The organism is Nostoc sp. (assembly GCF_036917155.1).
GTDB lineage: Bacteria > Cyanobacteriota > Cyanobacteriia > Cyanobacteriales > Nostocaceae > Nostoc.
Window position 1 is genome coordinate 1 of the sequence record NZ_JBALDZ010000150.1, and the last position, 57,671, is coordinate 57,671.

57 protein-coding genes (1 of these 57 running past the window's edge) are annotated in these 57,671 nt (G+C 42.5%); 34 read left to right on the plus strand and 23 right to left on the minus strand.

Translation table 11 applies throughout. The features are described from left to right. The first annotated feature begins 166 nt into the window (after positions 1–166). The 3 genes from V7K67_RS20220 to V7K67_RS20230 all read left to right on the plus strand — a co-directional run bounded on the left by V7K67_RS20220 (position 167) and on the right by V7K67_RS20230 (position 2,565). Complete coding sequence (locus V7K67_RS20220) at positions 167–955, plus strand: SDR family oxidoreductase (RefSeq protein ID WP_335168106.1); 789 nt, start codon at positions 167–169, stop codon at positions 953–955. 93 nt (positions 956–1,048) lie between these two features. Further along, entirely contained in the window at positions 1,049–1,768 is a 720-nt protein-coding gene (locus V7K67_RS20225; RefSeq protein WP_335168108.1) for a rhomboid family intramembrane serine protease, read from the plus strand. Positions 1,769–1,893: 125 nt separating this feature from the next. Beyond that, entirely contained in the window at positions 1,894–2,565 is a 672-nt protein-coding gene (locus V7K67_RS20230) for a rhomboid family intramembrane serine protease (protein WP_334705964.1), read from the plus strand. Positions 2,566–2,651: 86 nt separating this feature from the next. Here V7K67_RS20230 and V7K67_RS20235 read toward each other — a convergent pair whose 3' ends face one another. From V7K67_RS20235 to V7K67_RS20245, 3 genes are all read right to left on the minus strand, one after another. Next, positions 2,652–4,826, minus strand: a complete 2,175-nt coding sequence (locus V7K67_RS20235) for a GumC family protein (protein ID WP_334705956.1) — start codon at positions 4,824–4,826, stop codon at positions 2,652–2,654. A 251-nt stretch (positions 4,827–5,077) separates the two neighbouring features. After that, positions 5,078–6,430: a polysaccharide biosynthesis/export family protein gene (locus V7K67_RS20240; RefSeq protein WP_334732113.1), complete on the minus strand. Its 1,353-nt coding sequence runs from the start codon at positions 6,428–6,430 to the stop codon at positions 5,078–5,080. A 233-nt stretch (positions 6,431–6,663) separates the two neighbouring features. Further along, positions 6,664–7,386, minus strand: coding sequence for a cyanoexosortase B system-associated protein (locus tag V7K67_RS20245; RefSeq protein WP_334732112.1), 723 nt, complete (start codon positions 7,384–7,386; stop codon positions 6,664–6,666). A 109-nt stretch (positions 7,387–7,495) separates the two neighbouring features. Between V7K67_RS20245 and V7K67_RS20250 the strand changes: the two genes are divergently transcribed. Beyond that, positions 7,496–7,741, plus strand: coding sequence for a hypothetical protein (locus V7K67_RS20250; protein WP_334732111.1), 246 nt, complete (start codon positions 7,496–7,498; stop codon positions 7,739–7,741). On the opposite strand, the gene crtB is transcribed toward V7K67_RS20250, so the two are convergent. Beyond that, the gene (gene crtB, locus V7K67_RS20255) at positions 7,738–8,631 is read right to left on the minus strand and encodes a cyanoexosortase B (protein ID WP_334732110.1); all 894 of its coding nucleotides are present in this window, start codon (positions 8,629–8,631) and stop codon (positions 7,738–7,740) included. The genes V7K67_RS20250 and crtB overlap by 4 nt on opposite strands. Before the next feature lie 229 nt (positions 8,632–8,860). Next, positions 8,861–10,117 carry a DegT/DnrJ/EryC1/StrS family aminotransferase gene (locus tag V7K67_RS20260; protein WP_335168111.1) on the minus strand — a complete coding sequence of 419 codons (1,257 nt, stop codon included), beginning with the start codon at positions 10,115–10,117 and terminating at the stop codon, positions 8,861–8,863. A 753-nt stretch (positions 10,118–10,870) separates the two neighbouring features. Here V7K67_RS20260 and V7K67_RS20265 point away from each other — a divergent pair. Then, positions 10,871–12,424: a GAF domain-containing sensor histidine kinase gene (locus tag V7K67_RS20265; RefSeq protein WP_334732108.1), complete on the plus strand. Its 1,554-nt coding sequence runs from the start codon at positions 10,871–10,873 to the stop codon at positions 12,422–12,424. Positions 12,425–12,880: 456 nt separating this feature from the next. Further along, on the plus strand, positions 12,881–14,299 hold the full coding sequence (locus V7K67_RS20270; RefSeq protein ID WP_335168113.1) for an IctB family putative bicarbonate transporter: 1,419 nt from the start codon (positions 12,881–12,883) through the stop codon (positions 14,297–14,299). A 66-nt stretch (positions 14,300–14,365) separates the two neighbouring features. Here the strand turns inward: V7K67_RS20270 and smpB are convergent, their stop codons facing one another. Continuing rightward, positions 14,366–14,833, minus strand: a complete 468-nt coding sequence (gene smpB / locus V7K67_RS20275) for an SsrA-binding protein SmpB (RefSeq protein WP_094349892.1) — start codon at positions 14,831–14,833, stop codon at positions 14,366–14,368. A 601-nt stretch (positions 14,834–15,434) separates the two neighbouring features. On the opposite strand from smpB, the gene V7K67_RS20280 reads away from it, so the two are divergent. Next, complete coding sequence (locus V7K67_RS20280; RefSeq protein ID WP_334705948.1) at positions 15,435–16,118, plus strand: response regulator transcription factor; 684 nt, start codon at positions 15,435–15,437, stop codon at positions 16,116–16,118. Between the two features lie 209 nt (positions 16,119–16,327). On the opposite strand, the gene V7K67_RS20285 is transcribed toward V7K67_RS20280, so the two are convergent. The 4 genes from V7K67_RS20285 to murC form a co-directional block, all read right to left on the minus strand. Continuing rightward, on the minus strand, positions 16,328–16,825 hold the full coding sequence (locus V7K67_RS20285; RefSeq protein ID WP_335168146.1) for a low molecular weight protein-tyrosine-phosphatase: 498 nt from the start codon (positions 16,823–16,825) through the stop codon (positions 16,328–16,330). 76 nt (positions 16,826–16,901) lie between these two features. Then, positions 16,902–17,249: a YbaB/EbfC family nucleoid-associated protein gene (locus V7K67_RS20290; RefSeq protein WP_179067011.1), complete on the minus strand. Its 348-nt coding sequence runs from the start codon at positions 17,247–17,249 to the stop codon at positions 16,902–16,904. Positions 17,250–17,454: 205 nt separating this feature from the next. Beyond that, on the minus strand, positions 17,455–18,456 hold the full coding sequence (murB, locus tag V7K67_RS20295) for a UDP-N-acetylmuramate dehydrogenase (protein ID WP_334732106.1): 1,002 nt from the start codon (positions 18,454–18,456) through the stop codon (positions 17,455–17,457). Between the two features lie 125 nt (positions 18,457–18,581). Beyond that, positions 18,582–20,045 carry a UDP-N-acetylmuramate--L-alanine ligase gene (gene murC, locus V7K67_RS20300; protein ID WP_334732105.1) on the minus strand — a complete coding sequence of 488 codons (1,464 nt, stop codon included), beginning with the start codon at positions 20,043–20,045 and terminating at the stop codon, positions 18,582–18,584. Between the two features lie 403 nt (positions 20,046–20,448). Between murC and nadD the strand changes: the two genes are divergently transcribed. Both nadD and V7K67_RS20310 read left to right on the plus strand, forming a co-directional pair. Continuing rightward, positions 20,449–21,099: a nicotinate (nicotinamide) nucleotide adenylyltransferase gene (gene nadD / locus V7K67_RS20305; protein ID WP_335168117.1), complete on the plus strand. Its 651-nt coding sequence runs from the start codon at positions 20,449–20,451 to the stop codon at positions 21,097–21,099. 116 nt (positions 21,100–21,215) lie between these two features. Continuing rightward, positions 21,216–22,229, plus strand: a complete 1,014-nt coding sequence (locus V7K67_RS20310; protein WP_334732103.1) for a type I glyceraldehyde-3-phosphate dehydrogenase — start codon at positions 21,216–21,218, stop codon at positions 22,227–22,229. A gap of 196 nt (positions 22,230–22,425) precedes the next feature. Here the strand turns inward: V7K67_RS20310 and thiL are convergent, their stop codons facing one another. Continuing rightward, positions 22,426–23,451, minus strand: coding sequence for a thiamine-phosphate kinase (thiL, locus tag V7K67_RS20315; protein WP_334732102.1), 1,026 nt, complete (start codon positions 23,449–23,451; stop codon positions 22,426–22,428). Positions 23,452–23,541: 90 nt separating this feature from the next. On the opposite strand from thiL, the gene V7K67_RS20320 reads away from it, so the two are divergent. After that, positions 23,542–24,123: a Uma2 family endonuclease gene (locus V7K67_RS20320; protein WP_334705941.1), complete on the plus strand. Its 582-nt coding sequence runs from the start codon at positions 23,542–23,544 to the stop codon at positions 24,121–24,123. Between the two features lie 72 nt (positions 24,124–24,195). On the opposite strand, the gene V7K67_RS20325 is transcribed toward V7K67_RS20320, so the two are convergent. Continuing rightward, a complete protein-coding gene (locus V7K67_RS20325; protein WP_334732101.1) occupies positions 24,196–25,302 on the minus strand; it encodes a peptidylprolyl isomerase in 1,107 nt (368 codons plus the stop codon). Between the two features lie 203 nt (positions 25,303–25,505). On the opposite strand from V7K67_RS20325, the gene efp reads away from it, so the two are divergent. The 3 genes from efp (at position 25,506) to V7K67_RS20340 (ending at position 27,139) form a co-directional block, all read left to right on the plus strand. Continuing rightward, positions 25,506–26,063: an elongation factor P gene (gene efp, locus V7K67_RS20330; RefSeq protein ID WP_094349903.1), complete on the plus strand. Its 558-nt coding sequence runs from the start codon at positions 25,506–25,508 to the stop codon at positions 26,061–26,063. Between the two features lie 108 nt (positions 26,064–26,171). Then, positions 26,172–26,729, plus strand: coding sequence for an acetyl-CoA carboxylase biotin carboxyl carrier protein (gene accB, locus V7K67_RS20335; RefSeq protein ID WP_334732100.1), 558 nt, complete (start codon positions 26,172–26,174; stop codon positions 26,727–26,729). Positions 26,730–26,791: 62 nt separating this feature from the next. Next, complete coding sequence (locus V7K67_RS20340; protein ID WP_334732099.1) at positions 26,792–27,139, plus strand: ArsR/SmtB family transcription factor; 348 nt, start codon at positions 26,792–26,794, stop codon at positions 27,137–27,139. A 96-nt stretch (positions 27,140–27,235) separates the two neighbouring features. On the opposite strand, the gene V7K67_RS20345 is transcribed toward V7K67_RS20340, so the two are convergent. Next, positions 27,236–27,847, minus strand: coding sequence for a GerMN domain-containing protein (locus V7K67_RS20345; protein ID WP_334705938.1), 612 nt, complete (start codon positions 27,845–27,847; stop codon positions 27,236–27,238). Between the two features lie 308 nt (positions 27,848–28,155). Continuing rightward, positions 28,156–29,970 (minus strand): proline--tRNA ligase, encoded by a 1,815-nt coding sequence (locus V7K67_RS20350; RefSeq protein WP_334732098.1) that lies wholly within the window; start codon positions 29,968–29,970, stop codon positions 28,156–28,158. A 591-nt stretch (positions 29,971–30,561) separates the two neighbouring features. Between V7K67_RS20350 and V7K67_RS20355 the strand changes: the two genes are divergently transcribed. The 5 genes from V7K67_RS20355 to V7K67_RS20375 all read left to right on the plus strand — a co-directional run bounded on the left by V7K67_RS20355 (position 30,562) and on the right by V7K67_RS20375 (position 36,212). Further along, positions 30,562–31,944 carry a 1-acyl-sn-glycerol-3-phosphate acyltransferase gene (locus V7K67_RS20355; protein ID WP_334732097.1) on the plus strand — a complete coding sequence of 461 codons (1,383 nt, stop codon included), beginning with the start codon at positions 30,562–30,564 and terminating at the stop codon, positions 31,942–31,944. A gap of 280 nt (positions 31,945–32,224) precedes the next feature. Continuing rightward, the gene (gene era, locus V7K67_RS20360) at positions 32,225–33,199 is read left to right on the plus strand and encodes a GTPase Era (RefSeq protein WP_292845488.1); all 975 of its coding nucleotides are present in this window, start codon (positions 32,225–32,227) and stop codon (positions 33,197–33,199) included. A 312-nt stretch (positions 33,200–33,511) separates the two neighbouring features. Then, positions 33,512–34,189, plus strand: coding sequence for a response regulator (locus V7K67_RS20365; RefSeq protein ID WP_179067025.1), 678 nt, complete (start codon positions 33,512–33,514; stop codon positions 34,187–34,189). A 985-nt stretch (positions 34,190–35,174) separates the two neighbouring features. Next, a complete protein-coding gene (locus V7K67_RS20370; protein WP_334732095.1) occupies positions 35,175–35,648 on the plus strand; it encodes a TspO/MBR family protein in 474 nt (157 codons plus the stop codon). A 90-nt stretch (positions 35,649–35,738) separates the two neighbouring features. Then, positions 35,739–36,212 (plus strand): TspO/MBR family protein, encoded by a 474-nt coding sequence (locus tag V7K67_RS20375; protein ID WP_334732094.1) that lies wholly within the window; start codon positions 35,739–35,741, stop codon positions 36,210–36,212. Here V7K67_RS20375 and V7K67_RS20380 read toward each other — a convergent pair. Both V7K67_RS20380 and V7K67_RS20385 read right to left on the minus strand, forming a co-directional pair. After that, on the minus strand, positions 36,172–36,915 hold the full coding sequence (locus V7K67_RS20380) for a M15 family metallopeptidase (protein ID WP_335168148.1): 744 nt from the start codon (positions 36,913–36,915) through the stop codon (positions 36,172–36,174). The two genes, V7K67_RS20375 and V7K67_RS20380, sit on opposite strands and share 41 nt — an antisense overlap. A gap of 331 nt (positions 36,916–37,246) precedes the next feature. Beyond that, positions 37,247–37,495 carry a DUF4926 domain-containing protein gene (locus V7K67_RS20385; RefSeq protein ID WP_334732093.1) on the minus strand — a complete coding sequence of 83 codons (249 nt, stop codon included), beginning with the start codon at positions 37,493–37,495 and terminating at the stop codon, positions 37,247–37,249. A 60-nt stretch (positions 37,496–37,555) separates the two neighbouring features. Between V7K67_RS20385 and V7K67_RS20390 the strand changes: the two genes are divergently transcribed. The 5 genes from V7K67_RS20390 to V7K67_RS20410 all read left to right on the plus strand — a co-directional run bounded on the left by V7K67_RS20390 (position 37,556) and on the right by V7K67_RS20410 (position 43,014). After that, complete coding sequence (locus V7K67_RS20390) at positions 37,556–39,025, plus strand: aminotransferase class I/II-fold pyridoxal phosphate-dependent enzyme (RefSeq protein ID WP_335168122.1); 1,470 nt, start codon at positions 37,556–37,558, stop codon at positions 39,023–39,025. A gap of 199 nt (positions 39,026–39,224) precedes the next feature. Next, positions 39,225–40,208, plus strand: a complete 984-nt coding sequence (locus V7K67_RS20395) for a choice-of-anchor A family protein (RefSeq protein WP_335168123.1) — start codon at positions 39,225–39,227, stop codon at positions 40,206–40,208. 135 nt (positions 40,209–40,343) lie between these two features. After that, on the plus strand, positions 40,344–41,363 hold the full coding sequence (locus tag V7K67_RS20400) for an ABC transporter ATP-binding protein (RefSeq protein WP_334732090.1): 1,020 nt from the start codon (positions 40,344–40,346) through the stop codon (positions 41,361–41,363). A gap of 328 nt (positions 41,364–41,691) precedes the next feature. Then, positions 41,692–42,579, plus strand: coding sequence for an ABC transporter permease (locus V7K67_RS20405; RefSeq protein ID WP_334732089.1), 888 nt, complete (start codon positions 41,692–41,694; stop codon positions 42,577–42,579). Between the two features lie 36 nt (positions 42,580–42,615). Next, on the plus strand, positions 42,616–43,014 hold the full coding sequence (locus V7K67_RS20410) for a hypothetical protein (protein WP_334705928.1): 399 nt from the start codon (positions 42,616–42,618) through the stop codon (positions 43,012–43,014). A 78-nt stretch (positions 43,015–43,092) separates the two neighbouring features. On the opposite strand, the gene V7K67_RS20415 is transcribed toward V7K67_RS20410, so the two are convergent. Next, a complete protein-coding gene (locus V7K67_RS20415) occupies positions 43,093–43,530 on the minus strand; it encodes a peroxiredoxin (RefSeq protein ID WP_334732088.1) in 438 nt (145 codons plus the stop codon). A gap of 193 nt (positions 43,531–43,723) precedes the next feature. Between V7K67_RS20415 and V7K67_RS20420 the strand changes: the two genes are divergently transcribed. The 7 genes from V7K67_RS20420 (at position 43,724) to V7K67_RS20450 (ending at position 47,720) form a co-directional block, all read left to right on the plus strand. Next, positions 43,724–44,128, plus strand: coding sequence for an Npun_F0494 family protein (locus V7K67_RS20420; protein WP_334705926.1), 405 nt, complete (start codon positions 43,724–43,726; stop codon positions 44,126–44,128). A 317-nt stretch (positions 44,129–44,445) separates the two neighbouring features. Next, positions 44,446–45,930 carry a cobyric acid synthase CobQ gene (cobQ, locus tag V7K67_RS20425; protein ID WP_334705924.1) on the plus strand — a complete coding sequence of 495 codons (1,485 nt, stop codon included), beginning with the start codon at positions 44,446–44,448 and terminating at the stop codon, positions 45,928–45,930. A 117-nt stretch (positions 45,931–46,047) separates the two neighbouring features. Next, positions 46,048–46,284 (plus strand): 2Fe-2S iron-sulfur cluster-binding protein, encoded by a 237-nt coding sequence (locus tag V7K67_RS20430; protein ID WP_334732086.1) that lies wholly within the window; start codon positions 46,048–46,050, stop codon positions 46,282–46,284. 114 nt (positions 46,285–46,398) lie between these two features. Further along, the gene (locus tag V7K67_RS20435; protein WP_334732085.1) at positions 46,399–46,647 is read left to right on the plus strand and encodes a type II toxin-antitoxin system RelE/ParE family toxin; all 249 of its coding nucleotides are present in this window, start codon (positions 46,399–46,401) and stop codon (positions 46,645–46,647) included. A gap of 65 nt (positions 46,648–46,712) precedes the next feature. Continuing rightward, positions 46,713–47,024 (plus strand): HigA family addiction module antitoxin, encoded by a 312-nt coding sequence (locus tag V7K67_RS20440; RefSeq protein WP_335168127.1) that lies wholly within the window; start codon positions 46,713–46,715, stop codon positions 47,022–47,024. Positions 47,025–47,326: 302 nt separating this feature from the next. After that, positions 47,327–47,509, plus strand: coding sequence for a type II toxin-antitoxin system HicA family toxin (locus V7K67_RS20445; protein ID WP_334732083.1), 183 nt, complete (start codon positions 47,327–47,329; stop codon positions 47,507–47,509). Next, a complete protein-coding gene (locus V7K67_RS20450) occupies positions 47,502–47,720 on the plus strand; it encodes a type II toxin-antitoxin system HicB family antitoxin (RefSeq protein ID WP_334705919.1) in 219 nt (72 codons plus the stop codon). The genes V7K67_RS20445 and V7K67_RS20450 overlap by 8 nt, the downstream gene beginning before the upstream one ends. A 74-nt stretch (positions 47,721–47,794) precedes the next feature. Here the strand turns inward: V7K67_RS20450 and V7K67_RS20455 are convergent, their stop codons facing one another. The 4 genes from V7K67_RS20455 to V7K67_RS20470 all read right to left on the minus strand — a co-directional run bounded on the left by V7K67_RS20455 (position 47,795) and on the right by V7K67_RS20470 (position 54,015). Continuing rightward, a complete protein-coding gene (locus tag V7K67_RS20455) occupies positions 47,795–48,238 on the minus strand; it encodes an SRPBCC family protein (RefSeq protein WP_334732082.1) in 444 nt (147 codons plus the stop codon). 44 nt (positions 48,239–48,282) lie between these two features. Continuing rightward, positions 48,283–49,722, minus strand: coding sequence for a 9,9'-di-cis-zeta-carotene desaturase (zds, locus tag V7K67_RS20460; RefSeq protein WP_334732081.1), 1,440 nt, complete (start codon positions 49,720–49,722; stop codon positions 48,283–48,285). A gap of 276 nt (positions 49,723–49,998) precedes the next feature. Continuing rightward, on the minus strand, positions 49,999–50,175 hold the full coding sequence (locus V7K67_RS20465; RefSeq protein ID WP_292845444.1) for a CopG family transcriptional regulator: 177 nt from the start codon (positions 50,173–50,175) through the stop codon (positions 49,999–50,001). Between the two features lie 2,208 nt (positions 50,176–52,383). Continuing rightward, positions 52,384–54,015, minus strand: coding sequence for a DUF6930 domain-containing protein (locus V7K67_RS20470; protein WP_334732080.1), 1,632 nt, complete (start codon positions 54,013–54,015; stop codon positions 52,384–52,386). Between the two features lie 625 nt (positions 54,016–54,640). Here V7K67_RS20470 and V7K67_RS20475 point away from each other — a divergent pair. The 3 genes from V7K67_RS20475 to V7K67_RS20485 all read left to right on the plus strand — a co-directional run bounded on the left by V7K67_RS20475 (position 54,641) and on the right by V7K67_RS20485 (position 56,079). Then, entirely contained in the window at positions 54,641–54,997 is a 357-nt protein-coding gene (locus V7K67_RS20475) for an iron-sulfur cluster assembly accessory protein (RefSeq protein WP_179069217.1), read from the plus strand. 286 nt (positions 54,998–55,283) lie between these two features. Continuing rightward, on the plus strand, positions 55,284–55,706 hold the full coding sequence (locus tag V7K67_RS20480) for a tetratricopeptide repeat protein (RefSeq protein ID WP_334705913.1): 423 nt from the start codon (positions 55,284–55,286) through the stop codon (positions 55,704–55,706). Positions 55,707–55,833: 127 nt separating this feature from the next. Continuing rightward, positions 55,834–56,079 carry a hypothetical protein gene (locus V7K67_RS20485; RefSeq protein ID WP_334705960.1) on the plus strand — a complete coding sequence of 82 codons (246 nt, stop codon included), beginning with the start codon at positions 55,834–55,836 and terminating at the stop codon, positions 56,077–56,079. Here V7K67_RS20485 and V7K67_RS20490 read toward each other — a convergent pair. Together V7K67_RS20490 and thyD are read right to left on the minus strand one after the other, a co-directional pair. Continuing rightward, the gene (locus V7K67_RS20490; RefSeq protein WP_335168130.1) at positions 56,073–56,258 is read right to left on the minus strand and encodes a hypothetical protein; all 186 of its coding nucleotides are present in this window, start codon (positions 56,256–56,258) and stop codon (positions 56,073–56,075) included. The genes V7K67_RS20485 and V7K67_RS20490 overlap by 7 nt on opposite strands. 26 nt (positions 56,259–56,284) lie before the next feature. Beyond that, positions 56,285–57,205, minus strand: coding sequence for a thylakoid membrane protein ThyD (thyD, locus tag V7K67_RS20495; protein ID WP_334732077.1), 921 nt, complete (start codon positions 57,203–57,205; stop codon positions 56,285–56,287). Between the two features lie 185 nt (positions 57,206–57,390). Here thyD and V7K67_RS20500 point away from each other — a divergent pair, with 185 nt between their 5' ends. Then, positions 57,391–57,671, plus strand: partial view of a hypothetical protein gene (locus V7K67_RS20500; RefSeq protein ID WP_334705911.1) — the 5' portion only. Its footprint extends 67 nt past the window's final position; 281 of the gene's 348 nt are visible here — the first part of the coding sequence; the start codon lies at positions 57,391–57,393; its stop codon lies off the right edge, out of view.

Consider the following 57,671-nt stretch of genomic DNA (forward strand, 5'->3'; position numbering starts at 1 on the left):
GCCGTAAGGGGAATCCGGTAGTGGCTGACTCTACTACTAATAGTACCTCGAAGGAAGTTCTGGCAACATTAAGAATGTACCAGAAGCCTACACCGCCTGAGTACAGGTCGGTGTAGGTAGTTCACGTTATTGATGGCTTGAAAATAAAAAATCCGCAAAATTACAAATGAGCGATGCCTACGGCGGGCTACGTCTACGCTGGACACTGACAGGAAAGAAAGCACTGATTACAGGTGCTACCAAAGGTATTGGACTAGCTGTTGCCAATGAGTTCTTATCTCTAGGTGCAGAAGTCACAATTGTGGCACGGAATTCTCAAGATGTTGACCAACAACTAATTATCTGGCAAAAATCAGGATTACCTGCTTATGGGATTACGGCAGATGTTGCAACCCCTGATGGGCGACAAGCCATTTTTGAGCAGGTTAGCAAAACCTGGGATAAATTAGACATCCTGGTTAATAATGTGGGAACCAATATTAGCAAAAAAGTATTAGACTATACGGCTGCTGAATATGAGTTTATCATCCAGACAAACCAGATATCAATTTTTGAGATGTGCCGTCTGTTTTACCCCCTGCTGCAAAATGGCGAAAACAGCAGCATTGTGAATATAAGTTCTGTGGCGGGTTTAGTCTCGAACCGTACAGGCGCTCCTTATGGTATGACTAAAGCGGCTATAAATCAACTGACGCGATCGCTATCAGTGGAATGGGCTTCAGATCATATTAGGGTAAATACTGTAGCACCTTGGGCTATTCGCACGCCTCTAACCGAGTCTGTACTCGATAACCAAGATTTTCTCAAATTAGTTCTATCACAAACACCTATGGGAAGGGTTGGTCAACCAGAAGAAGTTGCAGGTTTAGTGGCATTTCTTTGTATGCCTGCGGCATCTTTCATCACTGGACAATGTATTACTGTCGATGGTGGATTTTTGGCTTTTGGTTTTTAAGTCTAAAAGCGAAAGCCATCCACGAGGTAGAAGAAACTACTTACAAAATTCCGTATTGTAGAATTGCTATCTTAAAATCAGGAAAAAACGCCCGTGGTTCCAATTAGCGATAATAATCCGACAAAAATCACGCCTTATGTAACTTATGGACTGATTGCTGCCAATGTCCTCGCTTTTCTTTATGAAGCAAGTCTTCCCCCACAAGCATTAAATGGATTTTTACACCTTGCGGCTGTCGTTCCACGAGAACTGACTTTAAGCTTTGCTGGTATCTCTGTACATCAACCAGTACCAGAATGGGCAACTTTGATTACTTCCCAATTTTTGCATGGTGGTTTCTTGCACTTAGCCGGTAATATGTTGTTTCTCTGGATTTTTGGTAACAATGTTGAAGATAAATTAGGTCATGCCAAATATTTACTGTTTTATTTATCTTGCGGTGTTTTGGCATCTTTGACACAGTGGTTCTTTGCTCAAGATTCTAGCATTCCTTCTTTGGGTGCAAGTGGTGCGATCGCAGGTGTCATGGGTGCATACATTCTCCGCTTTCCCAATGCCGAAGTTCTCGGCGTCGTCCCTTTAGGATTTTTCTTCCCAACTTTCCGTGTCCCCGCATATTTCTTTTTAGGATTCTGGTTTCTTGAACAAGCCTTCTACGGACTTGCCAGCCTTGAAACACGTACCAACATCGGTATGGAAAGCGGTGGTATTGCCTACTGGGCCCATGCAGGCGGATTTATATTTGGGGCAATTCTCGGCCCACTGTTGGGTTTATTTAGCGATAAATCCCAGGAAGAATCTTGGTATAAGTAATTTTCATAGTATCGTAGTAGCCCTAAATTATACTGATTGATTTAACAGATGAAATTGTCTATCTTTCGCAACCACTAGCCTGACAAGCTATATTGCAGTTAGTCAATAATTTAGGAAAAACACCTGTGTTTCCCCTCTACGACGAAAATCCGACGCGAATCACCCCGTATTTCACCTACGGGTTAATTGGCATGAATATTTTAGTTTTTATTCACGAGGTGAGCCTGTCAAATGCACAATTGAGTCAGTTTTTAAATCAGTATGCGGTAGTGCCTCAACAGCTAACCACCAATTTCAATGGAGAGTGGATAACATTATTTACGTCGCAATTCTTACATGGCGGTTGGTGGCACTTAATCTCAAATATGGTGTTTCTCTGGGTTTTTGGCAACAATATTGAAGATCGATTGGGTCATGCCAAATATCTGATTTTTTATTTGGCGTGTGGTGCTTTAGCTGCTTTGTGCCAATGGTTTATTGGCATGAATTCTGAGATTCCTTCCTTGGGGGCAAGTGGTGCAATTTCTGGGATTTTGGGTGCGTACATTATCCGCTTTCCCCACACTAAAGTTGTAACCTTAATATTTTTGGGGTTTTTCATCACCACAATCAGAGTGCCAGCACTCATAATAATTGGACTTTTTATTGTGCAAAATGTCATATCCGGTCTTGCTACCCTGCAAACAGCCGCTAACATGACTGTGGAAACTGGTGGAGTTGCCTATTGGGCGCACATTGGTGGTTTTGCTTTTGGGGTAATTCTCGCTCCCCTATTTGGCTTGTTTCGGCGCGACTAAATACAACATTCCCGAAAATTTGTAGCTAAACAATTGCTACTTCTCAATTCTCTGCGTATTCTCTGCGTTCAAATTTCCACAAACTATTAGTTTTTGTTGGCACTCGCCGAAACTTCTTCAGATTCTTCTACCTCAGATGTAAATGTTGATGATTTTGCAACTTCTTCAGGTACATAAACAATGATATCAGCACCATTGATGATTGCTCCCAATAATCCCAATTCAGATTCAACCAATTGATCGATAGCTTCACCTAGCATATTCTCTTGTGTATAGTGTGGTCGTGCCACTAATATGATCCCATCGCTATAGGGTTGGATTAACAAAGGATCATTGGATATACTGAGAGGGCTAGTATCTAAAATAACTAAATCAAAACGTTCACGGACATCTTCCATGAGCCGCCGCATTTCGCTTGATTCAAGAATAGCAGCAGATTGCCGCACAGGGCCAGGGCTAGGAAGAATGTATAAATTTTCTACATCAGGAACTAAACGAATACATTCACTCAAATTAGCGTAATAACGCAGGGGTTCAATACCGGCCTCAGGGTCAGGAATTACTTTCAGGGATGCACTACGAGAAGGCGATCGCAAATCTGTTTCGATAATTAAGGTTCTTTTACCAGCACGTGCAGAAGCTATACCCAAGTTATATGCACTTGCCGTTTTCCCCTCTGAGCTACTGGTGCTAGTAATCAACACTACCTTTAAGGTTTTACCACCAATCCGGCGGAGATTACTACGGAATTTCTCATAAAATTCTAAATAAGGAGAATCGGCGGAAAGTACCACAGGCACCCCTTCCTTATCCAAATCATCAACTGGCATTAAAGGCAATTCTCCCAACAATACCACTTCCCGTTGCTTGAGGCTCTGGCGGATATCCTCTCTGGTTTTGAAAGTCCCTTCCAACGCTCCTAACAAAAATATCACCCCGCCACCAATCACCACACCTAAGAAACCGCCCACAGCAAGGGTAACAGGCACACTCTTTGGAGGTTTGGCATCAGCAGTAACTGTGGGGCGTCTGGCAATGCTGAGACTACTAGTAGTTTCTGCCTCTGCAGTTTTAGCATCCGTTAGCTTCACCTGCATTTGGTCATAGATGGCTTTTTTGAGTGCAACCTCCTGTTCTAAACGCGATCGCTCCAATTGCTTATTAGGTATCAGGGAATACTCTCGCCGTAGTCGGGCTTCTTGGCGGATTTCTTGAGATAGTTGTTGTTGGAGCGTCTCCCGTTGGGTTTGCAAAGACACCATTTGGTTTGCTAATTGCTGGCGTGCAGGATCTAAGCTACTTTGGGTGCGAATACCTGCAATGTCACCCTGAAGCGGAGCCGCTGTCCCACCACCACCTAACACCTCAGCTGCACGTTGTTGCAGCAATTCCTCAGCAGCTTGTTTCTGACGCATCAACTGAACCATCGTTGGGTGTTCCGGTCGCAAATCTTTTCTGAGTACGGCAATTTGCGACTCACTTTGATAAATTTGCGCTCGCAAGTTACCAATAATTGGATCGGCACTCAAAGCAGAAGAAACATAAGCCTGTCCGACTGTTAGGCCTAACTTATCTTGTAAACTGCGAACTTGACCATCAACCCCAGAAATAGTTAATTGAATTTGCCGTTGGAGATTTTGGCTGGCAGTAATAGCGCTTAACAAACTGCCATTCTCTGCCGCTAATATTGCTGTTCGCTCTATGCGATCGTACTGTTCCAACTTCTTCTCAGCAATTTGCAATTCCCGTTTAGTTGGTGGTGTGCGATCGTTAATTTTTTCAATAATTGCTTGTAATCGCCCAGTATTGATATCACTGCTCAACTTGATCATTGCTTTCATCAATTCTGTCAAGACCTCTATACCTCGTTTGGGATCAGTATCTACATATTTCAATTCCAAAATACTAGATTCCAATTCTCCACTCCTGGGGTTTTTTTTAGGAAGAGAAAGGACGACACTGGCACCAAGCTTTGCCGGTTTGACACCAACTTTTTCTGCCACTCCTGCAATTAGCTGGTTTGAGAGTAAAACTTCCTGATTCAACTCCTTTCCTTGCTGTTGGATTTCAGTACCAGTTGCAGAGAAAGAAACTGGTGGTCCACTATAGGTAAGTGCGGCAGATGCTATATAGCTAGCAGGTGGCTCTGGTTGCATAGCGACCACAGTTGACCCGGCGACAACTAAAGCAAAACTAGCTAATCCAATCCACTTGTATTTATCAAAAGCAATAAGATAGCGCTTAACAATTGGTGGGGTCATGGTCGCTTCGCTCCAATTCAAAATTCAAAATACCCTACGGGAACGCCAAGGGCGTACAAAATTAAAAATTTAGGAAGCACCAAACTAAAGATAATGGCTTTGATACAAGAATGCTATCAACTTCCTACTACATATCCATTGATATCTTTAAGATTTTTCTATTAATGAATTCAAAGATAAGTTTGAGATATGGCTTCCTCCACTCCCAACTATATCCAGCTTGTGTCCTTCTTTTATAGTCACTAATTTGATCAATTGCCACCGAAGTTTTTAAAAAATTGCAGAAAGGATTGAACGTTGAAGAAAGGTTGGGTAATGGTAGTCAGTAAATTAGTAATTTTACCAATGAGGTTCCGACCGACAACAATAACATCATTATCTTGAAGTGCTACATTTTGAGATGCATCACCACCTAGAGCTTTTTTAGCATCAAGTTTTTGGGTAACAGCTTTACCTTGTTCAGGATCAAAGCGAACCAGAGCGATATCTCGGAGGTTAGCAGTGTCAAGATTGACTCCTCCCAAAGCATCTACAAATGTACTACCGTTAGGCAACGCTTGAACGGAAAGGCCTCCCGCAGCGTAGTTTAAAACCCGGATTCTAATCTGTGGTACAGCCAAGGATGAACGTGCTACCAAATTGCGGTCATAACCGTCATCATTACCAACTTCACGACGGGGTACTAGTATCGCATCTCCGTCTTGTAAGCGTAAATTAGGGATTGAACCGCCATTTTGCAGTGCTGCATATAAATCAATAGTTTGTGAAATCACAGAACCATCTATTAACTTACGGCGTATTTGCACCTGTCGTAGGTCTGCATTCAAGGTTGAACCACCAGATATTAGTAAAGCATCAGCAACGCGGGGTGTTGGTGAATTAATCGGATAAATTCCTGGTCGAAATATTTCCCCGCTAATGGTCACTTGAACTGGTCGCATCCCTGCCAAAGATACTACTACAATTGGATCTGGGAAAAAGCGACTCAAACCTAAGCGAATTTTTTCTTGAGCTTCTTCCAAAGTTAAACCTTGTAATGACACTGTTCCCACTTGCGGCACTACAATGTTGCCTTCTGGACTAATTACAGCTTGAAAACTTAAGTCTTGACGCTGTGTTGCTAAGGCTAAAACTATAACTGGATCAACCACATAACGATTTAAACCCAAGCGAATTTTTTCTTGAGCTTCTTGCAAAGTTAAACCTTGTAAGAAAACTGTTCCCAGTAACGGCACTACGATATTACCCTCTGGGTTGATTAAAGCTTGAAAGCTCAAATCTGGAAAGCGCTGAACCGAAACGCTAATTCCATCACCTATGCCTAAGCGGTATGGCCCAGGAGGACGCTGAAGCACAACCCCAATCCCATCTCCTGGCCCCAAGAGGTAGCGGCTGAGTTGCGGGGAAATTTCGTTATTTGCACCTGGAGGTATAACCTCAGTACCCGGCACAGGCGAGGGGGGTTGCCCTGGTGATTGTCCTTGAGGTGGAAAAGGCTGGGCAACAACAAGTTGGATAGGTGTTGTTAAGAAAACTCCTACTTGAAGGCTGACAAAACACAGGGCGCTGAATCCACGCATATAATAACTGGGATCTATGAACATCGTTGTAGAAAATACTGATATAGAAATTAGTCGCGCCGAGTCGTTATTTTACTCTAAAAATGTCTTAGATGTCTCTTTTGTCTGCAAGTATTTACCAAGGAAAAGAGAAAAATTTTACTAAATTTTATTTCTAACTTCATCTTCTTAACATCTTTTAGGTGAGTTTCAGCCTGAACACAATTTCATCGAGATACTTTTGATGAATCTCTGCACAAAGGTATGTGTAACAGACTTTATAAAGGGCCTGTCATTAATGCGGCTTGCACTATTTCCCCAATAGACTGGGCTAAAGACCAAGATGTTTCTACCTGTCCCAAAGGTTCCATTGGAATTAAAATACTGACACCCACCCAAGGAATGCGTTGCTTATGCCACTGTGCCAATTGATCCGCCAAGAACCAGTGAAAAGGTGATGAATTTCCGCCGTCTGGCATGGCGTACCATTGCAAGACAGCAAAGGTTTGTTGTGGTGTTGAGGCACGAAAGAACCTAGCTTCTACTTGAGTTTTGACATTAGAAGCCAACTTTGCAGGCGGTTTCACAGTAAATTTAGCAGAACGAGATTGAGCTATATCCCACTTTCCCCAGCGTGACCTTCCCCAGCCGTTAACGTCTGTCCACTCTACCTCTGGTTGATCCATAGGCCCATTTTGCGGTAACAAAAGTAGAATTGCCTGGGATTCAGAATTTTCTTTTTTAATTACCTGCAAAGACCATTTATGTTCGCCAATTTGCTGTTCTGCTTGTTCAATGGTTTGCCAACCAGGAAGGGTTAACCCAGTCTTGCGGATTTGTTTTAATTCGTTGAGGTTAGTAACAGGTGGTGGCTGTTTCCATTGCCAGTGTCCTGTCAGGTATCCGGGAACCGCTGCTATGGCCAGCAGCAGTAGCAATAACAAGAGTGCTGCTACCTGACTTAATTGGTTTCCCTTGAAAAACTTGGAGAAGGAAGTCATCAGTAAAATTTGCAATACTTAGGCAAAATTTTACTTTATAAAAGAACATTGTGAGTTCAGTAATATTTAGGACTTACGTATAAGTGATGAAAAACTAAGGGAGTGGGGAGTGGGGAGTGAAGGGGCAGAGGAGGCAGGGGGAGAAGAATTAATAACCAATGCCCAATGCCCAATGCCCATACCCAATGCTTTTACCCGAATTTCTCACGCTTTTGGGTGGGGAGGTGTGGGAGGTGCTGCGTTGCACAAAGCGCTCGATATGAAGCGCAGTGTCTCAATTCCTCCTCATTCTCCCCACACTCCCCACACTCCCCACACCCCTCAATTTCTCGCTTGTGAGAAATCCAGGTTTTAGCCTTCTGCTTCTTGCTGAGTTTCTGGAGATGTCGAGAAATAGTTATTAATCCAATTCAGTAAGGGCACTAATGACACCAGCATACAAGCAGAGTAGAGATCACCACCCCAACCCGCATGCAGCCACTTAAAAGCTGCTTCTTGACCTGTGCCGTGAAAGAAAGTTAGTAAAGTATTACGAATGATATTGGCAATAATACTAACGATCGCAGCAATACATAAAAACGATATAGTTGTGCGGCGCGAAGATAAAGCGTCTGTCCAATAAAGCAGCATCAAACCGACGTAAAGAGTAGTAAATAACATTTTCAGCCCCGCACAATAGGGGGCAACTTCTACAATCCGTCCTCCCACATAGAGATTGATCTCATATACAGTCACTTCCATACCAAATTGATTCAGTATAAAGCCTGCTGTACCAGCAATGAAGCTTTGGAGAGGCGAGGTATAGGGAGCAATGAGATAGGGTAATGCCGTTGGGGTTGCCAAAAATACTAGTAGCAGGGGGAATCCTTGCAATTGCAAACCTGATATTCCCTTAAACCACAAGCATAATCCTACTAATATAATGGGCAAGGAAAGGTTAACCCACTCTGTAACACCGCTAAAATAAAAAACTGCTCCTAATAACAAGAAAACAGCGCCCAAAGGATGGATGGTATCTGGCAAACGTCTCCACTTTTTCCGATTCATCCAGCCCAGATAAGCCGCGAATGGTAGACCAATAATCCCGTGGCTGAAATATTCGTGTTCTGTACTAATATTTTTGTGCAGCCAACCATCCAACCAGTGTAGCAATATCGGAGCATAAAGCAGCAGCAAAACGCCTAAAATAGCTAGATTTAACAAGCCTGATGCGTTTATGTTTTTAACCTGTTGCCGGAGTGCCATGATTTTAAGTAATTCAAAAACTTTCAGTATTTCAGGTGGGGAATGGGGAAGATGAGGGAGATGAGGGAGATGAGGGAGATGAGGGAGAAATCAATTCAAAATGACGCTCTCTACGTTAGCGCAGCATGTCGCAGACAGAATTCAAAATTAAAGAACTTCTGCCTCCTACCTCCTCTTTCCCAGTGCCCCATGCTCAATTCCCTACTTCCTGTTTTGCATTGAATCAACTTCAAACTACCACGCTGTCAAGGTCAGCAGGAGATATGTTGTCTGCTTTTTGACTTATTGGGACTTCTAGGGCGGGATTATCGAGTCCTAACCAATCAGCAGAAGATAGATTATCTGCCTTATAACTCGTTGAGACTGCATTAGCGATCGCAGCTACAACTTCTTTAACTTGGCTACTGCTCAAACCAGGATACATCGGTAATGATAATATTTGCTGTGATAACTTCTCTGCTTGGGGAAAATCTCCCGATTGATAGCCTAAATTGCTAAATGCTGGCTGGAGATGACAAGGAATAGGATAGTGAATGCCAGTTTGAATCCCTGCTGCTGTGAGTTTTTCCTGGAGTTGCAGGCGTTCTATTGGGCAGAAATCATCAACTTTAATCACATAAAGATGATACACATGTCCTGTATCACTTTGATTTTCTATAGGGATAATCCCAGCAGTCGCTAAAGGTGCTAGTTCCTCATCATACTGCTGGGCAATAGTCAAGCGATCGCGATTCCACTGTGGCAAATATGGTAATTTTTTGTGCAAAATTGCTGCTTGCAAAGTATCCAAGCGGCTATTTGTACCTGATTCAGTATGAAAATACTTTTGCGATGCACCATAATTTCGCAAGCGCCCCATCTTCCGGGCTACGTCCAAATCTTGCGTCAGCAGCATTCCTCCATCTCCAAATGCTCCCAAATTTTTGCTGGGATAGAAACTAAAAGCTGCTGCTATTCCTACTGAACCTGCATGATATCCGTCTCTTTGGGCGAGATGTGCTTGGGCTGCATCTTCAAAAATTAGTAGTTTGTAGGTATCGGCAAAATTAATTAAATCATCTGGTGATACCATCTGCCCATAGAGATGCACAGGGATAATTGCTTTAGTCTGAGGTGTAATTGCCTTTGCTGCGGATTCTAAATCAATTAAAGCTGTTTGGTGATCGCAATCTACCAAAATGGGCTTGGCACCAGCGCGTAGCACTCCGATTAAGGTTGCGACAAAAGTATTTGCTGGTAAAATTACTTCATCGCCAGCACCAATATTACAGGCTTGTAATCCCAGAGCGATCGCATCTGTTCCTGATGCAACACCAACCCCGTAAGCTGCTCCAGACGCTACCGCAAATGCTGCTTCAAAATCTGAGAGTGCTTGCCCTAAGATAAAATCTCCCCGTTCCAATACAGATTGGATTGCATCTTGCAATTGCGTTTGAATTGGTTCATGTTGTAATTTCAAGTCTACAAAAGGAACTCTAATAGTCATTTTATTCATTACCAGTTGTCCTCAACAAATATTTCCTCGTATGCCAAAAATAGAACCGCCCGCTTAATTTTCAGTGTGAAATTGTAATAGGTTTAATCTATTGAATAGGGACTTAGATCAACTATCTAGTATGACTATGGGTAATTCAAAATCATCCCCTATTCATTTGATCCCTCAAAGTTGGCATCAGACTTATCCAAAACTGCTAATCCAACTTCTCTCAAAATGCAAAAAGCTTTTCAACTAAGCTTTTGACTAATTTTGTAGCTTGCTTCCCCATAGAAATATGCTTGGTCTATTTACGTCCTACTGTACTAGGATTATCATTTCTTGGTGCTAGATGCTATCAGTAAAAGTGGCTATATATAATTACACTAATATGCTAGTTATTTAAAGTAAATTTACTTAAAATATGCCAGTAAAAGTTTTCGCTTATATAGATCGAGAATGACACCGCCTTTGCATTCTGTCTCTAGGATTAGCTTACCCTAGCTGAATCCAAATCTAACGCAGCCTGATTGCAAAATCTCAAGCAATAAAGACTACACCAGTGATCAACAAAGAACATTCAGCACCAGTAACTAGCAACTAGCGGACACACTTCGTCAGCTTAATGGAAGGGATAAAAAATTTTTGCCCTAAATTTGTTTGTCAGAGGCAAAATTAGGGAATGCTTAAAAATAGCAATTGATAACCTAGAAATAGAGCTTATATCAATTACAGAATCGAGAAATTATTAAGGTAGCAGTGGCAATGATAGAGCCTGAAAACAAATTATTTGCCCTAAAGGATGGTTGGGATTCTCATGAATCAAGAGAACAACAACGCCTCAAAGCTTTGTCAGATTTAGGTTTGCGACAACCAGAAACGATTCCAGTTTTTGAAGAAGCCACACAGACTGCTGCCCACTTTTTGGAAGCACCAATTTCCATATTGGGATTTGTGGATCAAGAACGTCACTGGTTCAAGTCGTCGGTGGGCTTATCTAGACTGGGACTAATGAATCATTTGGCACAAAGCCGCCAACTGTCACGCCGAGAATCCTTTTGCACTCAGGTAGTAGAGAGTTTACAAATATTTGTAATTAATGATACACATAAGCTTACAGATCCAGTACTTGCTAGCAGCAAGTTAGTGCAAGATTATGGTATTCGTGCTTACTTAGGAGCGCCACTGATTGATGCTGAGGGACATTGTTTGGGTGCATTGGCAGTGATGGATTTAGTCCCACGCAATTTTACAAACCGAGACATTGAGTTTTTACAAATCATCGCTCGTTGGAGCATGAGTGAATTTGAGCGTAACCGACTCTTGCAAGGGAAACTCGAATCAAGCGCTCCTAAAAGCGCTCCGATGTTTTCACTCAATGACGAACGTAATACTGAGATTAAAATCACCGCATCCACTAAAGATAGCGACTCTATTTCTACCAAGCAACTGAAACTAGAACTTTTGGGTCAGCTAACTCAGGAGTTACGCACGCCCTTAACATCTGTACTCGGTATGGCTAGTGTTTTAGGACGTGAGATTTATGGCCCTTTGACAACTAAGCAGAGAGAATATTTAGAAATCATCCAACACAGTGGCCGGTATTTACTTTCTCTAGTAAACGAAATTACCGAACTAGGAGCTATGGATGAAAACTCAACTGTGCTAAATCTAGCTCCTGTGGATATTGAAATGCTATGCCAACAAGCTATCAATACCCTAGAAGAAGTGGCTAATCGCCGCGAGCAAGATATTCGCCTGTCTATAGAACCGGGACGCAATCGCATTTGGCCTTTAGATAAAGACAAGGTGCGGCAAATCCTCTATCACCTGGTTTTCAGTGTAATTCAACTTTCGGCTACAGGTAGCATTGTTCGCATTCATGTTTCTTACAAGGAAGATACGCTCAACATTACTATTTGGGTTTCCCATCCTTGGCTGGGAGATGGCATCACTGAGGTTGATCCCTATTTTCGTCTCAATTCTTTGTCGCTGCTGGAACTGACAGGTGAGGCGGGAACTTACAATGCTCATGCAGAAGGACAAGAGCAATTAGATACTTCATCAGTAGCGGTGGACAATTCCAAAAACTCGAGTGATTCCCACTCAAATTTCTCTACTACTAGTTCAGGTATAAATTTAGCTAAATCACATGGAAATCTTTCTCGTGAAAGCTTGGGTCTATTATTAAGTTGTCAACTGGCAGAATTGCATAGTGGACACATTTTGATTCAAGGTTCGCCAGAATCAGGATATCGTTATGTGCTTTCTTTGCCACTGCAACTGGCGACTCCTTCACAAGCAATTAGTGATGTCTAATCTTGGGGATTGGGGATTGGGGAAGGTGGGGCCCCCTCTGGGGATAAGGGGTAATGGGGACTGGGAACTTAGGATTGGGAAAGACGTATTTTTTATAGAGAATCATTAATTTGTAGCGAATTCTCTGCGTGCCTTGGCCCTTGCCTCGACGATGCGGGAAGGCGTACCCCTACGGGGAAGCAAGCTACGCGTAGCGTCTCGTAGAGAAGCGTATCGGCGTTAAAATTTCAACCCTCAATTCGCCACGATTTTACGTAAAGTTGTACTAAGTACATGAAGAACTATCTTAACTTCGTATTAATTGAGGTGGTTCCAGATTAAAAGTAGTGATTAATGGCTAGGAATAAGAGCGCCATTACACGATGTACAATTTCCGTCATTACCTTTTTATAGGGGTATGCATTATGATCAATTCCAAGTTCTGCGTCGGCAGGCTAATTGATCGCAATGTTTTTTATGAATTTAGTCTGGCAACGATTTACTTTATCATCTTTACCGCTCAAAGAATATCTTGCTACCAGTTATGTACACCGCTCTCTGGTGGGACTGTTAAGTTCTTGGCGGCAAACCAGCATCTTGCTCCAGTGGGGAGATGCGACAGCAGCTGCTTTACTCAGCTTAATATATGCTCTTGCACCTTTTGCTTCGAGTACGTTGGTGGGTTTGTTGCTGGTGGCTTGTGTCGGATTTTGGTTGTTGTTGACTCTATCTGATGAAGTAACACCAACAAATGTCTCGTCAGTTACTCCGATTCACTTACTGGTATTGCTCTACTGGGGAGTTGCGGCAGTTGCAACAGCATTATCACCAGTAAAAAGGGCGGCACTTAATGACTTGGGCACGTTGACCTTATATTTGCTACTATTTGCCCTTTGTGCCAGGGTATTAAGGTCGCCTCGCCTCCGGTCTTGGATTATCATTCTTTACCTGCATGTATCGTTAATTGTCAGTGTCTATGGATTGCGACAATGGTTTTTTGGAGCCACAGCACTGGCGACTTGGGTTGATCCAGAATCTCCTCTGTCTAAGACGACAAGAGTCTACAGTTATTTAGGCAATCCCAACTTATTAGCTGGATACCTTTTACCAGCAGTAATATTTAGCTTTGTGGCAATTTTTGCATGGCAAAGCTGGCTTAAAAAAGCTTTGGCATTAACGATGTTAATTGTCAATACTTCCTGCTTGATTCTGACTTTTAGTCGTGGCGGTTGGATTGGACTAGTGGTAGCATTTTTAGCTGTGATGGCATTACTAGTTTATTGGAAAAGCGTGGAAATGCCGCGTTTTTGGCGTACTTGGTCACTGCCGATTGTCTTGGGAGGTTTAATTGGGGTATTAGTGCTAGCAGTGATATTTGTAGAGCCAGTGCGCCTGCGAGTGTTCAGTATTTTTGCCGACCGTAAAGATAGTAGTAATAATTTTCGCCGAAATGTGTGGGATGCTGTTTTTGAGATGATTCGCGATCGCCCGATTTTCGGCATTGGCCCTGGTCACGGCTCTTTTAATAAAGTTTATCCGCTCTACCAACACCCTCGTTACACTGCTTTGAGTGCCTATTCGATATTGTTGGAAGTGACTGTAGAAACTGGCTTTGTTGGTTTAGCCTGTTTTCTCTGGCTCATAATTGTCACATTTAATACGGCACTTTTGCAAGTGCGACGATTGCGACAAGTGAAAAGTGTCGAGGGATTTTGGTTAATTGGAGCGATCGCTATTTTGTTGGGTATGCTAGCTCACGGCACTGTAGATACTGTCTGGTATCGTCCTGAAGTTAATACCCTCTGGTGGCTGATCGTTGCCTTAATTGCTAGCTACTGGACACCCTTAGCTCAAAACCAGACAAATTCATCTAACTCAGAACCAGCAGTAAATTAACATCAGTAGGTTGTCAGTTGTTTTTTATGACAACTGACAAAATAATTCTGACTCCTGAATTCTTCTTCAATAGCTTTTCATTGCCCGTTGAATGTCACGCTGGTCTTGGCGTCGTTTCAGGTCTTCTCGCTTATCGTGGAGCTTTTTACCTTTGCCAAGGGCTATACTCACTTTTAGCCAACCTCGTTTGAGATACATTTTCAAAGGGATTAAAGTTAAACCCTGCTGTTCGACTTTGCCAATTAGCTTACGGAGTTCTTGACGATGCAATAATAGCTTGCGTGTACGCCGTGGTTCATGATTGAAATATTGTCCACTAGCGTTGTAAGGCGAGATATGCACATTGATCAACCATGCTTCGCCATTGCGAAGCAAAGCATAGCCATCTTGGAGATTGACTTTCCCTGCACGAATTGACTTCACCTCTGTTCCTGTCAATTCAATTCCAGCCTCGTAAGTTTCTAGAATTTCATACAAATAACGGGCTTGACGGTTGTCGCAAATAACTTTGTAACCTTCGTTCTTGTCGCTCATTGATAATTTTGTGTGCTTTAAATGTACCTAAAAAATTATTTGGATTGGCTTGTGAATTATAGGGTGTATCTTAGAACTGCTATGAATGCTGAACCATATATCACTAATCTAGCTTTTTTAAGTTCACAATTAAGAGTTTTCTGGCAAATTTAAGTTATCGAAACAGAATTCAGGAGCGGAGCCGGAGACGTTTCCGTTAGCTCCGGTCAGAATTCAGTTGGGTATTCTGTACGAGTGGCAGGTAGCGACGCGAGTGGAGATAAAAAACAAAAAATATTTATACTTACTTAGCTTTTAGGAAATTATTGATAAAGTTAATATCAATTTACACTATGGTAAGCGTTTACTCTGTCTTATTGATGAGTTGTTACAAATTACAAAGGTCTTTGTGCCTCCCAAGCACGGGTAGTCAAAGGTGAGTTAGACTTCATTAACTTTCCTAAGGATTTAAGATTTTCTTTATAAATCAGCCCTAAAGGCAGTAATTAGCTGATAATCCTGTCATAGTATGAAACATAAGAACACTATTATTGTTTGTGTTCACTGATGGAACACGTAGAAGTAAATTTCTGAGTAAAAAAATGCTAGGGGTGTATTATCCATGCCCTTGACGATCCTTGTAGTGGATGATGATTTGGGCACTCGTCTGTCTGTTAGCGACTATCTTGAACTGTCTGGCTACTCGGTGATCACGGCTAATGACGGTCAAGAGGCTTTGTTTATGGTGGATGAGTATCATCCTGATTTGATTGTCACGGATATCGTTATGCCACGGATGAATGGCTATGAACTGGTGCGTCGGGTGCGTCAGCAACCAGTGTTTCGTTTATTGCCTGTAATTTTATTAACGGCACGCACTAAGACCCAAGAAAGAATTCTGGGCTACCAGTCAGGGTGTGATTTATATTTACCCAAGCCTTTTGAACTCGAAGAGTTAGCAGCAGCAATCCGCAATCTTTTGGAGCGATCGCAAATTATCCAATCAGAGTATCGTTTTTCTCATAAAGAGAGTTTGGGTATTTCCGTCTCGACAAAAGCGGGGGATGTCCATAATTCTCTGTCCACTCAAATTCAGAAATCCCATCTGCACTCATCCCTAACTCATAGAGAACAGGAAGTCTTAGAGTTATTAACTCATGGTCTTTCTAATGCCGAAATGGGTCTTCAACTACACCTGAGTCCTCGAACTGTAGAAAAATACGTTAGCAGTTTATTGAGAAAAACCTCAACCAGCAACCGAGCAGAATTAGTGCGTTTTGCGATGAAGCATGGTCTGGTGGATTAAAAGTTATGAGTGAGGAGTTATAAGTGAGGAATTAAAACTCCTAACTCATAACTCCTAACTCATAACTCCTCACTCCTAACTCCTAACTCCTAACTCCTAACTCCTAACTCCTCACTCATAACTCCTAACTCCTAACTCCTCACTCATAACTCCTCACTCATAACTCCTCACTCATAACTCCTCACTCCTCACTCCTCACTCCTCACTCCTCACTCCTCACTCCTCACTCCTAACTCCTCACTTTTAACTTTTGTCAGCAGACCTTCACAAGCATCGATCAATAAATCAATAACCTGATTAAATCCCTCTTCACCGCCGTAATAGGGATCTGGAACTTCCTTTAGAGTGTGTCGAGAGCAAAACTCGCACATCAAACGCACTTTATGCTGATATTCCTGAGTGCGATCAAGAGTGAGGATGTTCTTATAATTTTCTTGATCCATCGCTAAAATCAAATCAAAGTCTTGAAAGTCTGATTTTTGAAACTGGCGTGCCCGACCACGCAGTTTAATCCCCAACCTTTTAGCAGCCGCAGCACTCATACGTCTGTCAGGTGGGCTACCAATGTGATAACTAGATGTCCCAGCAGAGTCACAAAGGATGCGATCACTCAAGCCAGCCTGCTCAATGAGATGATTCATGATATTTTCTGCCGATGGCGATCGGCAGATGTTACCTAAGCAGACAAACAGTAACTTGTAAGGCATAGATATTATTTGTCCTTTGTCAATAGTCATTTGTCCTTTGTCCAATGACTAATGACCAATGACTAATGACCAATAACTAAAATCCAGGTAACTCCAACCCACTGGTTAATTCTTCCATACGTTCCCGCATGGTTGCTGTGGACTTGTTGTAGGCTTCTTTCATTGCCACTGCTACAAGATCGGAAAGTACTTCTGCACCTTCTGCTAAAGCTTCTGGAGAAATTTCCACCCGCTTGGGTTCTTGGTTCCCACTGACAATCACCTTTACCAGTCCACCGCCAGATTCTCCTTGAATCTCCATTTGCTCCAATTCTTCTTGGAGTCGCTTTGCACCTTCTTGAACTTGCTGCGCTTTCTTAAAAGCTTCAGCCAATTCTTTCATTTTTCCTAAGCCGAAGCCAAATCCCTGTCCTTTTCCTGTCATAATTATTTGTACGCGTGTGCGTTGAATAACAAATCAAATTCAATTATAGATGCGGTAAGTAATTTGACTCTTTTTTTACCAATAATTAATGCTTCATAGAATGAATGGGAATTGGGAATTGGGCATTGGGAATTGGTTATCAATTGTTCTTCCTTACAGCATTATCTTTACCATTCCCCACTCCCCACTCCCCATTCCCCACTCCCTATCCACAAGCACCTTGAAACTCTCCGAGCATTTTGACTTCTGGCTCTAAATTAATAGACCAACGTTCTTGTACTTGATGTTGTATGTGGCGAATGAGACAGAAGATATCGCTAGCTTTTGCTCCACCACGGTTAACGATGAAATTAGCATGGAGTAATGCTACTTGCGCTCCGCCAATTTGGTAGCCTTTCAAACCAGTTTGTTCAATTAACCAGCCAGCGCTATAAGGTTTGGGATTGCGGAACACACTACCACAACTGGGAAAGTTGTATGGTTGGGTGCTTAACCGATGCTTTTTGTGTTGTTTGGTGATTGCCACAACTGCTGCTGGGTCTGCACCTGGGGCAAGTTGTAAGGTGGCTTGGGTGACGATGCGATCGCCACCTTGCAATAATGAAGTCCGGTAGCTATAACCTAATTGATCGGGGGTAAGAGTTTCTAGCGTCCCATCGGGTGAAAGTACCTGGGCACTAACTAACATATCTGCGATACAGCTATTATGTGCCCCTGCATTCATCACTACTGCACCCCCTGCTGTTCCAGGGATACCTACAGCCCACTCTAAACCCTGCCAACCCAATTCCGCTGCTGCCCATGCCAAACTAGGAATTGATTCTCCAGCAGCAACGGTTAATTGACCTGTCTCTAGGTCAAAGTGACTGAAGCGGAGATGACGAGTCGCAATGACTAAGCCTGATATACCACCATCGCTCACCAGCAAGTTAGAACCTGCTCCCAGCGTTGTCACTTTTAAATCACGTTCTTTTGCGTATTTAAGACTTGCTTGCAGTGCTTCTACATTTCGGGGAGAAACGTACAATTGTGCTTCTCCCCCAACTCTATAGGAAGTGAACGCTGACAAAGAAGCCTGAGACTTGATTGCACAATCAGTATTGGGTAAGTAAATTACTTCACTCTCCACCGAATTAGCTGTTTGCTGTTTCTTTGTATTCAAAGAAGAAACTGTGCAGACGTTTCCAGCGGCCTGGGAAATAGTCATCTTTACTTTTTTTTGGTAAAATTTTTACATTTATTTACCGCAAAGATACGGTAATGGAGTTAACTTATAAAACCGTTACTAGAGGGGCGCTTTGCTCAGAAATAAAATTTTGCAAAGTCTCCACTTTAGGATGTGGCTTTAGCAGGCTCACAAAGTGTTGTAATTACTTCAGGAATCACCTGGTTCAAGTTTCCAGCCCCCAAAAACAACGCCAAGTCTCCTGGGCGTAGTGTTTGTAGCAAGTACTCACACACTGCGGGTAAAGTTGGTTGATAAACTACCTGCGAATGCTGTTTAGCAATCTCTGCGGCTAGACTTTCACCACTAATTTGCCCTAAATTTGGTTCACCAGCACTGTAAATATCAGTCAACACAACCAAATCAGCATGTGCAAAGGAATCGGCAAATTCTTCTAAAAACGTCAGTGTACGGCTATAGCGATGAGGTTGGAAGATAGCAACCACTCTTTGCCCTGGTCTTGCCTGTAAACGGGCTGCGGCGAGAGTAACGCGAATCTCGCTCGGATGATGGGCATAGTCATCGATGAAGGTAATGCCATTGACTTCACCTCGGAACTCAAAGCGTCGTCTTGCTCCTTCAAAGGTGGCGATACCTTTGGCAATTGCTCCAAATTCTAAACCCAAGGCGCGACCAACAGCCACAGCGGCTAGGGCATTGCTGAGATTATGCCGACTGAGCAGCCGCAATGTCAACACGCCCAAAGCTTTGCCTCTTTCCCAAACTAAAGCCGTAGTGCCATCAGCCCGATAATCAATATTGGTGACGGTGTAATCAGCGTTGGTATCTGAGTGTAAGCTGTAGGTAATTGTGGGTTGTAAGCGATCGCGCACTGTAGCACAGTCAATGCTACCTATCAACGTTTTACAACTCTTAGCAAATGTCTGGAAGATGTCAATGACTTCTTCTAATGTATCGTAGTGGTCAGGATGATCGAGTTCAATATTGGTAATGATGCCAATTTCCGGAGCGTGTTTTACCAGGGAACCATCTGATTCATCTGCCTCGGCTACCAAATATTGGCTTTGTCCCAGTCGAGCATTACCAGACCATGCATTAACTTCGCCACCTACTAAAATTGTTGGGTCTAGGCCTGCTTCCAAAAGCATATAGCCAATCATGCTACTGGTTGTGGTTTTGCCGTGTGTTCCTGCCACTGCAATGCTGTAGTACTCGGCAATTAGAGATGCTAGTACATCTGAACGATGTAAAATTGGACAACCTAATTCCAGCGCTGCTTTGTATTCTAAATTATTAGTGTTAATTGCTGTTGAACAAATGACTTGAGGCAATTTCGAGTTAGTATCAGCAGGTAATTGTTCTTGTGAATTTAATACTACTGGATTAGCCAATACTTGAGGTCGAAAGAATTCAAGATTGCTTGCCTCTTGTTTACCAAAAATATGAGCGCCGATAGATTCTAACTTGTGCGTAATATGGTTTGGACGAAGATCCGAACCTGATACTGGAAATTGACGCTTTGTGAGAACGTATGCCAGAGCAGACATACCTATGCCACCGATGCCAATGAAATGAAATGGTCTACCACTAAAATCCACAGAATTAGTCATTTATTGCTCCTCTTACACCACACCACACCATAATCACAAATGACACGCGTATCATAACAGGAATTTGATTTTTACCGTAACTACTCCTGTATCATGTTCATGTTTGATGTCCAAATGATGTTTCTGCTCTGGTTTTCTTTGTTCAGAATGATTTTACCTTGGTTGGAGGTTTTTGCTATTTTTGAACTGTTCTTAAGATTATTCTGAAAATTTTGGCTGCATCGGGAAAGAAATTCTTGTAATGTCAAATACATAAATTTGGCTGCCTTACTGTAATTGGCTACATAATACATTGTTTAGTGAAACTGATTTGAAATTGCATCCAGTCTAGGCGTGAATTGAGTAAAATAGTACATTGGTAATGAAACTATTTTCCAATTGCATAAAACCCAGGCATAACTGGATGCAGCAACTAGCAATTTTTGGTGGCACATTTGATCCAATTCATTGGGGACACCTACTTGTAGCCGAAACAGCTTTGCATCAAGTATGCCTTGAAAAGGTAATTTGGGTGCCATCCCTAAATCCTCCTCACAAAGAAGCAGCTTTGTTTGAGCATCGTGTGCAAATGCTGCAATTAGCCATAAAAGATAACCCAGCGTTTACTGTCTCACTAGTGGAGACAAATCGCTCTGGGACTTCTTATGCCATTAACACCCTGATTGACTTATCTGCTTGTTACCCAAATACTCAGTGGTACTGGATTGTGGGCTTGGATACTTTCCAAACCTTACCCCGTTGGCACCGTGGACACGAACTAGCACAAATGTGTGATTGGTTAATCGCACCCCGACTGCTAGGTGGTGAGACTATAACTCAAAGCAAATTAATCTGCAAGCAAGTAGAGCAACAACTCAGAGAGCAGTCCTCTACCATTCACTGGCAACTCTTGAATATACCTTTAGTAGGAGTTTCGTCAAGTCTAATTCGCAAATTTTGCCGCGATAACTTCGTCAACCCCAAGGGCGAACGCCAGTCAATTCGTTATTTAGTACCGGAATCGGTCAGATCATATATCACTAACAACAATCTCTACTCTCAAAAATCTGAATAAATTATGTGTTTTTTTATTGATCTAACACTTTATGGTTATAAGTGCCCCCCCCCTTTGCGATATGATTGGGGTCAACGATATCAACATATAAGCATAAATACAGAGGGCAAGGTACTGTGATTAGAGTTGCAATCAACGGTTTCGGGCGGATTGGACGTAACTTTGCGCGTTGTTGGGTGGGTAGAGAGAATAGTCAAATCGATCTTGTCGCGATTAATGACACATCAGACCCCAGAACTAATGCTCACCTGCTCAAGTATGACTCAATGCTAGGGAAGATCAAAGGTGCTGAGATTGGTGCCGACGATAACTCTATCATCGTTAACGGCAAGACCATTAAGTGCGTATCCGATCGCAACCCCGAAAACTTGCCCTGGAGAGATTGGGGAATTGACCTAATTATCGAAGCAACTGGGGTGTTTACTAGCAAGGAAGGAGCGCTCAAGCATGTGAATGCTGGAGCCAAGAAAGTTCTGATTACCGCTCCTGGTAAAAACGAGGATGGCACTTTTGTGGTTGGTGTTAATCATCACGACTATGACCACAACATACACAACATTATCAGTAACGCTAGCTGTACTACCAACTGCTTGGCACCAATCGCCAAGGTGTTGAACGATAAATTCGGCATTATCAAAGGTACGATGACCACCACCCACAGCTATACAGGCGATCAGCGCTTGCTAGACGCTTCTCACCGCGATTTGCGACGGGCGAGGGCAGCAGCGATAAACATTGTACCCACCTCCACTGGTGCAGCGAAAGCAGTGGCGCTAGTTATCCCAGACCTGAAAGGCAAGCTAAATGGCGTTGCCTTACGCGTACCAACCCCGAACGTTTCAATGGTAGATTTCGTAGTGCAGGTTGAGAAGCGTACTATTACTGAAGAAGTTAACCAAGCTCTCAAAGATGCTGCCGAAGGTCCACTTAAAGGTATTTTGGCCTACAGCGATCTAGAACTGGTATCGTCTGATTATCAAGGTCATGATGCTTCTTCGATTGTCGATGCTAGTTTGACTTTGGTCTTGGGTAATGACTTAGTAAAAGTTATGGCATGGTATGACAACGAGTGGGGTTACAGCCAACGAGTTTTGGATTTGGCAGAATTAGTAGCCGAGAAGTGGGTTTAATTAATAAGTTAGGAGTTAGGAGTGAGGAGTGAGGAGTAAGGAGTTAGGAATTAGGAGTCGAAAGTGAAAAGTGAGGAATTAAAACTCATAACTTCTAACTCATAACTTTTAACTCTTGAAGTAGTGAGGAGTTAGGAATTAGGAGTCGAAAGTGAGGAATTAAAACTCATAACTCATAACTTCTAACTCATAACTTTTAACTCTTGAAGTGTTGAAATCCCTGGCTAAGACTCAGAACTTGGTCGGGGAATTTTTTTTGTTCGTCGTACAATAGTACTGTTGAACCAGCTATAATCTTGCCCACGATCGCAGCACCTTCACCAAGATGTTGCACTAAGGCTGACGCTAACTCTTGTGGTAAGCACAGCACTAATTCAAAGTCTTCGCCACCGTATAGAGCATATTGTAGCGCTTGCTCTGGTGGCAACCAATGGTTAAAAATTTTTGGTATGGGAATTTGTCTGCGTTCTAAGACAGCGCCAACGCTGCTAGCACGGCAAATTTGGATGATCGCATCTGCCAAACCATCACTGCTATCCATACCAGCAATGGGAAGTTGGGAGTTAGGAGTTAGGAGTTGGGAGTTAGGAGTTAAGGTTTTCCAGAGGATTGGTAAGACATCTAATCGTGGCTGTGGGCGTTGGTGTGCATGGATTAGAGCCGCGCGTTCTCCATCTTTGAGATTCTGCCCTAATTCGGGATGTAAGAGTAGTTGTAAGCCAGCGTGGGAGGCTCCATGAAAGCCTGTAACAACGATCGCATCTCCCACAACAGCAGCAGAACGGCGGATAATTTGATTAGGATTAACTTGACCAAAAGCGGTAATTGCCAGAGTAGTAACAGGTGATCGCACCACATCACCCCCAACAATTGGGGTATTGTATTTTTGCAGGCATTCTGTCATTCCCTCGTACAAGCGTTCTACCCAACTTACCCTAAGTTCACCAGGTAGTCCCAACCCGACAGTGATTCCCAATGGAGAAGCGCCCATTGCGGCTAAATCTGATAAATTGGCAGCAGCAGCTCGCCAACCAGCATCTTCTGGGGAAGTGGTGAGGTTGCTAAAATGTACGCCATCAACCAGTACATCTGTAGTCACTACCAAAGATTTCCCTGGTGCAGTTTCAAGTACTGCGGCATCATCCCCGGTAATTTCTGCGGGACAAAAACGCTGTAATTTTTCTAGAAGACTTTGTTCGCCAATATCTTTAACTTTTGTCATTGGTCATTTGTCATTTGTCATTCTCCCCTCATCTCCCTACTCCCCACTCCCCCAAGTTACGATAAAGGTATCGTCTAGGGGGATGTTGGAATGGTCTCTACACCAGTAACAAAGCTCACATTTGAAGAGTACTTAACTTATGATGATGGCAGTGGTTTTCACTATGAGCTAGTAGATGGCAGGCTGGAATTAATGAATCCCCCTACAATTCAACATTTTTTGATTGTCGCTTTTTTAGATACCGCACTCATAGCGGAAATTCAGCGCTTGAGTTTACCTTGGTTAACTTTTCGGGAAACTGGGACGAGGACGGGGAAAAATAAGTCTAGGTTAACTGACTTGTCTGTGGTGACGCATCAGCAAGCAAGAGAATTGATCAATGTATCAGCAGTCTTTGAATCACCACCATTATTAATTGTAGAGGTAGTCAGTCCAGATTCTATCAATCGGGACTATCGTTATAAGCGGTCTGAATATGCGGCGGTTGAAGTGCCAGAATATTGGATTGTAGACCCACTAAAAGAAAAGATTTCTGTGTTGTGGTTGGAAGAAGGATTTTACGAAGAGACGGTGTTTACTGGCGACCAGCAAATTGTATCGCGGACTTTTCCCGAATTAGCGATCGCAGTTGATCAGATATTCACAGCCGGAAATCTGAATCAGGGGAGTTAGAAGTTAATAGTTAGGAGTTAGTAATTATTCTCCCTCATCCCCCTTATCTCCCCCTGCTTCCCCTGCCCTCTCTTATGCAGCTTGCGGCTCAAGCAGATTTTCTATGCCCTGAACCACTTTTGCTGATTCGATTTTGTCACCAGCTTTCAGTTTATCCAAAACTTCTTTACCTTCGGTGAGATAGCCAAAAACGGCATAGCGACCATCTAACAGGTTGCGTCCGGCGGGGGTGAGTTCTGGTTCAAACAAAAAGAAGAAGAATTGTGATGAACCACCATTTACCTCACTTTCAGGACGAGCCATCACTACTGCACCAAAGGCAGAAAAAGGTAGAACTGGCATATCAACGTAACGACCAGCTTCTTCTAAAGTAATACCATAAGTAGGTGCTTTATCTCCTTGAACTAAGACTTCTAAGGGAATAGCGCGATATTTGCCCGTTTTTGGGTCAATGAAACCCACATCTTTACCTGCTGGATCTCCAGTTTGGAGAAAGTAAGATTCTTCAGAACGGGTAAATTCTAAGCCATTATAAAAACCCCTCTGTACCAAATCTACAAAATTACCAGCAGTCACAGGAGCGCTGTAACCATCCACGACAAGGGCCAAATCGCCTTTGTTGGTTTTAATTTCTACAGTGGCATGACCTTTAAGCTGCGGCAGGTTACTATATTCAGCAGGCACTTCAAAGGGGAATTGTTTCACCATTGATTCTTCTAGCTGAGTCACGAGATTCAAAAGTTTGCTTCTCTCTTGCAATATTTGTTCTTTATCTTTGCTGTTCGCCAATTCTTGTAATTTACCCACCCCAGATTTCAACTCGGTAATCCAAGCTTCGGCTTGGGGTTGGCGTTCTGAGGGAACGCTTGTTAAGATTTGGGAAGGTTTATCGAGAATGCGGGATGCTTGGCTGATGTCTTTGGAAATAGCACCCCAACGCCGATTCGCTCGCAGTTGGGCAGAGATGTCCTCTAAACTGCCCTGTAGTTGCCGCACAGGTTTGTTATCTATCGGGAGTGCATACCGCAACAAAGCCTTTCCGTCGGTAATTGCATTGCCGGCTGGCAGTGCGGCGCTACTGGAGGGAGTCCACCCAGCTGTAGTTATGCCTAAAAATATTGTTATCAGCAGTATTGCCATTAGGCTGTTCTTCAGCCAGGATTTTAATAAGTTAAGCATGGGATAACTCAAATGCAGCAGTGAATTGTTGACTGGACGTAACCCATCAATAATCTTCCCACGTTAGGTGATGAGTGGAGCAGAGGTCTAGGGCAGAGGATAAATAACTAATGACAAATGACAACTAACTAATGACAAATGCCCAATGACGACCCTAGAAGGGTACAATAAATGCCGATTGTCTTCCAAAATTTGAAAGTTTCATGATCTCCAGTAACGACTTTCGACCCGGTGTTTCAATTGTATTGGATGGGTCTGTATGGCGAGTGCTTGAATTCCTACACGTCAAGCCAGGCAAAGGTTCCGCCTTTGTACGAACTAAGCTAAAAAATGTCCAGAGTGGGAGCGTGATGGAAAAAACGTTCCGCGCCGGGGAAACAGTGCCGCAAGCCACTCTAGAAAAAAGCACGATGCAGCATACCTATAAAGAAGGCGATGAGTTTGTCTTTATGGATATGGAAACTTATGAAGAAGGCAGATTGACTCGCGAACAAATTGGCGATCGCGTCAAGTACCTCAAGGAAGGTATGGAAGCCGAAGTTATTCGGTGGGGCGAACAGGTGCTAGGAGTAGAATTGCCTAAGTCTGTGGTTCTGGAAATTGTCCAGACAGATCCAGGTTTAAAAGGTGACACCGCCACAGGTGGCTCAAAACCAGCAACTCTGGAAACTGGTGCAGTTGTGATGGTTCCTTTGTTTATTTCCCAAGGAGAACGCATCAAAGTTGATACCCAGGAAGATAAATATATCAGCAGGGAATAACTTTCATCTCTACGGAGATGCAAGTCCCGATTTAAATCCCTACATAGGGATTAATCCCCTGCCACACTTAAAATGCTAATTTACGGATAGGTCGAGGTAATAAAAACTGTGCCATTGGACTTTAATGAAATCCGCCAACTTCTGGCAACTATCGCACAAACAGATATTGCAGAAGTCACGCTCAAAAGCGATGATTTTGAGCTAACAGTCCGTAAGGCTGTGAGCATCAGCAATCAGATGTTGTCGGTAGGTCAAGGGACTTTAGGCGGTGTGGTAGGTTCAGGCTTGACATCAGGTTCATCTGGGGGAAACCAGGTGAACACAAGTCAGGTAACGGAGGTATCCTCATCTCGCGTGTTTGAGAATACTGGTACTAGCACACAATTGCAGTTGTCAGTAAGTCCTCCCTCAATCATTGACCAGAGATTAGTAGAAGTGCCTTCCCCAATGGTAGGAACGTTTTATCGCGCTCCTGCGCCTGGGGAAGCGGCATTTGTGGAAGTGGGCGATCGCGTCCGCAAGGGTCAAACAGTCTGTATCATTGAAGCCATGAAGCTGATGAATGAAATAGAAGCCGAAGTCTCTGGGCAGGTGATGGAAATTCTCCTACATAATGGCGACGCTGTAGAATATGGTCAACCTTTGATGCGAATTAACCCTGATTAAGTATTAATGTATATATGATGTGAGTCATTGTTAAAATTTTCTTTCCTTGCGGGTTAACCCTGATGAAACAAACGTTGCCTTTACCACCAGAAGTGGTGCAACAAGTAGCTGAATACTTCAGCCTGTTAAGTGAGCCAATGCGCCTACGGCTGCTACACTTATTACGGGATGAAGAAAAATGCGTGCAAGAGTTGGTAGAGGCAACACAGACTTCTCAGGCAAATGTGTCAAAACACCTGAAGGTAATGTGGCAAGCAGGTATCCTTAGCCGCCGCAGTGAAGGAACTTGCGCCTATTACCGAGTGGAAGATCAAATGATTTTTGAGTTGTGTAATCGGGTTTGCGATCGCCTCGCTACAAGGTTAGAGCAGCAAGCCCATAATTTTCGTGTATTAAATAGTAAACGGTAAGTTTAAGAGAGTTATGAGTTATGAGTTATGAGTTATGAGTTAAAACTCCTCACTCCTGCATAGACGCGATTAATCGCGTCTCTACTCCTAACTTTTTTAAAGGGGATAATCTTTTTGAAACTGTTCACGAGTTAGCGGTTGTTGTATCTCTACACCCTCACCGCCTAAAACATCCAATGGTTTGCCGTTCACGTCAATGTACACCTTGGCTTTGGGATTTAAAGTTGTTGCAGTGTAAACAACTTGTCCCACGCGGCCCATCATTGAGGTGCTACCACCGCCGCTGGTAAAATCTTCAGATAAATTAACGTGAACCTCATCCTTTTTCGACTTCAGCCCCAATAGCTTGGTTCCTTTAGGGATGGTTGTTGAATCTGTCCCTTCTGTTGGGCCTGCTAACAAACTTTGGAAAGCTGCTTCTAAAGCCTGGTTGGGTAGTACAGAAGCTACTTTAACAGGCTGGGGAACCAAAGCAACATTTTTGTCCTTTGGTCTTAGCCAATAAACGTTAGGCGTTTGCTCATTACCTGGCTGCTTAATTGATGGCTGTGCTGGTTGAGCTATTTGCCCAGAGACGTTTGATGGTGTGGGAGTATTGCTGGAGTGTGAGGTAAACCAAGCCACACCGCCACCCACCGCTACAACCACTGCTGACACAGCTGCAATTACGCCTGAAGAAATCCGATTAGATCCTTGTTGGTCTTTCATGTTTAAAACCTTCCTAACTGAGGGCTGATATGGTATTTATGTGAGGAGCAGCCTGGTTAACGACGATACTTGTAACTGAAGAGTTTCTCACAACTGCGAGGAGGCTTGATGCCTTTAAATACATTAATACTGTAAGTCCCTGATTCAATTTTAGAATTTTTATTTCTAATCCGTCACCTGCCAAATTATGTAAATCTCATTCTTTCTTGAGATGATTAAATTTACAACGCAGAGGAACGCAGAGGAACGCTGAGTATTACAAAAGTCCCTCTGCAAACCTCTGCGCTTCCCTTTGCGTACCTTTGCGTTTAATCTTTACCCTCTATTGCTTCGGTAATCCACTTATGAAGTGTAGTTGTAACTTCATCAATGACAATTTCTTGAGATTTACGGGTGGCTCTTTCTACAACTTCAACTTTGCCATTAGTGATCGCACGTCCGGTTACAATTCTATAAGGTATGCCAATCAAGTCCGCATCTTTAAATTTCACTCCCGCCCGTTCGTCGCGGTCGTCTAGTAGAGTTTCAATTCCTGCTTGATTGAGTTCTGTGTAGAGTTTTTGGGCGATTTCGATTTGTTGAGCATCCTTAATGTTGGGAATTGTGACGATCACATGGTAGGGTGCGATCGCAACTGGCCAAATAATCCCATCTTTATCGTAAGATTGCTCTACGGCAGCTTGTGCTAGTCGTGATACACCGACACCGAAACAACCCATAAATAGCGGCTTTTCTTCACCTTGTTCATTGGTATAAGTTGCACCCATCGCTTGGGAATATTTAGTGCCTAATTGGAAGATGTGACCGGCTTCGATTCCGCGGGCGCTTGCAAGGGTTTGTTCGGGGTTGTGGAGGGCGCGATCGCCTGGTCTCGCCTTTCGTATATCTACTACACCGTTTGGTAGTGGAAATTGCTCACCCCAGTTAGCACCAACTACGTGATAACCAGTTTCATTCGCACCTGTAACAAAGTTTTTTAAATCAACGGCTGTTTGGTCTACCAAGCGCAAAAACTTGGGATGGATCTGTTTCTTGGCGGTAATATACTCATCTGCGATGTCTGGCGCAATGTAGCCTAAAGGTAGAGATTTGGCTGTCCATGCTTGCTGCGCTTCTACATTTGGTACATTCAAACTAATAATAGTTTTAGCACCATACTCAGGAGCTAGTTTGGTCAATTCATTTTGCAATTTGACTTCATTAACTTCCTGATCGCCTCGGATGCTCACCAGAACTAACACTGTTAAACCATTATCATAAACTGTTTGATAAAGGACATTTTTAACTAATTGAGTGGGAGAAGAGTTGAGGAATTGACAGACTTTTTCAATGGTTTCTGTTCCAGGTGTATCGCGTTTTTCGTAGGTTGTAAACCGTGAGGTTTCGGCGTCAATTGGTAAAGAAACAGCCTTTTCTACGTTAGCGGCGTATTTACCATCCTCAGTGTAGAGAACTTCGTCTTCGCCAGCTTCCGCCAAAATCATAAATTCTGTGGAACCAGAACCACCAATTGCACCAGAATCAGCCTCTACTGCCCGAAAAGCTAAACCAGAACGCCGTAGGATATTGCTGTAGGCTTTATACATATCCTGGTAAGTTTCTTTGAGGCTGGCTTCATCGGGATGGAAAGAGTAGCCGTCCTTCATAATAAATTCTCGTCCGCGCATTAAACCAAAGCGGGGACGAATTTCATCGCGGAATTTGGTTTGAATTTGGTAGAGATGCAGTGGTAGCTGACGATACGAGCGAATCATATCACGAGCGATCGCTGTGATTACTTCTTCATGAGTTGGGCCTAATCCTAATTGTTGCTCGCGGCGATCGATCAGGGAAAACATAATCCCCTCAGCTTTGGTATAAGTGTCCCAGCGTCCCGATTCCTTCCATAAATCAGCAGGTTGTAATTGCGGTAAGAGACATTCTTGTGCGCCTGTCGCGTTCATTTCTTCCCGCACAATCTGGGAAACTTTTTGCAGTACCCGCCACATTAAAGGCAAATAAGCATAAATACCGCTACCGATGCGACGAATGTAGCCTGCACGGAGTAATAATTTATGGCTGGGAATCTCAGCATCAGCCGGATCATCCCGCAGTGTAACAAATAACATTTGTGAAAGTCGCATCGTTTACTCCCTTTCCAGAATCTCTAATTTGTTTATAAACCACCTGGCGATTAGAAATCGCGGCTACACAAACTCAAAGTCTGCCTGCGCTGACTAAGAAGGTATCCTAGCTTTTGAACTTGCGTGGTGTGCGATCGGCTATCGGGTGAAAATGTATTACCAGGATTTAGCTTGAGTCTATCCTGTTATTAAGATTTGCAAGTGCTGCTAAATCTCCATTATCGAGGAAGGCAGGAGGAAAACTGCCCGACGCTCGTTCGCCCTTGGGAGAAGACTCGCTTTGCGCGTCGCTATCTCTCAAGTACCGCGACCAAACTTTTCTTGGGTTTAAGACCCCCACTGAATTCTTATTCAGTGGCTTCAATTCATCCGGGGTCGAATCCTATAAGTGAATTGCTCCTCCTGCCTCCTTCAACTGCCCATATTTTACATCGCAGCAGAAAATACTCTATAAGTCTGCGTAGGTGTGCTTGATTAGAAGAACCTGCTGAGGCACGTTTTGTCTGTGTGGCTGCGACTTCAATCGTCAGGGTATCTTACAGCAGCTAAGATAGCTTAAAAGAAATCACGGCATCTTTAGGAGAAACTACCTTGGCAGATGTAATTTATCAAGCACAGGCACCCTTAGAATTTATTCCTCCGGCGTTTAACCCTTTATTGCTACGAGTCGTCAATCTATTGCTACCCAGTTGGATAAACTGGCAAACATCTATTACCCAAATTGAAGCAGATAACGTAGAAGTTCTGGTGGATCTCTATCGCCAGTTTCAGGAGGGTAAGATCCGTTTTATGTTGGCATTTCGCCATCCGAAAACAGACGATCCACTTTGTTTAGGTTACTTGCTGTCTCAACTCGTACCAAAGACAGCGCGATCGCAAGGTACAACACTACAACATCCGATTCACGCTCATTTTATCTACGATCGCGGCATTCCTCTCTGGGCAGGTTCCCACGTTGGCTGGATTGCTTCTCATTTAGGTGGTACTCCGATTCAGCGGGGAAAAGCTGACTGGACGGGGTTACGTTCGGCGCGTGAGTTGTTCGCCAATGGTAAATTCCCGATGGCAGCTGCCCCAGAAGGTGCTACCAATGGTTTATCAGAGAATATTAGCCCTCTAGAACCTGGTATCGCCCAATTAGGCTTCTGGTGTGCTGAAGATTTGCACAAAGCTGGACACGATCAACAAGTTCTGATTGTACCAGTTGGCATTAAATATAGTTACGTTGATGCCCCTTGGGATGCGATCGCTAATCTTTTAAGTGAATTGGAAGCAGCTAGTGGTTTACCTGTAAATCCACCAGAACAGGCTTCCGTAGAATCGCTTTATCCCCGGTTGTTGACTTTGGCAGAACATTTACTTTTGCTCATGGAAGAATTTTACACCCGGTTTTATCATCAAAAACTGCCAGATCCCAAGATTATCAATGGGCAAATTCCCGATAGAAATGAAGCGTTAGCAGTTCGTTTACAAGCTTTGTTAAATGCAGCATTGTTAATATCAGAACAATATTTCGATTTGCAGTCAAAAGGTAATTTAAGTGACCGCTGTCGGCGAGTAGAACAAGCAGGTTGGAATTATATATTTAGAGAAGAATTTAAGGATGTCAAAGGAGTGTCTGCTGTCGAAAGAGCTTTAGGCGATCGCGTTGCTGAAGAAGCGAATGCACGGATGTGGCACATGCGTTTAGTAGAAAGTTTTGTAGCTGTTTCTGGTAATTATATTCGCGAAAATCCAACAGTAGAAAGATTTGCTGAGACGACTTTAATTTTATGGCAAATGATTGCTAAAATCAAAGGGAATAAAGCTGTGCAGCGTCCACAATTGGGTAAGCAAAAAGTAAAAATAACTATAGGTGAACCTATATCTATTTCGGAACGTTACCCGAAATATCAAGAAAATCGTTTGGCTGCTAGACAAGCTGTTGCTGATGTGACGAATGATTTACAACAAGCGATGGAAGATTTAATTTGAGCAGGACGGAAAGGACAATTGCTTTAGACACCTAAAATTATCTTGACAAAAAAAGATAAATGTGTGTGAAATGTCAAGTAAAAGTCCTTCCTGCTAAATGCCAAAGTAATCTTATGCTTGTTTTGCGTCTAAAAACAAAACCAAGTTATCTCAGCTGTAAAATATAAGTGTAGAGCCAGTAGTAGATTAAACCTCGGCAAAAAAAATCCCTAAAAGTGCGAGGGTAATTTTATGCTTGTTTTGTGTCTAAGAAAAAACCAAGTTATCCCAGCTATAAAATATGAGGGTGGAGCCAAAGGTGACTAGTATTGATAATTACACTTTCTCTTTTTCAGGAGAAGTAACAATCCCTCAAGCTCCTCCTGAATTCAAATCAGGTTTTATCGGCATTGTTGGTCGTCCAAATGTCGGTAAATCTACTCTAATGAATCAATTAGTAGGACAAAAAATTGCCATTACCTCACCAGTAGCGCAAACTACACGTAACCGGTTGCGCGGTATATTAACGACACCAGAGGCGCAGTTAATATTTGTAGATACACCAGGAATTCATAAGCCTCATCATCAATTGGGTGAAGTATTGGTGCAAAATGCCAAAATTGCTATTGAATCAGTAGATGTCGTGCTATTTGTAGTAGATGGAGCGGTGGCTTGTGGAGCAGGCGATCGCTATATTGCCGAATTGCTCAGTCGCAGCAAAACACCGGTGATTCTGGGTGTGAACAAAACCGACCAACAACCGGACGATTCTCAGTATCTAGATGATAGTTACGCTCAGATGGCCCAATCTCACGAATGGGAAATCGTGAAATTTTCTGCCAAGACTAGTGCAGGATTACCGCAACTTCAAGAATTATTAATTGAACATTTAGAACTTGGGCCATTATATTACCCGCCAGACTTGGTAACTGACCAACCAGAACGCTTTATTATGGGTGAATTGATCCGAGAACAAATTTTATTATTGACTCGTGAAGAAGTACCCCATTCAGTAGCGATCGCCATTGACCTAGTAGAAGAAACTCCCAGCATTACCCGTGTACTTGCTACCATCAACGTCGAGCGCGATTCCCAAAAAGGCATACTCATTGGCAAAGGCGGAGCGATGCTCAAAGCAATTGGCAGTGAAGCTCGCGAACAAATTCAAAAGTTAATTGCTGGTAAAGTTTACCTAGAATTATTTGTGAAAGTTCAGCCAAAATGGCGACAGTCGCGGCTCAGTTTAGCAGAGTTAGGTTATCGTGTGGAAGAATAAAAAAGTTAGGAGTTAGGAGTTAGAAATTAAAGAGCTATGAATAACTCCTGACTCCCTGCTTTGTTTATAATTAGTAGGTTTTTCAAATTAGACCAATTTCTTTAGTTTGAGAACCAATATGATTGCCTGAAACCCCTAAATGCCAGTTGAATAATTGAGAAACTTCTCAATTACTTATTGGAAACCTAAATACCTAACCTTGAAAGCAAATCCAAACTCCAAACTCCAAACTCCAAACTCCTAACTCCTAACTCCTAACTCCTAACTCCTAACTCCTAACTCCTAACTCCTAACTCCTAACTCCTAATAAAAATGTCTTTAGATACTCCCTATCCCTTAAATTTACCTGCCAATGCTCCGCCATTGCGTGTGTTAATTGTTGAAGATGATCCAATGATGCAATTAGGATTAGAGCAATCGTTAATGGCTCATCCTCAGTTAGAGATTGTTGGACAAGCTGAAGATGGTTATTTGGGAGTTCAAGCTGCACTGCAACTGAAACCCGATTTGGTGGTTATGGATATTGGATTGCCGCGATTGGATGGCATTGCGGCGACACAGCAAATTAAGGCGGCGCTGCCAGCAACTCATGTAGTGATGCTGACATCTCATCAAACGGAGACAGAAATTATTGCGGCACTATCTAGCGGTGCAGATGCCTATTGTATCAAAGGTGCAAGTGTAGAAAGATTGTTAAGTGCGATCGCCGCCGCCGTTGATGGTGCAGCCTATCTCGATCCCCAAATTGCGCGGCGAGTAATTGATAATCTCAAACCACCTTCACCCACTACCAACACAGCTAATTTATCTGGACGCGAATTAGAAGTGTTGAAACTCATGGTAGATGGGTTGAGTAACCCAGAGATTGCCGAAAAACTCTATCTCAGTCCCAACACCATTAAAACTCATGTCCGAGGGATTATGAATAAATTAGCAGTAGACGATCGCGTGCAAGCAGCAGTCGTTGCATTGCGTTCTGGGTTGGTTTGATTATATATAAATTAAACTTTACAAGTAGAGGCATACATATAATAGATGTATGCCTCTATGACCGATTAATTCGATTAATTTGTCGCCAAGAATTTGGAAAAATAGTCTACCTCAACGCATTTTCGTTAAAAGAGTTTGAGAATTGATTAGGGTCTAGATGATCTGGAAATAGTAAAATTTCCTTGCCTTCTAAATTTGCCTTTTGGTGAAGCAAAATCGCCTTTTCCAAAGAACAATATTTAATTGGAACCCATCTGTCGCTATAAAAGTAGACAGTTACTCGGCTCATTGCATACTCTTTCAGCGGTAGTGGAACGTACCAGGACGAGTCCACAATTTGAACTTTACCTGTTGAGTCCATGCTTTGAACCTCAGCTACTAAGTATATTTACTCTCGCTCGTCATTCTTATTACTTTCACTCATCCAAGTGAATTATGGTAACTATCATAAGTAATAAGCTAATTTGTCTTTAAGGTAGAAGTTTAGGAGTCAACTAGCTTTTAGTTGAGATTGAGCCTTAGTCGTTGGTAAGGAATTTTTGGGTAAAGTTTGACGGGTTGTCTTTTGACGCAACTATATTTTATTAATTCATAGCGAATTAACTTTAGCAAAACTCTGCGTACCTACCCTGCGGGAAGGCGTACCCCTACGGGGATCTTGCTACGCGTAGCGTCTCCAAGAGTTGCGCCTATGCGTTTACCTCTGTGTTCCTCTGCGTTTAAAAAAGTTACGAACTTATGCAAAGCTGTACTTAGTATGGTATAAACTTCACTGTAATCGCGGTGCGATCGCCTCCAAACTAGTAGTGATCGCCTAACCTTTCTACCTTCTACCCCATACCCAATGCCCATAATTTAAAATCCTGCCAAACGATATCAAGGTTTCAAACTCAGGGATGATGAGTAATTAGCAACTAAATTGACAAAATCACACTATAAAGAGTGATATTAAGCGATAGATAGCGCTTGTAAAGGACTAACGGGCATGATTAAATCTTGGATGGTGATTGGGGGTGTGGCTTTCTTAGTTGCTTTAGCCGCGAACGTGATTACGCCTAGCGATCGCCAATGGTTCAAGCGTTTACAAAGACCAAGATGGCTAACCTTTGAGGGCGCGATTCCCATTATCTGGACTGTAATATTTATTTGTGGTGCTTGGTCAGCTTATATTGTCTGGGAAAAAGACCCAGGAAGCACTTCAACCTGGTTAATTATGGCTTTATATCTGCTATTAGAAATTGTCACGATTGCCTATACGCCTATCATGTTTAAGCTTCGCAGTCTGAAAGTGGGCACAATTCTCGGTGGCACAGGTTTGATCATCAGTGCTTTATTGATACTTGCAGTCTTAGGTTTTTCTGGTTGGGCAGCACTATTACTAGTTCCTTATTTACTCTGGAGTCCTATTGGTACTTATACCACTTGGCAGATGATCAGTCTCAATCCTGAAGATGCCTAAGAATCGCCCCAGAGAATGATTAAACATATAGCCTAAATTGTCAAACTTGCAGTGTATGACTTGACAAAATACACAAAACTTGAGTGCATTATGATTCCATCTTGGATAATAATTGGGGCTGTAACCTTCTTCATTGCTCTTGGGAGTTTCTTGATTACGCCGCGTGATGTTAAATGGTTTGCACATTTAAGTCGCCCTCGCTGGCTAATTTTTGAGCCGTTAATTCCGTTTATCTGGACTGTGATTTTTATTGGTGGTACAGCTTCAGCTACTATTGTCTGGCAAAAAAATCCCGGAAGCCTAATGACTTGGCTATTAATGGCTTTGTATCTCGTGGTGGAAATTATCACCGTTGCCTACATACCTCTAATGTTGAGATTTCGCAGTCTCAAAATTGGGGAAATTCTTGGATTAATGGGTTTGATTTTAGCCGTTGTCCTGGCAATCTGCGTTTTACCGATTTCTCTAATGGCGGCGCTGTTACTCCTTCCCTATCTAGTTTGGACTCCCATTGGTACTTACACTACTGACGAGTTAAGAGAGTTAAATCCTCAAGATGCATAAGTAGTCGTCCATAACGTGCTGCGACAGGATTGCCTGGATTGGATTGATTATTCAGCCAAGCCCACATTTGATCGCCGACAGAAAAATGCCACCATTCTCTAGGATTGCGTTGAAAGCCGGCTTTTAACATTACATCTCGCAATAACTGACGGTAAGCATGATACTTTTGTGCCTCTGAGTCATCGCTATTGGCATAATAATCGGGATGCGATCGCTCTGACATTTCATCAATTGGCGAACCCATATTTATTATTTGCCCAGCATCATCTACCAGCGTCACATCCACCGCCGCACCTGTACTGTGAGGAGGCGGAGTTTTTTCATCCAAACTCGGTACAGCCCAAATTTCATAAACCGCCTGCCAAATTTCTTGACGTTGGTTTGGTAACAACTCCACCTCAGTCAGTCCCCTATCCTGCACTGCTTGGGCGAAGCTGTAATCTACCATAAACTGCTGAACTGCGATCGGGCGATAGGCATCAAAAATTTGGATATGCCAGTTAGGATGCAGAATATTAAGATAATTTTGCGCTTGGAGCAAATTTTCAATAACGCTTTGACGGAGATAATAGGGGGAGCGATCGCCATAAGGCGCACCTAATTTTTCATAAGGATGGGGAGATTCCACCGCAAATAATTCTAAAGGAATCTTGATTAGCGGTTCACCACACTCGAAAATTGGGATTTGATGATAAGGCCTCATGTGAATAATTCGTAGTTCGTAATTCGGGAAAAATTTAGGCAATTGCCAAATCATAATGTAAGAGGATGTTTGAAAAGTATTAGGCGAATAAAATTCGCTACTAGACATCTCCAGAAATTAAAGATGCGTTACCCAGAACCCTCGTAGAGACGTAGCACTGCTACGTCTCTACATTCTTTTTCGGAGATGTCTATCTACTACACAAACGTTCGCGAGTGCGTCTCTAAGAGTTGTCCACTAAGAAAAAATCAAGGGTTTTTAACCCACGGAGGTGGGTTTTGTTTGTGTAGCCGCGAATTCTATTCGCCCGGTGAGTAATAAATTAGACTTTTCAAACAACCTCTAAAACTAAGATTTCATCTGCTCTCAAAGTAGCCATTGCATATTCACAGCCTTGGGTATCAGCAAACTCGACTAGATAATGATATTCTTCTTCTTGCTCATACACTTCTACAATTGTTCCAACTTGCCCACTGGGTAAGCTTTCGATAGAAGTATAATCTTCTTCTACTAGTTGTAATCTCTCAGTGGAAATAGCCTTGAGTGTATCAATAGTATCCAAAAGTTTAACTTTTTTCACGTCTATGAATATGACCTAACAGACTTCAAATTTTATCATTCACGGTTCGTTTCTCCAAAAATGCTCAATCAAAACCAAATACCTGTATTAGACGCCTTAAAAGCCAATGCAGCCCGTCCCCATACTCCCTTTTACACCCCAGGACATAAACAAGGCAAAGGCATCTCTCAACCCTTAGCTGACTTACTTGGCAAAGATGTCTTTCGCGCTGATTTAACCGAATTAGCAGATTTAGATAATCTCTTTGCACCCCAAGGTGTTATTCAAAAAGCCCAACAACTAGCGGCTGAGGCGTTTGGTGCTTCGCAAACATGGTTCCTTGTCAATGGTTCTACTTGTGGGATTGAAGCGGCAATTCTTGCTACCTGTGGAACAGGCGATAAAATTATTCTGCCTCGAAATGTGCATTCTTCGGCGATCGCTGGTTTAATTCTCTCTGGTGCTATACCAATTTTTCTTAATCCTGAATACGACCCAGTTTTAGATATTGCCCATAGCATCACGCCCAATGCTGTACAATCTGCACTCCAACAGCATCCAGATGCAAAAGCAGTGTTGACAGTTTACCCAACATACTACGGCGTTTGTGGAGATTTGAGTGCGATCGCCAACATCACACATCAATATAATATCCCTCTACTTGTAGATGAGGCACACGGCGCACACTTTGCCTTTCATCCCGAATTACCAACTCCAGCTTTAGCAGTAGGTGCAGATTTAACTGTGCAATCCATCCACAAGGTACTTGGTGCAATGACACAGGCATCAATGCTGCACGTTCAAGCTAATAGGATAGATGGCGATCGCATCAGTAAAGCTTTGCAACTTGTACAGTCTACCAGTCCTAGTTATTTACTTTTAGCTTCCTTAGATGCAGCGCGTCAGCAAATGGCACTCCACGGAAAAATGCTGATGTCTCGCACTTTGCAACTTGCTGACGAAGCTAGAACGATAATCAGTCAAATTCCTGGATTATCAATCTTAGAAATGCCTCGGTTGGGGGGATCTCCTGGGTTTGTGGGTTTAGATAAAACACGACTAACTGTCACAGTTTCCGCTTTAGGCTTAACTGGATTTGAGGCAGATGAAATTCTGGATGAAAAATTAGGCGTTACTGCTGAATTTGCCTCACTGCAACATCTCACCTTTATCATTAGTTTGGGCAATATCCTAGCCGATATTGAGCAATTAGTCCAAAGTTTTACTACCCTCACAAAAGAATATCGCCGAACTGATTCAACAGTTAAAAACCAAGTTTGGCAAAATCTGGATAAAACACCGAGTTCTGCTTTAAAACTTTCTCCCCGTGAAGCTTTTTTTGCAGTTAGTGAAACATTACCTTTGTCACAAACTAATAAACGCATCTGCGCCGAAATCATCTGTCCCTATCCCCCAGGAATTCCTGTGTTAATGCCGGGAGAAGTCATCACCAAATCTGTCCTGGAATATCTACAACAAATCCAGGCTATGGGGGGATTTATTAGCGGTTGCAATGATATTAGCCTCAGAACTTTGAAAGTTGTGAAATAACATACTCACTCTTAATTTATGAATTATTTTTGATAAAGATTTAATTATATAGTCAACAGTAGATATGCGGTTAAATAGAGGAATAAGTAAAAATACACAGTAATTATACAGCTATAAAACTTCAATGAAAATAACAACAAACTAATGCCATCTTTGACTTATACCCATAGGATCATATTGATGATTACTCAAATAAAAGATGAAATCGAAAATCTATTATGTTTGGAGATTAGTAGCAACTCCGATTGTAGTCACTCTGGCGCTGGGTTTCTCAGCAAGAGCGAATGCAGTTGAGTTAGGCGCTGCCTCTGATTACAATGTATTTGTTCTGGGAGATATCACTCAAAAATATACAGATATTGAAGGAAAACTTGCTGCTGGCGGTAATGTGAATTTCGTCGGCGGACTTGGAAGCAAACTTTCTGGCAATAGCGGGAACGTAGTAGTAGCTGGACAAAACTTAACTCTAAGCAACGGTCAAGTCTACCACGGTAATGCAGTCTACGGAGGCAGTGCTAATGTGTCTAGCAATGAGGGGTTTCCACAGGGAACTTTCACCAAGGGTAATTCCATCGACTTCAATGAAGCAGGGAAACAACTACGAGGACTATCTCAATATTTGGCAACCTTAACCCCTACTGGTAAAACAACTGTTCAATCTTGGGGTGCTATTAACCTTAGTGGTAGTGGTACTGCTTTCAATGTTTTTAATGTTGCCGGCTCAGATGTCTCCAAGACAAACTATTTTGAAATTAAGGGGGATGCAAATTCAACTATTGTTATCAATATCAGCGGTAAGGATGTGTCGCTGCAAAACTTTGGGTTCAATATCCTTGGCACAGATCAACAAAAGGTGATTTACAACTTCTATGAAGCGACAAACATAACTGCCAGTGGGATTAGCATACTAGGTAGTATTCTTGCGCCTTTAGCTAATTTCAATTTCAATAACGGTCAAGTTAACGGCAATGTAGTAGTAGCTTCCTTAACAGGAAATGGCGAATCTCACAACTATCTGTTTAATGGCGATCTGCCAGATGTCCCAACTAAGTACTACACTCCGCCTACGCCTCCCACTCGTACTCAGGTTCCAGAGCCGACAAATCTTCCAGGTTTAGGATTAATTGCTGTAGCATTTGGTTTGTTTCGCTACAAACGCAATCCAATAACTTGCTTAAAATAGCTAGAAATTTTTGGCAGCATAGCGCATGACGCGAATTTATTTATAGATTTTCGCTCATGCGTTATTTCCTTACTCTCTACCTTCTACAATAAGGATAGACTTTATTGAGATTTGTATAGTTGGGGATCAGCTGTCATGGCTCCCGCCGTTTTCATTCAAAATTTGCAAAAGTGCTACGGCACAGTGGTTGCCGTCCAAGATGTTTCCTTTCAGGTAGAACCAGGAGAAATCTTTGGTTTACTTGGCCCCAACGGTGCTGGGAAAACTACTACCTTGCGTGCCTTGTGTACGTTGACCACACCGGATGCTGGCAAAATCGAAGTATCTGGCATCTCTGTGTTAGATAATCCGAGAGTGGCAAGACAACGACTAGGCTATGTAGCTCAGGAAGTCGCTATAGATAAGGTGCTGACTGGAAAAGAACTGCTGCAATTGCAAGCAGCACTTTATCACCTCCCAAAAGCAGTAGCCAAACAGCGTATTGAGACGGTATTAGATTTACTCGGTTTGCAAGAATACGCCAATAAAAAGACAGGAACCTACTCTGGCGGTTTACGCAAGCGCCTAGACTTGGCTGCTGGGTTGCTCCATGCACCGGATGTTTTGGTGTTGGATGAGCCAACTGTGGGGCTTGACATAGAAACTCGTTTTGTGGTATGGGATTTCTTGAGAAAATTACGCGCCTCTGGCACGACGGTAGTAATTACCAGCCATTATTTAGAAGAAATTGACGCCCTAGCTGATCGCGTGGCAATTATAGATCGCGGCGTTGTAATTGCCAGTGGTACACCTTCGCAATTGAAAGATCAAGTAGGGGGCGATCGCATCACCTTGCGAATCCGCGAGTTTTCCCCCATTGAGGAAGCTGAAAAAGCCAAAAACCTCCTGAAACCTTTGCCCTTTGTCCAAGAAGTGATCATTAACAGCGCTCAAGGTAATTCCCTTAACTTAGTGGTGACACCTCAAAACGATGTTCTGATTAACATACAGCAAGCGCTAACAACCTCTGGCTTGCCCATATTTGGCATCGCCCAATCTCGCCCCAGCCTCGATGACGTTTACCTTGCTGCCACAGGACGCACATTGTTAGATGCAGAACTCGCAGCTGTTGCTACCCGCGATCCCAAAGCTGAGAAAAAGCAGAATATGAGATAGGGAATGGGGCATTGGGCATAGGGTATGGGGCATGGAAATACTCATTGGTGTCAACTTAACGCGAAACCGCTCGTCCGTCGGGAATTGAAATTCCCGCCTCATAGCTAAAGTCATCTGAAGATGACTAAATATCGCCAAAAATCTTCAGTATACTTCAGTAGACTTAAGCTAAAAGCCAAAGGAATTTATTCCCTGGCGGGCGATGAAGCCAACAGTTAAGCTATTTTTGGCAAAAGTAGACACTTATGGGAAATACTTCCCAATGCCCAATTCCCAATGCCCAATGCCCAATTCCCAATGCCCAATGCCCAATTAATCCAAAATTCCTATGAGCGTTACTCCTAAATCTGATATCAATTGGCAGCCACTAGCATCGCCGCAAGCAGATGCTAATACTGCACCTAACTTTTTCGGTGAATTGGTACAAGAGACGTTGGCTTTAACTCGTCGCTTGTTTATTCAGTTGCAACGCCGTCCCTCATCTTTAATTGCTGGAATTATTCAACCAGTAATGTGGTTAGTACTATTTGGTGCATTGTTCCAAAATGCTCCCAAAGGTATATTTGGCAACACAACAAATTACGGTCAATTTTTGGCTGCTGGCATCATTGTGTTTACAGCCTTTGCTGGGGCGCTAAATGCTGGTTTACCGGTAATGTTTGACCGTGAGTTCGGCTTTTTGAATCGTTTGCTGGTAGCACCATTAGCATCGCGGTTTTCTATTGTCTTTGCCTCAGCAATCTTCATCATCAGCCAAAGTTTGTTGCAAGCAGCCGTAATTGTTGCAGCAGCAGCATTCTTGGGGGCTGGACTACCAGATATCGCGGGTTTAAGTGCGATCGCTCTTATTGTCTTGCTCTTAGCTTTGGGAGTAACAGCTATCTCCCTCGGTTTAGCGTTTGCTCTACCCGGACACATTGAATTGATTGCAGTGATTTTTGTCACTAACCTACCATTATTGTTTGCGAGTACTGCTTTAGCACCTCTATCTTTCATGCCTCAGTGGTTGCAGGTTATCGCTACCCTGAATCCTCTTAGCTATGCCATCGAGCCAATTCGCTATCTCTATTTCCACAGTAATTGGGAATTAGGTAGTGTAGTGATGCAGGCTCCTTGGGGCAATGTTACCTTTGGGGGAGCGTTGCTGGTGTTGTTTGGCTTTGCCATAGTCGCTTTACTAAGTATTCAACCCCAACTGCGTCGGACTCTTGCTTAAAGAGATAAAATAGATAAATCTTAGGGTAGAAACCCCATGAAAAAACCATTTTTACAAATTACTAGACTGTTTGTAGCTACGGCAGCAGGGATTAGCTTTGCTTCCTTGCTGATGGCTCAACCCAGTTCCGCTCAAACCAGCAGCCCAGAGGATGCTTTTCCCAGTACTAGTAACACAGACCAAAATACCAATCCTTTCTCCCGTTCCAACTCAGATAATTTCAACATGCTTGACCTGATTCATCGGGCAAATTTTGGTACTCTCAACTGGAATTCTGACCAACAGAACGAAGAACTAAACTCAGCAGCAGCAGCCTTTAAAGCAAGGCAACAAAAATTAATTCAAGGTCAACAACGGCAAGCAACCCCCAGTTCGCAGACGATTATACTACCATCAACTACGCCGCCATCGGTTACACCGCCATCAGGTAACTGAATTCAAATAAAGAACCCCAAGCCTGTAGAGGCTTGGGGTTGAGAATATTTAAAAAATCCTTAATTATCAGGTAAAAAACTACAGGCCAAGTGCAGTTAAAACATCACTAGCATGGGTGGTAGTATTTACACTAGCGTCAACATGGGTAATTTTGCCGTTGGGGTCAATTACGTAGGTGACACGCTTGGCATAACCACCGCCATCCACATCGAAAGCTTTGATGAGGGATTTTTCGCTGTCTGCCAGTAGGGGAAAATTCAAATTATATTTTTGGGTGAATGCCTGATGCGAGACTTCATCATCTGCACTGACTCCCAAGACTACAATATCTTTGCCTTGATATTGAGGTTGGGCATCCCGAAAACTACAGGCTTGTTTGGTGCAACCTGGCGTGTCATCTTTGGGGTAAAAATACAAAACCACTGTCTTTCCGGCAAAATCAGATAACGAGACTGTGTTGCCGTTTGTATCTTTGGCGGTAAATGCAGGTGCATCCGTACCAACTGCTAGAGGCATAATTAACCTTTCCTGTTTCAGATTGTTGATGCACTTGAAATTTTACATTAATTTATAATGATTAAAATAATTACTAAGAAATAGCATAACTATACTTTAGGTAACTAATTTTGGTTTAATGAGGTGTTTACTGCAATAAAAAAGATATTCTTCAATTAATCTTTTTAAGAAGAAAAATTTATACCCATACACAATGCCTGTTGTTGATTCCCAAAACCCAAATATTTTTGTCTATCCTCAAAGTACAGTAGAAAGAGCCGAGCGATCGCTAGTGTGTTCACCCTTTAATGTATCTTTATTTGAAGTGATGGGACACCAGAGTGTGTCATTAACTGCGATCGCACTAGAAAATGGACGCAAGCAGGGCTATACCAAGCGCCCTTTATCAGAATTAGCCTGTGATAACGCCTTGGGCTGGCTAATTCAAGTGGGTGTATTGCGGCGAGAAGTCGATGGACAGGGAATTACAGATAGTTTTCGCCTCACTCCTTTGGGACGCCAGTTAGTGGAACAATATCAAGGAAAAAATTGGCGTACTCCTTCATGGCGCGATCGTTTCTATGATACTGTGATTCGTTGGTTACGGATACCTTTTTAGAATCAAAACCCCAAGAGTTAGGATTAGGGAATCAAAGGGAACAATATATACGGAAACATCACATCTATTCATGAAGTCTTTACCATAATCATCTAATGGCATTGGGCATTGGGCATTGGGCACTTGTACTGAACTTTGCCTTGGCGTAGCTTCTTGTAGAGAAGTATTGGGTGCGGGGCATTAGTTATTTCTCCCTCATCTCCCTAATCTCCCTCATCTCCCCTGCTCCCCTGCTTTTTAAATGATGGACGATTGTTACATAACTATTCGCTCCTAAAAATTAACCCTGTATCTTGAAAAACTAAGTGATAGCGACTATGAAATCAATTATGGTGGTGGGGACAACATCTCATGCAGGGAAATCACTTTTAACTACAGCTATTTGTCGCATTCTGTCGCGGCGTGGTTGGCGAGTGGCTCCCTTCAAAGGTCAAAATATGGCTTTAAATGCTTATGTGACTGCCAGTGGTGGAGAAATTGGCTATGCCCAAGCAGTGCAAGCTTGGGCGGCGGGAGTCGTGCCTTGGGTAGAAATGAACCCAATTTTATTGAAACCCCAAGGGGATATGACTTCTCAAGTAATTATTAAAGGTAGGTCTGTAGGCAAAGTGAGTGCTTCAGATTACTACGAGCAATATTTTGAACTGGGATGGCGGACAATTGAAGAATCGCTACAGCATTTAGGAACAGAGTTTGACTTGGTGGTTTGTGAAGGTGCCGGTAGTCCAGCGGAGATCAACCTCAAGCACCGCGACTTAACTAATATGCGGGTGGCAAAACATTTAAATGCGCCAACGATGTTAGTAGTTGATATTGACCGGGGTGGTGCTTTTGCCCATATTGTTGGCACTTTAGAGTTATTAGAACCAGATGAACGCGCCTTAATTAAGGGTATAGTCATTAACAAGTTCCGAGGACAGCGATCGCTCCTAGATCCGGGGATAAAATGGTTAGAAGAACGTACAGGTATCCCCGTTGTCGGTGTTATACCTTACTTACAAGAAATGTTTCCAGCAGAGGATTCTCTTGACTTGCTAGAACGTCAATCGTCGTCGAATAAAGCCCAAACTGACCTCAACATTGCCGTCATCCGCTTACCAAGAATTGCCAACTTCACTGACTTTGACCCACTAGAATCAGAAAGTACAGTTTCAGTAAAATATCTTAGCCCTAAGCAAGATTTGGGACATCCTGATGCCGTGATTATCCCAGGTACAAAAACCACAATTTCTGATTTGCTACTGCTGCAAAAAAGCGGTATGGCAGAAGCTATCCAACACTACGCAGCTTCCGGTGGAACGGTTTTAGGTATCTGCGGTGGCTATCAAATGCTTGGTCAAATCATCGCCGATCCAGAAGGGATAGAAGGACAAGCAGGCAGATTTCAAGGGTTAAACCTTTTACCAATCAGAACTGTAATTACCGGACAAAAAATCGCCCGCCAGCGCCAAGTTAGCTCAAATTATCCACAACAGGGCTTGCCAGTTAATGGCTTTGAAATTCACCAAGGGCGATCGCGCATCGAACAGCAAGGGATAGATCCTCAATCCTACCACGCCCTATTTGACGATATTAATTTAGGATTAGTGGATAGTTGTCAATCGGTGTGGGGAAGTTACCTCCACGGGCTTTTTGACAATGGCCCTTGGCGACGGGCTTGGTTAAATCGTCTCCGTCAACAGCGCGGGTTAAAATCTTTACCCACAGGTGTTGCTAACTACCGAGAACAGCGAGAGCAAATTTTGGATTCCCTAGCCACTGAAGTAGAAAGCCATTTAGACTTAACTCCATTTTTGTCTTAAACTAAAGTGCATATTTTTTCGATCAAAGTGTCATTAGTAAATGACTAATGACCAATGACCAATGACCAATGACCAATGACTAATGACCAATGACCAATGACCAATGACCAATGACCAATGATTGTTCATATCCGCTTTTTACCAGATGATGTCACAGTAGATGCTGAAGTAGGCGAAGCCCTCTTAGATGTAGCAGACCGGGCTGGGGTATTTATTCCCACCGGTTGTCTAATGGGGTCTTGTCACGCTTGCACTGTGGAATTAGAAGATGGAGAGATTATTCGCGCTTGTATCACCGCAGTACCGCCACGCGAGGAATTGACGATTAATTTGTTTAGTGACCCAACTTGGTAATGTCGCCCCTGTTATTGAATAAGGATTGGTATGCTACGCGGGTATTATATTGTGTTATTGTGAATATAAGAACTTATGAGTTACGTAACGCATAATATCTATCATTTCTAATGTATGTCTCCGTCAGAAAAATATCCAAAGTTTAAAGATAAAAGGACGGAGCGGTTTGCTTTAGGTGAGAGGGTAAAAGAGTTTCAGGCTTTTACAGACCAAGCATACAAACGACTTGATATATTAGATGCCGCTACTAACAAAGAATCTCTGATGAAACTACCGAGCAACCATTTTGAGTCTTTAGAGGGTGATCGAAAAGGTCAATACAGCATTCGGATAAATAAGCAATGGCGAATTTGTTTCAATTAGCCAGACGAAGAATCTAAACCTTTCAACATTGAAATCACAGACTATCATTCTTAAAGAATAACAACATGGCACGGCCGCCTATCCATCCTGGAAAAATTCTTGCTGATGAGCTTCATGAATTGCAGATGAGTGCAAGTGAGTTAGCACGTATCCTTCATGTCCCGACAAATCGTATTACTGAAATAATTAATGGTGAACGGGCAATTACTGCTGACACAGCATTACGATTAGGCCAATGGTTTGGTACTGGTGCCCAGTTGTGGATGAATTTACAAAAGAATTATGAGCTTAGACTAGCTGAAGAAAAAATGGGTGAAGAAATTCAGGCAACTATTTCGCCCCGGATATTATCTGAGTACAAGCAAATCAATGCCTAAAAAAAATCTAATCAATAATTAGATTTTCTGAATAGGCCGCAAGATACTTTGACCGAGAAGATTGGAGATTGGAGATTGCAGATTGCAGATTGCAGATTGTTTTTGGTACAAGCCCAGCATATTGTGGGCGGAATAAATCTCAAATCGTCAATCTCAAATCCTCAAGCTGCATCCAAGAGTGGGTGTAGTCAATCTCAAATCTACAATCGGCAATCTACAATTGTTTGACCCATTTTTTCTGACTGTGGCGATCGCATATTTTAACAAAATTAATGCCAAAGAAAATCCGGTAACTGAAGCAAATGCTTTGCCAATCAGGTTTTACAGAATTCCCAGGAAAAGGCAGTCACACTAACTGGGTGCATCCTTTGTATGATGGAAAAATTACGCTTTCAGGCAAAGATGGAGCAGATGCTAAACGCTACCAAGAAAAGGAAGTAAAACAGGCAATTAAAAAATTAGAGGAGAAGAAAGAAGATGAGTAAGCCGAAGTACCAAATGCTTATTCAATGGTCTGATGAAGATGATTGCTATTTAGTAGGATTCCCTGATTTTCCAGGACAACACTGGCGCACTCATGGTGATACTTACGAGTTAGCGGTGGCAAATGGAATTGAAGCCTTAGAGTCTCTTATCATCGCTTACGAAGCTATGGGTGATTCACTTCCAGAACCAACAGTTTATAAAGCTGCATAGTTTTGGATCTTAAGTTCTCACAGCTTTATCACAAAAATATAAGGAAACTTACTATTAACAAAGTCCATCTGTGCTTAACTAGATTTAACATTTAGCGCATATTCTTTAAACCTTTCCAAATCAGCTTGAATTGTCGATTCAACTATCCGTCCCAAAAATAAGTTATCCATAATTTTGCCAATAATGCCGGGGATGGCGTAGGAAATGGTCATTTTGACAACGCTAGTACCGTGGCGATCGTAAAAGCGAATTGCTCCCTGATTCGGCAAACCATCAACAGATTCCCATTGGATAATTTGGTTGGGAACAACTTTGAGAATTCGGGATTGCCAATTAAATTCTAGACTGCCAGTCTTTAATTTCCAAAGAGATATATCTGGATTATCCGGCGGAATTTTCACCGAATCAATCCACTTCATCCACTGGGGCATTTGCTCTAAATCAGACCAGAGGCTCCATACTAAATCTATGGGAGCCTCTACTTCTACCTGCACAGTATGCTCTAACCAGTCTGACATTTCTCTTCTTCCTTCTCTACGAGACGCTGCGCGATCGCAGTTCGTTATTTCTTCAAACTCTCTAAAATTACTTTTGCCGCACGCCGTCCAGAAATAGTAGCACCTTCCATACTGTCGATGTAATCTTGCTGAGTATAACTGCCAGCCAGGAAGAAGTTATCTACTGGTGTTTTTTGGTTGGGACGGTACGCATCCATTCCTGGCGCTTCTCGGTAGAGAGACTGAGCGAGTTTTACCACGCTGTACCAAGTCATATTTAGCTCCCGCGATGAGGGAAACAGTTCATGGACTTGTTTGAGGATATGCTGTGCGATCGCTTCATTACTTTGTCCAATAAACGGATCTCCCGGTGTCAGCACTAGCTGTAACAAAGATCCCTGTCCTGGGCGATAATAATCAGCAGGGCTAGTCAACGCCAAATCAGCAAAACAAGAAAAGTCAGCATCGGCTGTGTAAAGTAAATTATCAATTCCAGCCGCATGATTTAGTTGTTTACGTTGCTCTTTATCCTTCAGTTCCGTTACCCAACCATCGAAGCGTAACTGCACTGTCGCCACTGGTACTGCATCAAGTTTGTAAATATTGTCAAATTCTGACCACTTACGCCACTCCTGGGGTAAGATGCGTTGAATTCCTGGAACATCACAGGCAAAAACGTAAGCATCAGCAGTGATTGTTTCTACGGTATCACCTTGAGCAACTGCTATACCAGTGACGCGGGTTTGTTCATTTAACTCTCTAAACTGAATTTCCCGTACCTGCCGACGCGTGTAAACTTTAGTGCCTCTAACTTCCAGATATTCCAGAATGGGCTTGTGTAAATATTCATAAGGAGAACCTTCCAGCATTCGTAAAACTGAAGCTTCAGTTCTGACTGCAAATAACTGGAATATCGTTAACATACAACGGGCAGACATATTTTCGCAATCAATAAACCCCAATGCGTAGGCAATGGGATTCCACAGACGCTTGATGCTGCCATTACTGCCACCATGACTGCGGAACCAATCAGCAAAGCTAACTTTATCCAAATTGCGGATGGTTTTCATCGCCCCGTTAAAGTCTACCAATCCGCGCACTATCGGACTAGTACCCAAAGCGATCGCATTTTGCAATTTATCTTGCAACGATAGTTGAGAAGTAGTGAAAAATGCCTTTAAACCATTGAAAGGCGCACCTGTAAGAAAGCGAAAATCTAAAGCACCAGTCTGGCCCCCTTTGTTAATGAAAGTGTGGGTATGTTCCTTGAGGCGTAAGTTTTCTAACACCCCCACTTTCTTCATTAAGTCAAATAGTTGGTAGTAGCACCCGAAAAATACATGCAGCCCCATTTCTAGATGGTTGCCATCTCCATCAACCCAACTGCCAACTTTACCACCCACAAACGGACGAGACTCAAAAATCTCGACTTTACAACCAGCATCAGCTAGATCTACTGCGGTTGCTAGTCCAGCCAGTCCCGCACCTACGATTGCAACACGCATTCCGTCGTTCCTTTTCAGTTTCTTTACAGATTGTAACTGGGTTGGTGTCGGAATTTGCTACTTAATATCAACTCTACCAGCATATTAAGGCATGGCAATATCGATACTAAAACCTCTTTGATTACTTCTTTTAGTCCCAGCAAATGACCAGACGCGAGAAAAACGCGTCTGTATCATCTAGACAAACTCTTGTCCATAGCAGCGGACTCTCAAAAGTATCATAGATATTTTTTTGGTGGCAAAGCAGTTTTCTGGATAAGTCATGAAAGTAACTTCTTACTTATTTCCATCTTTGCTGTCGTCAGAAACAGGTAAACTTCTAATCAGTTCACGAATCACGTCAGTTGCAGGTCTACCTGTTTGCTGACAATATTTTTCTAGTTTTTCCGCTTCCTGTGTTGCGAGATTAACTGTTATGCGTTTAACGGCCCATTTTTTATTTGTCATTATCATGCTATTTGCTGTATATTTAGATGGTCGAAAGAGTCTAAATTAAAGAGGGAACCGATAAGGTTATCAGAGTTTGTCTCAGGAAACAAGTAATACCATTAATATTAAAAATGTTCGTTTTGTCAAAGGATTCATAATTTTCTAAAAAAATCAAAAAGCGATACTTTATTTGTTACTATTGTGACAGCATAATTAGCACATAGTTGCTTTTGAAGGTAATAACCCTACTAACAGCATGAGTAAAGACTGACAATGAAATTTGATAAATCAATTTGAGACACCTACTATTGACTCAATGAAGATTTACAAAGTTATTCTTCATCGAAAGCACTTGACCTTCTCTCTTAACTAAGTTCGCCAAACCTGTTTGGAGAGAACATCCGCTAGAACACTAGAAAATAAAACTTCAGAATCACAATCGTGCTGAAATGCTGCCTTACAGGCGGCTTGGAGTGGCTTGTGTAGAAGGTGAATAGTCACTTATAAAGTAGGCAAATAAGCGATCGCTCCAGAACAAACTCCCATCTGCACCCATTACTGTAAGCAAGAATTTAGAGCTACTTGAACGGCTATAAATTTTGGCTTACCTCGATCAAGCTGATTGCTTTTCAGTGCCAATGTAGTAGCTATAAAAAAGGGAACGAAACTCAGTCTACTGGGTGTAAATAGCCAATTATTTTGGTAAATTTTGACAGCATTATCTGTAATTTCACACAGATGAATTAACCCAGGTAGATGTGATGTTAATTGACTGTTGTCGATAATAATATTTTAGTTTTATTTCATGCTTTTACACTAAAGTTCTCGTAAATATACGATTAAATTTTGCGTATTTTTTATCTTCCCTCTAGCGATAAGCTGTTACGTATACAACTTGCATTATGAGGGCGCTCATGTTGCCCACCCCACAATCATATTGGAAAAATATTAGTGCAAATTAAAGGCGCAACAGCTTATAATTTGCTTTCAATCCAACAACTGTTTTGCATTTTTCCTATTCATCTATCTATAGGTTATGTGAATAATTTTTAGTCAATCATGGCACTAAAAATTCAACAGCAAATCTTCTTATCAGATTTAAGCTAAGAGATAAACTATTGCCAGAAAAATTGATTTACAACTATTTACTATTTGGTAAGTATACCTATAAAAATAATTGTATATTTCAATATCCTCCGGTGGTTTGTTCATTATAGCCATTATTTACGTACTTTAAATAATCTTCATTTAGACATTCAATAAGCTACTTTTCATGCTTTATAAAAAAATTACAAAGAAAAAGATATACATTTTAACTTTTGCTTAATGATATTGATATATTAGAAGATGCTCAACTCAAAAACTTGCTAAAAAAAGATTTAGATATCTAAGTGCATCAGCTAGGTTTGATTAAAGCAAGCTTTGCAGATAGTTTTTAGTACTTTGTAGCTATTTATACTGAAAATATTTCAATGAGATGAATGAAAAATTATGAAAATACAGGTACTTCATGAAATTAAGGTAAAGCTATACCAATTCAAAAAATGTTTCCGACAGATAACCCACCCATCCCTTAGTAATACCATTTTGAATTTTAGATTTTAGATTTCGGATTGGGAATCGCTTTCTGTGTCTGGTTTTTGTGAAACCATCTGTCGCAATCATTTTTCAAATTGGTATAACTACGGTGTACACATCACACATCTTTGTACAAAACCACAACCATTGAAGATCCTCCTAAATCCCCCAATTGATCGGGGGATTTTAAGAATTTTTTGCACCTCTTAAAAGGACATGAGTTTGACGAGTCATATAATGTCCATATAATTAGCCGTCAAAAAGACCTCTCCCTAGTTTTACTAAGCAAAACCGTCCCTCTCCGACTCGGAGAAAAACTTGAACTAAAGTTCAAAGCAAGGAGAGGTTTATCGAACTCACATTGATTTAATGCTTCGCGGAAGTCCCCATTTTCAAGGTACTCCTAAGATAGGGATTGTGAGCGGGGGATGTTCGCGAACAGCGTCACGAAGTGAGGATTACATCTGGAATTTATTTTTTACTTTGTAAAAAATAAATTCTCGATGGATGACGAATACCCATGCGCTAAAGCGTCTCCCCTTGGGAGAGGATTTTCTGGTAAGATATTCGATGTCTTGACCGACCCTCAAAATGCCTATGGGACAAGGAACATTTTTAATTCACATCAGGCGTGAATTATGGAAATTCGTGCAACTATTCAAATTTCAGTTGGGGCATCAGTTGGAGAGTGCCAATACCTAAATCTTTGGGTGAAAGCGATCGCGCTTCAAACAAAGCCATCATATCTCGTAACTGAGGATTGCCACGGGAGGCTCCCGTTAGTCCTTTAGCAATGATTAAGCCACAGTAGCCCTTAGTATTTTTACACCGCTGATTCCATTTTTTTCGGGCTTCGACATGAGTCGGATCTTCGTCTAAAAATTCACCGAATAGGAACAATTCACCATTTTGAGTTTGCAATAAACCCAGGTCGTAGCGATCGCCATCGAAGGGGTCAGCACCCGGATTAAAGCAAATTGCTCTCAGTCCACCTGTTGCTTCAATTCTCTCAATTACAGTTTTCGCCTTGGGTCGGGAAGTTTGAATTAAAATTACTGGCAAACCATCACCCACTTGTTTGATTTCACCAGCCTGATGGTAGCTGACTCCCTTTCGCAGGGACTCCAAGATTTCCCAGGACACCACACCTAAGCTGAGGAAGGAATCTTCTGGTATCAAATCATCTTGTAATGATTGGAAGTCAGGGTTGTCAATCTCCTGATCGTCGATATCAAAACCGGCCATTTCCTCTAATTCTGCTGCTAACTGCGGCATGGTAGAGACTGTCACAGGCACAGATTTAGTTGATTCTTCCGATTGCGGCAGAGAAATGCGATAGCGACGGACCAGAGTAGGGAAGATATCTTCATGAAGCTGGCGACGGTGATCGCGAATAAAGCGGCTCAGGCTTTCGATCGCAACTAAGATTACCAATGCTTCTTCGTCATACAAAACAGACCGTAGTCCTTCTAAGGGGTGGATATTACCGAAGGTGGGGTCAATTTCTGATAATGGCAGATCCGCCAAATCATCTTCTTCATCCTCATCTTCATCGGTTTCATCAGCACTCTCAAAAGTGAGAAACAAGCAATCTTGCTTGAGGAACGCTTCTTCTAAATGCTCTGTGGATTCTTGATCTGTTAAAACTGCGGCGCGAAATTGTTTTAAAGACTCCTCTGAACGATAAAACAAAATCCCATATTCCATTCCCAGCATTCCCATAACTGAGGCATAGAGTGTACCAACATCCCACTTATTAATCTCAATTGACAAAATTTGCTGTTCTTCCAAAAATTCCCAAGGTGCTACTTGCCAAATTGCAAATGCTTTTTCTCGTAATATTTGTGCATACTGTGGGGGTAAGTCGGGAGTTTGACTATCGAGAATATCAGCAAATCCACGAAATAGTTCGTCAATTAAAGGAAGTTCTGGTGCGTAGTCAATGGCAATATCCAAATCTTGTAACACTCCCCGCAGGTAAAATTGGATCTCGCGGTCTTTGACTACAATTCTTTGAGGTCTAGCAGGTCTTGCCGGACTCTGGGGATGCTCCATAGCTTGCATTAAGGTGCGAACTATTGCTTCTGGACCAATATCTGAGGCTACTATGTCCATGCCTCGAACAACACCTTGGGAGTAATCTACCCAAAGAATGCATTCTCCCTTTGCCTCTGAGTCTGAGAACTGGTTTGGTGATGACAACGGACGGCGATCGCCCTCCCATACAGAAGGAATTTGAGTTAATTTCTTCAACCGACGACTGGTAGAGCGATTAAAACTTGTCATAGAGATCAAAAGAAGCAATTTGGAAGTAAACTTTGGGAAATAGTTAGTCTCGGATTAAATTTTTATGGCTGCACCTGAAGGGTGGTTGCTTCTCAGGCTGCCGCAAGGCTTAGGAGGCAGGAGGCAGAAGGTAGTCCCGATGAAACGAGTTTCTAAAGCCTTGTATGAAAATGTTCTAAGTAAGTCGGCACAATAAAACCAAACTGTGTAAATAAAAGTAAATAAGGCTCAAACCCTTTCTTCCCCTGCTCCCTGCTCCCTGCCCCCTGCCCCCTGCCTTATCGCAACGATAATTATTTACGCCGACTTACTTAGGGACTGGGATTTTTACTCAGCACGGGTTAAATGCCTCGATACAATTCTTCTTTTTAAACTGGATTTTATACCGATAACTAAAGTTTTCATTATTCTTTCCTCCTGCCTCCTGCCTTCTCGTATAAATATACTGAGTCTCTCAATTCTAGAATAAAAATCTTTGGCTGCTTTTAACAGAGTGTTTACAATTTGGCATCTAGCAACTTCTAAGCCGCTAGAATGAATACAAAAACACTCAAGAGCAACCCAGAGGCATTAACAAGCCGATATCGGGTAACGCTTAGACTAATTTAAGGAGTTTAAAAAGCAGATGACACAAGCAATTCAGGCTCAACAACGCGGAATTCTGTTGAGCGAAGCCGCATTGCACCAGGTAAAATCCCTCCGGGACAAGCAAGGCACAGACTTCTGCTTACGGGTAGGAGTGCGTCAGGGTGGCTGTTCTGGGATGTCTTACATGATGGACTTTGAAGACACTAGCAAGATCACCCCTCAGGATGAAGTTTTTGACTATGATGGCTTCAAAATTGTCAGCGATCGCAAGAGTCTTTTATATCTCTACGGCTTAATGCTCGATTATAGCGATGCCATGATTGGCGGTGGTTTTCAATTCACTAACCCCAATGCTAACCAAACTTGTGGTTGCGGCAAGTCATTTGGGGTGTAATATTGTCAGTTGTCATTTGTCCCTTGTCATTTATCGTTTATCATTTGCAGTTGCCCAATGACCAATGACTAATGACCCTTCTGGTGACGCTCGTGCCTCGCTAACGCTGCGCTAACACCAACCAGTTGCTCATGGGGGAAACCCCCTTCTCTACGAGACGCTCCGCGTTCCGTTGGCGCAGCCTCTCGTAGAGAAGGAAAGGCGCTAGCCTCTCCCAATGTGAGAAGATCGCACTGGCTCACCAATGACCAATGACCAATGACCAATGACTAATGACCAATGACCAATGACTAATACAGTTGAATCCCTGTTTGATACAGGTTTAGAACGCTATAAAGCTGGAGAATCGGTAGAATCTTTAATCCCTGTGTTTAAAGAAGTGTGCGATCGCGCTCCTAAAACTAGTGCTGCTTGGGTTTGTTTAACGTGGTTGTATTTACTTGATAACAAACCCAACCTGGCTTACAAAGCTGGACAGAAAGCAGTCAAGTTAAATCCACAAGATCCCCAAGCCAGAATAAATCTCGCCCTAGCAATGCTAGAAACAGGTCAAAAAGGTTTACGGGAACACATTGACATAGCACAACAGTTGATTTTTGTCAATGAAGAATGGAGTGATGAAATAAAAAATAGTATTGAAGACGGTTTAAGTAGAAAACCAGATTGGCAGAGTTTGAAAAAAGTCAAAAATTGGTTGTTTGAAGAATGATGATTGGGTACTAGGGATTGGGGACTAGGGACTAGGGAGAATTTATTCAAGTAAGTCTCTAAGTTGTCTCTTCCCAATGCCCAATGCCCAATGCCCAATGCCCAATGCCCCACTCTCAACTCGAATCATGAAAGATAAATTGTTAAATTGGCTAAACATGGCTTTAGTCGCAGATGTTTTTTTGGTTTTGTTTGGCTTTGGCTGGTTAGCGATCGCTGCGATCGGTGATGCCGTAGGAGTAAACCTGGGCTTGGATTTGTGGCATCAACTGTGGCAACCCTTATTTAACCCAGCGATCGGCATCCTCATGGGCGGTGCCATTCTCAGCGGTATTATCAGTTGGTTTTCCAAAAAATTTCTTTCTAGTCAATAGACTGGGGACTGGGAATTAGGTACTGGGGACTGGGTAATGAAAAAGAAGCAGATTAGCAAGGGTAAAATTTCTCTCCTCTGCGCCTCTGCCTGTCTTGCCCAATCCCCAGTCCCCAGTCCCCATTCCCCAGTCCCCAGTCCCCAGTCCCCAGTCCCCATTCCCCAGTCCCCATTCCCCATTCCCCAGTCCCCATTCCCCAGTCCTTTTAATTAAGAATTTGTGTTAATGCTGATTGCAAATTAGGATATTTGTACTCAAAGCCAGTTTCTACAGTGCGTTTTGGGATGACTTGCTGACCTTCTAAAACTACTATAGCTCCGTCTCCTAAAAGAGCTTCGATCGCAAAAGCAGGAACAGGCAACCAAGAAGGGCGATTCATAACTTGTCCCAAAGTTTGGCTTAAATCTGCCATCCGAACTGGGTTAGGGGCAGTGGCATTGTATATACCTTCTATTTCCGATTTACTTAAAGCTTGCAAAATCAGGTTAACTAAGTCGTCTACATGAATCCATGAGAACCACTGACGCCCGCTGCCAATAGGCCCACCCGCGAAGAGTTTGAAAGGCGGAATCATCTTACCTAAAGCACCACCATTGCCCAAAACAATCCCAAAACGCAGAATTACTAGCCGTACACCACTATCTTTTACCTTTGTTGCCTCTGCTTCCCAGGCTTGGCTGACTTGGGCTAGAAAATCGTTACCAGATAGACTGGTTTCATCAAAGGTGGCTGTTTCACTGGTGCCGTAGTAACCAATAGCCGAAGCGTTAATTAAGACTGTTGGTTTGGGGTTAGCGTTAGCTATTGCTTCAACTATTTTTTGTGTGCCTAACTTTCGACTATTGAGGATTTCTTGTTTGCGTTCAAGTGTCCAACGTCCTTCACCAATGGGTTCTCCTGCCAAATTAACTACACCATCACAACTAGCGATGACACTTTGCCAAGAACCAGATGCATTTGGTGTATAGGCAACAATTTCTATATTGGGAAAAGCCTCAGATGGAAAAACCTTTTGAGCAAAGGCGGTGTTCCGAGTTAATACTACGATCTTATGACCTTTAGCGTGGAGTCGTTGTACCAAAAGATTACCAACAAATCCTGTTGCTCCAGTAATTGCGACTTTCATTTTCTATCTCAGCCAAACCTTTATTGTAAAGTTTTTGATCAAGCTTTCAGCTTACGGCACTTTCCCTATCCATAGAACAGATGTTGGTCATGCCTGATCTCAAAAACTTTGCTTTGTTAATGACTATCTGTTTAGATGCTTCGGTATTATAGGATGGACGGAGTGTTGCAAGGCGTGGGGCTATTATGGCTCGCTATACCTGTTCATTTGTTGTTTCTGTTCCTAGTGACCATCTGTTGCCGTTACTTGTAGAACTTCTACAGGACTGTCAGTTGGATATTCAATACCACACGGGCGATTACATTATCGCTCGTCAAGTTCCTGGCAATGTTCCTTTTCCTAAATTGGTAACAGTAGAAGTACTGATTGACAAATCAAAATCTACTGAAACAGAAACCCGGATGAGTATTGTGATTAAAAACGAAGAACTACCACTTCAACTAGATAATTACTGCCGACAAATGTT

Coding starts and splice junctions, on each gene's coding strand:
- V7K67_RS20415 (WP_334732088.1), bottom strand. CDS start 43,530: ATGCCTCTAGCAGTTGGTACGGATGCACCTGCATTTACCGCCAAAGAT.
- V7K67_RS20480 (WP_334705913.1), top strand. CDS start 55,284: ATGACTAATACAGTTGAATCCCTGTTTGATACAGGTTTAGAACGCTAT.
- V7K67_RS20485 (WP_334705960.1), top strand. CDS start 55,834: ATGAAAGATAAATTGTTAAATTGGCTAAACATGGCTTTAGTCGCAGAT.
- V7K67_RS20220 (WP_335168106.1), top strand. CDS start 167: ATGAGCGATGCCTACGGCGGGCTACGTCTACGCTGGACACTGACAGGA.
- thiL (WP_334732102.1), bottom strand. CDS start 23,451: ATGACAAAAGTTAAAGATATTGGCGAACAAAGTCTTCTAGAAAAATTA.
- V7K67_RS20445 (WP_334732083.1), top strand. CDS start 47,327: ATGCTTTGCCAATCAGGTTTTACAGAATTCCCAGGAAAAGGCAGTCAC.
- V7K67_RS20260 (WP_335168111.1), bottom strand. CDS start 10,117: ATGACTATTAGAGTTCCTTTTGTAGACTTGAAATTACAACATGAACCA.
- era (WP_292845488.1), top strand. CDS start 32,225: ATGAGGGTGGAGCCAAAGGTGACTAGTATTGATAATTACACTTTCTCT.
- V7K67_RS20430 (WP_334732086.1), top strand. CDS start 46,048: ATGATTGTTCATATCCGCTTTTTACCAGATGATGTCACAGTAGATGCT.
- V7K67_RS20265 (WP_334732108.1), top strand. CDS start 10,871: ATGATAGAGCCTGAAAACAAATTATTTGCCCTAAAGGATGGTTGGGAT.
- V7K67_RS20320 (WP_334705941.1), top strand. CDS start 23,542: ATGGTCTCTACACCAGTAACAAAGCTCACATTTGAAGAGTACTTAACT.
- cobQ (WP_334705924.1), top strand. CDS start 44,446: ATGAAATCAATTATGGTGGTGGGGACAACATCTCATGCAGGGAAATCA.
- V7K67_RS20350 (WP_334732098.1), bottom strand. CDS start 29,970: ATGCGACTTTCACAAATGTTATTTGTTACACTGCGGGATGATCCGGCT.
- V7K67_RS20285 (WP_335168146.1), bottom strand. CDS start 16,825: ATGCCTTACAAGTTACTGTTTGTCTGCTTAGGTAACATCTGCCGATCG.
- V7K67_RS20420 (WP_334705926.1), top strand. CDS start 43,724: ATGCCTGTTGTTGATTCCCAAAACCCAAATATTTTTGTCTATCCTCAA.
- V7K67_RS20375 (WP_334732094.1), top strand. CDS start 35,739: ATGATTCCATCTTGGATAATAATTGGGGCTGTAACCTTCTTCATTGCT.
- V7K67_RS20435 (WP_334732085.1), top strand. CDS start 46,399: ATGTCTCCGTCAGAAAAATATCCAAAGTTTAAAGATAAAAGGACGGAG.
- V7K67_RS20395 (WP_335168123.1), top strand. CDS start 39,225: ATGAAATCGAAAATCTATTATGTTTGGAGATTAGTAGCAACTCCGATT.
- zds (WP_334732081.1), bottom strand. CDS start 49,722: ATGCGTGTTGCAATCGTAGGTGCGGGACTGGCTGGACTAGCAACCGCA.
- V7K67_RS20345 (WP_334705938.1), bottom strand. CDS start 27,847: ATGAAAGACCAACAAGGATCTAATCGGATTTCTTCAGGCGTAATTGCA.
- smpB (WP_094349892.1), bottom strand. CDS start 14,833: ATGAGCGACAAGAACGAAGGTTACAAAGTTATTTGCGACAACCGTCAA.
- murC (WP_334732105.1), bottom strand. CDS start 20,045: ATGACTAATTCTGTGGATTTTAGTGGTAGACCATTTCATTTCATTGGC.
- V7K67_RS20325 (WP_334732101.1), bottom strand. CDS start 25,302: ATGCTTAACTTATTAAAATCCTGGCTGAAGAACAGCCTAATGGCAATA.
- V7K67_RS20475 (WP_179069217.1), top strand. CDS start 54,641: ATGACACAAGCAATTCAGGCTCAACAACGCGGAATTCTGTTGAGCGAA.
- V7K67_RS20340 (WP_334732099.1), top strand. CDS start 26,792: ATGAAACAAACGTTGCCTTTACCACCAGAAGTGGTGCAACAAGTAGCT.
- V7K67_RS20240 (WP_334732113.1), bottom strand. CDS start 6,430: ATGTTCATAGATCCCAGTTATTATATGCGTGGATTCAGCGCCCTGTGT.
- V7K67_RS20465 (WP_292845444.1), bottom strand. CDS start 50,175: ATGATAATGACAAATAAAAAATGGGCCGTTAAACGCATAACAGTTAAT.
- V7K67_RS20365 (WP_179067025.1), top strand. CDS start 33,512: ATGTCTTTAGATACTCCCTATCCCTTAAATTTACCTGCCAATGCTCCG.
- thyD (WP_334732077.1), bottom strand. CDS start 57,205: ATGAAAGTCGCAATTACTGGAGCAACAGGATTTGTTGGTAATCTTTTG.
- V7K67_RS20390 (WP_335168122.1), top strand. CDS start 37,556: ATGCTCAATCAAAACCAAATACCTGTATTAGACGCCTTAAAAGCCAAT.
- V7K67_RS20410 (WP_334705928.1), top strand. CDS start 42,616: ATGAAAAAACCATTTTTACAAATTACTAGACTGTTTGTAGCTACGGCA.
- V7K67_RS20400 (WP_334732090.1), top strand. CDS start 40,344: ATGGCTCCCGCCGTTTTCATTCAAAATTTGCAAAAGTGCTACGGCACA.
- V7K67_RS20270 (WP_335168113.1), top strand. CDS start 12,881: ATGAATTTAGTCTGGCAACGATTTACTTTATCATCTTTACCGCTCAAA.
- V7K67_RS20380 (WP_335168148.1), bottom strand. CDS start 36,915: ATGAGGCCTTATCATCAAATCCCAATTTTCGAGTGTGGTGAACCGCTA.
- nadD (WP_335168117.1), top strand. CDS start 20,449: ATGCAGCAACTAGCAATTTTTGGTGGCACATTTGATCCAATTCATTGG.
- V7K67_RS20440 (WP_335168127.1), top strand. CDS start 46,713: ATGGCACGGCCGCCTATCCATCCTGGAAAAATTCTTGCTGATGAGCTT.
- V7K67_RS20490 (WP_335168130.1), bottom strand. CDS start 56,258: ATGGGGAATGGGGACTGGGGAATGGGGACTGGGGACTGGGGACTGGGG.
- V7K67_RS20280 (WP_334705948.1), top strand. CDS start 15,435: ATGCCCTTGACGATCCTTGTAGTGGATGATGATTTGGGCACTCGTCTG.
- V7K67_RS20450 (WP_334705919.1), top strand. CDS start 47,502: ATGAGTAAGCCGAAGTACCAAATGCTTATTCAATGGTCTGATGAAGAT.
- V7K67_RS20455 (WP_334732082.1), bottom strand. CDS start 48,238: ATGTCAGACTGGTTAGAGCATACTGTGCAGGTAGAAGTAGAGGCTCCC.
- crtB (WP_334732110.1), bottom strand. CDS start 8,631: ATGGCACTCCGGCAACAGGTTAAAAACATAAACGCATCAGGCTTGTTA.
- V7K67_RS20235 (WP_334705956.1), bottom strand. CDS start 4,826: ATGACCCCACCAATTGTTAAGCGCTATCTTATTGCTTTTGATAAATAC.
- murB (WP_334732106.1), bottom strand. CDS start 18,456: ATGACTATTTCCCAGGCCGCTGGAAACGTCTGCACAGTTTCTTCTTTG.
- efp (WP_094349903.1), top strand. CDS start 25,506: ATGATCTCCAGTAACGACTTTCGACCCGGTGTTTCAATTGTATTGGAT.
- V7K67_RS20245 (WP_334732112.1), bottom strand. CDS start 7,386: ATGACTTCCTTCTCCAAGTTTTTCAAGGGAAACCAATTAAGTCAGGTA.
- V7K67_RS20405 (WP_334732089.1), top strand. CDS start 41,692: ATGAGCGTTACTCCTAAATCTGATATCAATTGGCAGCCACTAGCATCG.
- V7K67_RS20470 (WP_334732080.1), bottom strand. CDS start 54,015: ATGACAAGTTTTAATCGCTCTACCAGTCGTCGGTTGAAGAAATTAACT.
- V7K67_RS20290 (WP_179067011.1), bottom strand. CDS start 17,249: ATGACAGGAAAAGGACAGGGATTTGGCTTCGGCTTAGGAAAAATGAAA.
- V7K67_RS20370 (WP_334732095.1), top strand. CDS start 35,175: ATGATTAAATCTTGGATGGTGATTGGGGGTGTGGCTTTCTTAGTTGCT.